57 protein-coding genes and 1 pseudogene (1 of these 58 cut by a window edge) are annotated in these 55558 nt (G+C 65.9%); 31 read left to right on the forward strand and 27 right to left on the reverse strand.

Annotation, left to right across the window (positions count from 1 at the left end; translation table 11 throughout):
* Positions 1-463: 463 nt before the first annotated feature.
* From QTH97_RS25540 to QTH97_RS25560, 5 genes and pseudogenes are all read left to right on the forward strand, one after another.
* A complete protein-coding gene (locus QTH97_RS25540) occupies positions 464-1783 on the forward strand; it encodes an ATP-binding protein (protein WP_286571311.1) in 1320 nt (439 codons plus the stop codon).
* 272 nt (positions 1784-2055) lie between these two features.
* The gene (locus QTH97_RS25545; protein WP_286571312.1) at positions 2056-3246 is read left to right on the forward strand and encodes an iron-containing alcohol dehydrogenase; all 1191 of its coding nucleotides are present in this window, start codon (positions 2056-2058) and stop codon (positions 3244-3246) included.
* A 41-nt stretch (positions 3247-3287) separates the two neighbouring features.
* Positions 3288-4259 carry a Bug family tripartite tricarboxylate transporter substrate binding protein gene (locus tag QTH97_RS25550; protein ID WP_286571313.1) on the forward strand — a complete coding sequence of 324 codons (972 nt, stop codon included), beginning with the start codon at positions 3288-3290 and terminating at the stop codon, positions 4257-4259.
* A gap of 236 nt (positions 4260-4495) precedes the next feature.
* A complete protein-coding gene (gene adh / locus QTH97_RS25555; RefSeq protein ID WP_286571314.1) occupies positions 4496-6016 on the forward strand; it encodes an aldehyde dehydrogenase in 1521 nt (506 codons plus the stop codon).
* Positions 6017-6027: 11 nt separating this feature from the next.
* Positions 6028-6435, forward strand: a pseudogene (locus tag QTH97_RS25560) (DUF779 domain-containing protein).
* Between the two features lie 16 nt (positions 6436-6451).
* Here QTH97_RS25560 and QTH97_RS25565 read toward each other — a convergent pair.
* Both QTH97_RS25565 and pedF read right to left on the reverse strand, forming a co-directional pair.
* Complete coding sequence (locus tag QTH97_RS25565) at positions 6452-7294, reverse strand: transporter substrate-binding domain-containing protein (protein ID WP_286571315.1); 843 nt, start codon at positions 7292-7294, stop codon at positions 6452-6454.
* 9 nt (positions 7295-7303) lie between these two features.
* Positions 7304-7759, reverse strand: coding sequence for a cytochrome c-550 PedF (gene pedF, locus QTH97_RS25570; RefSeq protein ID WP_286571402.1), 456 nt, complete (start codon positions 7757-7759; stop codon positions 7304-7306).
* A gap of 290 nt (positions 7760-8049) precedes the next feature.
* Here pedF and QTH97_RS25575 point away from each other — a divergent pair, with 290 nt between their 5' ends.
* The 5 genes from QTH97_RS25575 (at position 8050) to QTH97_RS25595 (ending at position 14911) form a co-directional block, all read left to right on the forward strand.
* The gene (locus tag QTH97_RS25575; protein ID WP_286571316.1) at positions 8050-10161 is read left to right on the forward strand and encodes a sigma-54-dependent Fis family transcriptional regulator; all 2112 of its coding nucleotides are present in this window, start codon (positions 8050-8052) and stop codon (positions 10159-10161) included.
* Positions 10162-10486: 325 nt separating this feature from the next.
* A complete protein-coding gene (gene pqqD / locus QTH97_RS25580) occupies positions 10487-10762 on the forward strand; it encodes a pyrroloquinoline quinone biosynthesis peptide chaperone PqqD (protein ID WP_286571317.1) in 276 nt (91 codons plus the stop codon).
* On the forward strand, positions 10759-11739 hold the full coding sequence (locus tag QTH97_RS25585) for a tripartite tricarboxylate transporter substrate binding protein (protein ID WP_286571318.1): 981 nt from the start codon (positions 10759-10761) through the stop codon (positions 11737-11739). Before pqqD ends, QTH97_RS25585 begins: the two co-directional genes overlap by 4 nt.
* A 5-nt stretch (positions 11740-11744) precedes the next feature.
* A complete protein-coding gene (locus QTH97_RS25590) occupies positions 11745-13859 on the forward strand; it encodes a 4Fe-4S binding protein (protein WP_286571403.1) in 2115 nt (704 codons plus the stop codon).
* A complete protein-coding gene (locus QTH97_RS25595; RefSeq protein WP_286571319.1) occupies positions 13856-14911 on the forward strand; it encodes an FAD:protein FMN transferase in 1056 nt (351 codons plus the stop codon). Before QTH97_RS25590 ends, QTH97_RS25595 begins: the two co-directional genes overlap by 4 nt.
* Here QTH97_RS25595 and QTH97_RS25600 read toward each other — a convergent pair.
* The 8 genes from QTH97_RS25600 to QTH97_RS25635 form a co-directional block, all read right to left on the reverse strand.
* Entirely contained in the window at positions 14863-15573 is a 711-nt protein-coding gene (locus QTH97_RS25600) for a hypothetical protein (protein WP_286571320.1), read from the reverse strand. The two genes, QTH97_RS25595 and QTH97_RS25600, sit on opposite strands and share 49 nt — an antisense overlap.
* A gap of 1 nt (position 15574) precedes the next feature.
* The gene (locus QTH97_RS25605; protein ID WP_286571321.1) at positions 15575-16069 is read right to left on the reverse strand and encodes a hypothetical protein; all 495 of its coding nucleotides are present in this window, start codon (positions 16067-16069) and stop codon (positions 15575-15577) included.
* Positions 16066-16671 carry a hypothetical protein gene (locus QTH97_RS25610; protein WP_286571322.1) on the reverse strand — a complete coding sequence of 202 codons (606 nt, stop codon included), beginning with the start codon at positions 16669-16671 and terminating at the stop codon, positions 16066-16068. The genes QTH97_RS25605 and QTH97_RS25610 overlap by 4 nt, the downstream gene beginning before the upstream one ends.
* A gap of 1 nt (position 16672) precedes the next feature.
* Positions 16673-17359 carry a MotA/TolQ/ExbB proton channel family protein gene (locus tag QTH97_RS25615; protein ID WP_286571323.1) on the reverse strand — a complete coding sequence of 229 codons (687 nt, stop codon included), beginning with the start codon at positions 17357-17359 and terminating at the stop codon, positions 16673-16675.
* Positions 17332-17682, reverse strand: coding sequence for a high-potential iron-sulfur protein (locus tag QTH97_RS25620; RefSeq protein WP_286571324.1), 351 nt, complete (start codon positions 17680-17682; stop codon positions 17332-17334). The genes QTH97_RS25615 and QTH97_RS25620 overlap by 28 nt, the downstream gene beginning before the upstream one ends.
* Positions 17683-17689: 7 nt before the next feature.
* Complete coding sequence (locus QTH97_RS25625; RefSeq protein ID WP_286571325.1) at positions 17690-19489, reverse strand: PQQ-dependent methanol/ethanol family dehydrogenase; 1800 nt, start codon at positions 19487-19489, stop codon at positions 17690-17692.
* Between the two features lie 366 nt (positions 19490-19855).
* Entirely contained in the window at positions 19856-20269 is a 414-nt protein-coding gene (locus QTH97_RS25630) for an MFS transporter (protein ID WP_286571326.1), read from the reverse strand.
* Positions 20270-20303: 34 nt separating this feature from the next.
* The gene (locus tag QTH97_RS25635; RefSeq protein ID WP_286571327.1) at positions 20304-21317 is read right to left on the reverse strand and encodes an aldo/keto reductase; all 1014 of its coding nucleotides are present in this window, start codon (positions 21315-21317) and stop codon (positions 20304-20306) included.
* A 96-nt stretch (positions 21318-21413) separates the two neighbouring features.
* Between QTH97_RS25635 and QTH97_RS25640 the strand changes: the two genes are divergently transcribed.
* Positions 21414-22313 carry a LysR family transcriptional regulator gene (locus QTH97_RS25640; protein WP_286571328.1) on the forward strand — a complete coding sequence of 300 codons (900 nt, stop codon included), beginning with the start codon at positions 21414-21416 and terminating at the stop codon, positions 22311-22313.
* A 547-nt stretch (positions 22314-22860) separates the two neighbouring features.
* Here the strand turns inward: QTH97_RS25640 and QTH97_RS25645 are convergent.
* From QTH97_RS25645 to QTH97_RS25655, 3 genes are read right to left on the reverse strand one after another with little or no spacing between them, the layout of a single operon-like run.
* Positions 22861-23538 carry an RraA family protein gene (locus QTH97_RS25645; RefSeq protein ID WP_286571329.1) on the reverse strand — a complete coding sequence of 226 codons (678 nt, stop codon included), beginning with the start codon at positions 23536-23538 and terminating at the stop codon, positions 22861-22863.
* A 31-nt stretch (positions 23539-23569) separates the two neighbouring features.
* On the reverse strand, positions 23570-24538 hold the full coding sequence (locus QTH97_RS25650; protein WP_286571330.1) for a Bug family tripartite tricarboxylate transporter substrate binding protein: 969 nt from the start codon (positions 24536-24538) through the stop codon (positions 23570-23572).
* 60 nt (positions 24539-24598) lie between these two features.
* Positions 24599-25459 (reverse strand): NAD(P)-dependent oxidoreductase, encoded by an 861-nt coding sequence (locus tag QTH97_RS25655; protein WP_286571331.1) that lies wholly within the window; start codon positions 25457-25459, stop codon positions 24599-24601.
* 212 nt (positions 25460-25671) lie between these two features.
* On the opposite strand from QTH97_RS25655, the gene QTH97_RS25660 reads away from it, so the two are divergent.
* Both QTH97_RS25660 and QTH97_RS25665 read left to right on the forward strand, forming a co-directional pair.
* Positions 25672-26367 carry a GntR family transcriptional regulator gene (locus QTH97_RS25660; RefSeq protein WP_286571332.1) on the forward strand — a complete coding sequence of 232 codons (696 nt, stop codon included), beginning with the start codon at positions 25672-25674 and terminating at the stop codon, positions 26365-26367.
* On the forward strand, positions 26364-26540 hold the full coding sequence (locus QTH97_RS25665; RefSeq protein ID WP_286571333.1) for a hypothetical protein: 177 nt from the start codon (positions 26364-26366) through the stop codon (positions 26538-26540). The genes QTH97_RS25660 and QTH97_RS25665 overlap by 4 nt, the downstream gene beginning before the upstream one ends.
* A gap of 49 nt (positions 26541-26589) precedes the next feature.
* Here QTH97_RS25665 and QTH97_RS25670 read toward each other — a convergent pair whose 3' ends face one another.
* Complete coding sequence (locus tag QTH97_RS25670; RefSeq protein WP_286571335.1) at positions 26590-27531, reverse strand: LysR family transcriptional regulator; 942 nt, start codon at positions 27529-27531, stop codon at positions 26590-26592.
* 124 nt (positions 27532-27655) lie between these two features.
* On the opposite strand from QTH97_RS25670, the gene QTH97_RS25675 reads away from it, so the two are divergent.
* The 5 genes from QTH97_RS25675 (at position 27656) to QTH97_RS25695 (ending at position 33179) form a co-directional block, all read left to right on the forward strand.
* The gene (locus QTH97_RS25675; protein ID WP_286571336.1) at positions 27656-28441 is read left to right on the forward strand and encodes a gamma-glutamyl-gamma-aminobutyrate hydrolase family protein; all 786 of its coding nucleotides are present in this window, start codon (positions 27656-27658) and stop codon (positions 28439-28441) included.
* Between the two features lie 96 nt (positions 28442-28537).
* Positions 28538-29635: a M14 family metallopeptidase gene (locus QTH97_RS25680; RefSeq protein ID WP_444813472.1), complete on the forward strand. Its 1098-nt coding sequence runs from the start codon at positions 28538-28540 to the stop codon at positions 29633-29635.
* A 61-nt stretch (positions 29636-29696) separates the two neighbouring features.
* Entirely contained in the window at positions 29697-31028 is a 1332-nt protein-coding gene (locus QTH97_RS25685; protein ID WP_286571338.1) for an MFS transporter, read from the forward strand.
* A gap of 147 nt (positions 31029-31175) precedes the next feature.
* Positions 31176-32471, forward strand: a complete 1296-nt coding sequence (locus QTH97_RS25690; RefSeq protein ID WP_286571339.1) for an aromatic ring-hydroxylating oxygenase subunit alpha — start codon at positions 31176-31178, stop codon at positions 32469-32471.
* A gap of 15 nt (positions 32472-32486) precedes the next feature.
* Positions 32487-33179, forward strand: a complete 693-nt coding sequence (locus tag QTH97_RS25695) for an aromatic-ring-hydroxylating dioxygenase subunit beta (RefSeq protein WP_286571340.1) — start codon at positions 32487-32489, stop codon at positions 33177-33179.
* Here QTH97_RS25695 and QTH97_RS25700 read toward each other — a convergent pair.
* From QTH97_RS25700 to QTH97_RS25710, 3 genes are all read right to left on the reverse strand, one after another.
* Entirely contained in the window at positions 33133-33582 is a 450-nt protein-coding gene (locus QTH97_RS25700) for a VOC family protein (protein ID WP_286571341.1), read from the reverse strand. The two genes, QTH97_RS25695 and QTH97_RS25700, sit on opposite strands and share 47 nt — an antisense overlap.
* A 39-nt stretch (positions 33583-33621) precedes the next feature.
* Complete coding sequence (locus QTH97_RS25705; RefSeq protein ID WP_286571343.1) at positions 33622-34188, reverse strand: methyltransferase family protein; 567 nt, start codon at positions 34186-34188, stop codon at positions 33622-33624.
* Positions 34189-34251: 63 nt separating this feature from the next.
* Positions 34252-34764, reverse strand: coding sequence for a hypothetical protein (locus QTH97_RS25710; protein ID WP_286571344.1), 513 nt, complete (start codon positions 34762-34764; stop codon positions 34252-34254).
* Positions 34765-35091: 327 nt separating this feature from the next.
* Between QTH97_RS25710 and QTH97_RS25715 the strand changes: the two genes are divergently transcribed.
* Positions 35092-35247, forward strand: coding sequence for a hypothetical protein (locus QTH97_RS25715; RefSeq protein WP_286571345.1), 156 nt, complete (start codon positions 35092-35094; stop codon positions 35245-35247).
* 141 nt (positions 35248-35388) lie between these two features.
* Here the strand turns inward: QTH97_RS25715 and QTH97_RS25720 are convergent, their stop codons facing one another.
* From QTH97_RS25720 to QTH97_RS25765, 10 genes are all read right to left on the reverse strand, one after another.
* Positions 35389-35733, reverse strand: coding sequence for a DUF1161 domain-containing protein (locus tag QTH97_RS25720; protein ID WP_286571346.1), 345 nt, complete (start codon positions 35731-35733; stop codon positions 35389-35391).
* A gap of 149 nt (positions 35734-35882) precedes the next feature.
* The gene (locus tag QTH97_RS25725; protein ID WP_286571347.1) at positions 35883-36404 is read right to left on the reverse strand and encodes a gamma carbonic anhydrase family protein; all 522 of its coding nucleotides are present in this window, start codon (positions 36402-36404) and stop codon (positions 35883-35885) included.
* Positions 36405-36426: 22 nt separating this feature from the next.
* Complete coding sequence (locus QTH97_RS25730; RefSeq protein WP_286571348.1) at positions 36427-37584, reverse strand: alpha-hydroxy acid oxidase; 1158 nt, start codon at positions 37582-37584, stop codon at positions 36427-36429.
* A 16-nt stretch (positions 37585-37600) separates the two neighbouring features.
* Positions 37601-39451 carry a TRAP transporter large permease gene (locus QTH97_RS25735; RefSeq protein ID WP_286571404.1) on the reverse strand — a complete coding sequence of 617 codons (1851 nt, stop codon included), beginning with the start codon at positions 39449-39451 and terminating at the stop codon, positions 37601-37603.
* 38 nt (positions 39452-39489) lie between these two features.
* Entirely contained in the window at positions 39490-40503 is a 1014-nt protein-coding gene (locus QTH97_RS25740; protein ID WP_286571349.1) for a TRAP transporter substrate-binding protein, read from the reverse strand.
* 42 nt (positions 40504-40545) lie between these two features.
* Entirely contained in the window at positions 40546-42129 is a 1584-nt protein-coding gene (locus tag QTH97_RS25745) for an acyl-CoA synthetase (RefSeq protein WP_286571350.1), read from the reverse strand.
* Positions 42126-43292, reverse strand: coding sequence for an acetyl-CoA acetyltransferase (locus QTH97_RS25750; RefSeq protein WP_286571351.1), 1167 nt, complete (start codon positions 43290-43292; stop codon positions 42126-42128). The genes QTH97_RS25745 and QTH97_RS25750 overlap by 4 nt, the downstream gene beginning before the upstream one ends.
* Before the next feature lie 29 nt (positions 43293-43321).
* A complete protein-coding gene (locus QTH97_RS25755) occupies positions 43322-44128 on the reverse strand; it encodes an SDR family NAD(P)-dependent oxidoreductase (RefSeq protein WP_286571352.1) in 807 nt (268 codons plus the stop codon).
* Positions 44129-44165: 37 nt separating this feature from the next.
* The gene (locus QTH97_RS25760) at positions 44166-44564 is read right to left on the reverse strand and encodes a PPC domain-containing DNA-binding protein (protein WP_286571353.1); all 399 of its coding nucleotides are present in this window, start codon (positions 44562-44564) and stop codon (positions 44166-44168) included.
* Positions 44557-45108, reverse strand: coding sequence for a PCC domain-containing protein (locus QTH97_RS25765; protein ID WP_286571354.1), 552 nt, complete (start codon positions 45106-45108; stop codon positions 44557-44559). Before QTH97_RS25765 ends, QTH97_RS25760 begins: the two co-directional genes overlap by 8 nt.
* A 137-nt stretch (positions 45109-45245) precedes the next feature.
* On the opposite strand from QTH97_RS25765, the gene QTH97_RS25770 reads away from it, so the two are divergent.
* From QTH97_RS25770 to QTH97_RS25825, 12 genes are all read left to right on the forward strand, one after another.
* Positions 45246-46136: a LysR family transcriptional regulator gene (locus tag QTH97_RS25770; RefSeq protein WP_286571355.1), complete on the forward strand. Its 891-nt coding sequence runs from the start codon at positions 45246-45248 to the stop codon at positions 46134-46136.
* Between the two features lie 227 nt (positions 46137-46363).
* Positions 46364-47848, forward strand: a complete 1485-nt coding sequence (locus QTH97_RS25775; RefSeq protein WP_286571356.1) for a 2-hydroxymuconic semialdehyde dehydrogenase — start codon at positions 46364-46366, stop codon at positions 47846-47848.
* 26 nt (positions 47849-47874) lie between these two features.
* On the forward strand, positions 47875-48693 hold the full coding sequence (locus tag QTH97_RS25780; protein ID WP_286571357.1) for a 2-keto-4-pentenoate hydratase: 819 nt from the start codon (positions 47875-47877) through the stop codon (positions 48691-48693).
* An 18-nt stretch (positions 48694-48711) separates the two neighbouring features.
* Complete coding sequence (locus QTH97_RS25785; RefSeq protein WP_286571358.1) at positions 48712-49662, forward strand: acetaldehyde dehydrogenase (acetylating); 951 nt, start codon at positions 48712-48714, stop codon at positions 49660-49662.
* A gap of 11 nt (positions 49663-49673) precedes the next feature.
* A complete protein-coding gene (gene dmpG, locus QTH97_RS25790; protein ID WP_286571359.1) occupies positions 49674-50708 on the forward strand; it encodes a 4-hydroxy-2-oxovalerate aldolase in 1035 nt (344 codons plus the stop codon).
* Positions 50709-50713: 5 nt separating this feature from the next.
* Complete coding sequence (locus QTH97_RS25795) at positions 50714-51508, forward strand: 2-keto-4-pentenoate hydratase (protein ID WP_444813470.1); 795 nt, start codon at positions 50714-50716, stop codon at positions 51506-51508.
* Complete coding sequence (locus QTH97_RS25800; protein ID WP_286571360.1) at positions 51505-51936, forward strand: RidA family protein; 432 nt, start codon at positions 51505-51507, stop codon at positions 51934-51936. Before QTH97_RS25795 ends, QTH97_RS25800 begins: the two co-directional genes overlap by 4 nt.
* 34 nt (positions 51937-51970) lie before the next feature.
* Positions 51971-52540 carry a 3-hydroxyanthranilate 3,4-dioxygenase gene (locus QTH97_RS25805; protein ID WP_286571361.1) on the forward strand — a complete coding sequence of 190 codons (570 nt, stop codon included), beginning with the start codon at positions 51971-51973 and terminating at the stop codon, positions 52538-52540.
* 5 nt (positions 52541-52545) lie between these two features.
* Positions 52546-53526, forward strand: a complete 981-nt coding sequence (locus QTH97_RS25810) for an amidohydrolase family protein (protein ID WP_286571362.1) — start codon at positions 52546-52548, stop codon at positions 53524-53526.
* Positions 53527-53694: 168 nt separating this feature from the next.
* Positions 53695-54291 (forward strand): nuclear transport factor 2 family protein, encoded by a 597-nt coding sequence (locus tag QTH97_RS25815; RefSeq protein WP_286571363.1) that lies wholly within the window; start codon positions 53695-53697, stop codon positions 54289-54291.
* A gap of 72 nt (positions 54292-54363) precedes the next feature.
* The gene (locus QTH97_RS25820; protein ID WP_286571364.1) at positions 54364-55470 is read left to right on the forward strand and encodes an amidohydrolase family protein; all 1107 of its coding nucleotides are present in this window, start codon (positions 54364-54366) and stop codon (positions 55468-55470) included.
* 25 nt (positions 55471-55495) lie between these two features.
* Positions 55496-55558 carry the start of a Bug family tripartite tricarboxylate transporter substrate binding protein gene (locus tag QTH97_RS25825; protein ID WP_286571365.1) on the forward strand. The gene runs 906 nt beyond the window's last position, so 63 of the gene's 969 nt are visible here — the first part of the coding sequence; the start codon lies at positions 55496-55498; the stop codon falls past the right edge of the window.

The raw sequence follows: 55558 nt of genomic DNA on the forward strand, positions 1-55558 counted from the left end.
TACCACCGGTTGTCGTAGTACTGATCCGCTGCGAAGGTGGTCTGCGCAAGGCAGGCGCCATACGGGAGGACAAGCGCGCAGCAAGCTGCAAGGGTGCGTCGGTCGAACATGGAACCCTCCTCACGGAGTAATTGAAGGGGCCAGTGTTGGTGGCAGCTTCAATCGACGCCAATAAGCCGAAAGACAGATGGGGCGAAGCGCAAATCGGCGTATATGCAAGGGGGCCTGACCCCTCATTCGCGGACGGAATGGGGCTTGATTTTCAAGAGAAATCCCCCTGCATCGGGATGTGCTGTCCGCGAGTTCGGGTCAACTTTTCAGCGGCGTGCGTGATGCTTGCAGGGCAACCTTCAGTTTCAATTTTCAGCGCAAGTGGCGCGCCGGCAACGTCGAGACGAGGCCCGACGGCTCGTGGCCGGCCTCTCGGGCACGGAGCCGTACCACCCCCCTTCTGCGGTCGGCATTGGCAATCACCGCGGCGCGGTCGGTGCCGCTGCCTGAAGGCAGGTGCCCGGTTCCGACACCCGTCGACGAAGGCGGGGGAGGGCGGGGGAGGGCAGAGTATCTGCAAATACAAGAACAAATCTTCAATTTGCACGAGCTCGGTAGAATGACCTTCATGATTCCTCGCGACGTCGCGCCACTCGCCGCCGACCTGGCGCGCCAGTATCCAGTCTTGACGCTGACCGGTCCGCGCCAGAGTGGCAAGACGACGCTGTGCCGCAGCCTCTTCCCCGACAAGCCCTACGTGACGCTCGAAGATCCCGACACGAGGCGTTTCGCTGATGAAGATCCGCGCGGCTTCTTGAAGGGCATTGAAGGGGGCGCCATCGTCGACGAGATTCAGCGTGCGCCGCAGATCCCCTCCTACCTTCAGGCGATGGTGGATGCCGACCCGACCCCGGGGCGATTCATCCTGACGGGCAGCCAGCAGTTCGAGCTCATGTCCCAGGTGAGTCAGTCGCTGGCCGGCCGCACGGCCGTGTTGCGACTGCTGCCCTTCTCCCTGGCCGAGGTCGCTCGCCTGCATCCGGTGCCGCCACTGGCGCAAACGCTGCTCACGGGCTTCTACCCGCGCATTCATGACCGCGGCCTCGACCCCTCGCAGGCGCTCGGCGACTACTTCACCACTTACGTGGAGCGTGACCTGCGCCAGTTGGCTGCCGTTCATGACCTGCAGCGCTTCGAACGCTTCGTACGGCTGTGCGCCGGGCGCGTCGGTCAGCTGGTCAATCTCACGAGTCTCGGCAACGATGCTGGCGTTTCGCACGCCACCGCCCGCGCGTGGCTCGACCTGCTCCAGACAAGCTACATCGTGCACGTGCTGCCGCCCTGGTTCACCAACACGTCGAAGCGGCTCGTGAAGAGCCCCAAGCTGTACTTTTGCGATGTGGGTCTGGCCTGCTGGCTGCTGGGCTTGCGCAGCGCCGATCAGGTGGCGCGCGACCCGCTGTTCGGCAGCTTGTTCGAGAACCTGGTGATCATGGAAGCCCTCAAGACCCGATTCAATCAGGGCGAGTCAGCGCAGATGTACTTCTTCCGGGACGCGACAGGCAACGAAGTCGACCTGCTGATTCCCTCGGGACGGAAGCTCCGCGCCGTGGAGATCAAGGCCGGCGCAACGGTGAACCCCGATTACTTTCGCGGCCTTCGCAGCTTCGCGGCTGCCTTCCCCAATGCGCTGGAAGGCGGCAGCGTCGTCTATGGCGGCGACACTGACCAGGCACGAAGCGACTGGCCGGTGATCGGCTGGCAACGCCTGCAGCATCCGCCGGCGCGCTGAGCTTCGAGTGCGTTCGCGCAAGCAATCCACTCTCGTCGACTGCAGATCGGGGCAACCGCTGACCATCGAATTGCGCCGGGACCGCAATGACGTCGCGAAGCAGCCTGCGGCGTCCTGGCTAGTCCCTGAGTCAGAACGTCGGTATGCCGTGACTTGAGATTTTCTCAATCGATCGCTGCGAAAAAGTGCTTTGACCCTCTTGCCATGCGATGGGACGATCCGTTCCGAACTGGCCCTCGCGCCGATGGCACTGAAGTACACGGGAACAAGCAATGATCACGTCAGAAGACAAGGGCTTCCGATACCGTTTCTCCGGTCACGAACGGGTCGTGCACGATGTGAGCGCGCATGAAGCACTTCCCGCCCTGATGAACTGGTTCGGATACCGGCGCGCTTTCTTTGTCTGTTCCAGGACGTTGAACACCCGGACCGATGTCATCCGCAAGATCACTGGGGCCATCGGCGACAAGTTCGTCGGGCTCACCGACGAGGTCGGGGAACACTCGCCGCTCGCCAATGTCCTGAAGGCCGCCCTGCACGCCAGGGAAGCCGAGGCGGACGTGATCGTCGCGATCGGCGGAGGCTCGGTGATGGACATGTGCAAGGCCATGCAGTTGTGCATCTCCGAGAATGTGTTCGATCGTGCGGGCCTGCTGAAGCTCCAGATGAAGATGTCCGATGACGGCACCGAGATGCTTTCGACATCCCGTGCGAGGCCCCTCATCCGGCAGATTGCGATTCCCACGACGCTGGCCACCTCGGAGTGGACACCTGTCAGCACGCCGATCGACGACGAGACCCATCTGAAGGCCCGCTTCGTCGTGCCGGAAGGCGCGCCTCGCGGCGTCATCTATGACGCCACACTGTTGAGGCAGACGCCGCTCGGTCTGCTCCTCTCGACCGGCATACGCGGCCTGGACCATGCCATCAACACCGCTTGCTCGGCGTCGCCCCATCCGCTCGCCAGCCTGCTCGCGGAGAAGGCGATTCAGCTCTACGTCGACAACCTTCCCAGGCTGAAAGATCACTCCGACCTCCAGGCCTTCACCGACTGCCAACTCGCCACCTGGTACACGGGGATGGGCCAGATGTCGGTGCCGCACGGCTTCAGCCATTGGATGGTCCACATCGTCGGACCGCTCGGCTCGGTGGCGCACAGCGACGCTGCGTGCGTCCTGATGCTTGCGCAGGCGAAGTGGCTCGAAGGGTACGCCACGGTGCAGCACGATCGGGTCCTCAAGCTTTTGGGACGAAGCGGTCCGTTTCACAAGGTGCTCGCGGAATTGCTCACTCGGCTCGACATGCCCACCACGCTCGATGACCTCGGCCTGTCGGAGCAACAGGTCGAAGGTTTCATCCAGCCAGCGCTCGACCACCCGCAAGTCACGCTGAACAACATCCGGCCCATCCTGACCGCTGACGATGTCAGGCAGGTCCTGGGTCTCGCCTGTTCCGCGCGGTAGCTGCTGCTACCGACCGCCCAGAACCACACCAGAGACACGACATGACGCTCGATCGCCTCGCCGCGCTGGCGCTGACATTGCTGGCCGCCATGGCCTGTCCCGCTGTCGCGGACGACAAGTATCCGGGCAAGGCCGTGACCGTGGTGGTCCCGCAAGTCGCGGGTGGTGCCAACGATGCCATCGCACGCATCGTGGCTCAGAAACTCGCGGAGTCGACCGGCCAGCCGTTCATCATCGACAACCGCCCTGGCGCGGGCGGCAATATCGGCACGGCGTTCGCCGCGAAGTCCAGGGCCGACGGCTACACCCTGCTGCTGACCGTCGACAGCGCATACGTCATCAATCCGGCGCTCTACAAGAGTACGGGCTTTGATCCCATCAAGGACTTCGTGCCGATCGCGACCGTAGCGACGGCAGGCTATGTGCTGGTTGCGAACAACAGCTTTCCACCGAACAACGTCGGCGAATTGATCGCGGCGGCCAAGGCCCAGCCCGGAAAGATCGCCATCGGGTCGGCCGGCAACGGCACGCTCAACCATCTCTTCGGGGAAATGCTGGGCAAGGCCGCCGGCATCCAGATGATGCACGTCCCCTACAAGGGCGCCTCCGCGGCGGTGACCGATCTTGTCGGTGGGCAGGTGCAGGTATCCGTGCAGAGCCTGCCCTCGTCACTGCCGTTCATCAAGGCCAGGAAACTCAAGGTGCTGGGCGTGGTCAATGAAAGGCGCGTGTCCTTGCTGCCCGATGTGCCAACCATCGGCGAGACGATCAAGGGCCTCGGCGCAACGCCCTGGTACGGCCTGCTGGCGCCGGCCGGATCTCCGAAGGAGGTCGTCTCGCAGTTGCAGGCGCACTTGGCCAAGGTGCTGAACTCGCCCGAGCTGCGCGAGAAACTGGCCATGCTCGGTTGCGAACCCTACGTGGGCACACCCGAGGAATTTGCCGCAAGGATCAGGAGCGACCTGCCCCGGTGGGCCAGCGTCGTCAAGGATGCCGGGGTCACGGTCGACTGAAGAGAACCGCCCCAGGGACCGGGCGTCGGGCGAAGACGGCTGATTCAATCTGCATCACTTGCTCCGTTTCGACACAGCATCGGCGCCATGACTGTCATGCGGCGTCGGCGCACGACGGCTGCAAATCCTTTTGGCGACAACCACTTGCGCGTGCTGGCACACGATGGCATGGGTTGGCCCACCGATTGCGAATCAGTTCATGCGATTCCTTCCTCAACTTCAACGGAGATGAATTCATGGACATGGCTGAAATGCGCAACCTCGGCGTTGCGAACCCTTTCAAGAAGCAATACGGCAACTACATCGGCGGCCAGTGGGTCGCGCCGATCGACGGGCAGTACTTCGACAACCTGACGCCGGTCACGGGCCAGGCCTTCACGAGCATCCCGCGCTCCAATGCGAAAGACATCGAGGCCGCCCTCGATGCCGCGCACAAGGCCAAGGCCGCATGGGGCCGCACCTCGACCACCGAGCGCGCCAACATCCTGCTGAAGATCGCCGATCGCATGGAGCAGAACCTGCAGACGCTCGCCGTGGCCGAGACGCTCGACAACGGCAAGCCGCTGCGCGAGACGATGGCCGCCGACATGCCGCTGGCCATCGATCACTTTCGCTACTTCGCCGCGTGCGTGCGCGCACAGGAAGGCGGCATCAGCGAGATCGACCACGAGACCTATGCGTACCACTTCCATGAGCCGCTCGGCGTCGTGGGCCAGATCATTCCCTGGAACTTCCCGATCCTGATGGCGGTGTGGAAATTGGCGCCCGCGCTGGCGGCCGGCAACTGCATCGTGCTGAAGCCGGCCGAGCAGACACCCGCGTCCATCCTCGTGTTGATGGAGATCATCGGCGACCTGCTGCCCGCCGGCGTGCTGAATGTCGTCAACGGCTTCGGCCTCGAATGCGGCAAGCCGCTGGCGTCGAGCCCGCGCATCGCCAAGATCGCCTTCACCGGCGAGACCACAACGGGCCGCCTGATCTCGCAGTACGCGAGCCAGAACCTGATCCCTGTGACGCTGGAGCTCGGGGGCAAGTCGCCCAACATCTTCTTCGAGGACGTACTCGCGGCCGACGACGCCTTCTTCGACAAGGCGCTCGAGGGCTTCACGATGTTCGCGCTGAACCAGGGCGAGGTGTGCACCTGTCCGAGCCGTGCGCTGATCCAGGAATCGATCTACGACCGCTTCATGGAGCGCGCGATCCAGCGTGTCGAGGCCATCACGCAAGGCCATCCGCTCGACACCGCCACCATGCTCGGCGCCCAGGCCTCGCAGGAGCAGATGGAGAAGATCCTTTCGTACATCGACCTCGGCAAGCAGGAAGGTGCGCAGTGCCTGACCGGCGGCGAGCGCAACAAGAAGAACGGCGAACTGGCTTGCGGCTACTACATCAAGCCGACGGTGTTCAAGGGCCACAACAAGATGCGCATCTTCCAGGAAGAGATCTTCGGGCCGGTGCTGTCGGTAACGACCTTCAAGACCGAGGAAGAGGCGCTGGAGATCGCCAACGACACGCTCTATGGCCTCGGCGCCGGCGTGTGGAGCCGCGATAGCGCACGCGCCTTCCGCATGGGCCGCGGCATCCAGGCTGGCCGGGTGTGGACCAACTGCTACCACCAGTATCCGGCGCACGCCGCCTTCGGTGGCTACAAGCAGTCGGGCATCGGCCGCGAGAACCACAAGATGATGCTCGATCACTACCAGCAGACCAAGAATCTGCTGGTGAGCTACAGCCCGAACAAGCTGGGCTTCTTCTGATCGAGACCGGCATGCCGTCCGACGCGCCAGCCCTTGAAACGGCTCCGGTCGTTGTGAGCCGCGTGTCCGTCACGGCGGCGGCGCAGGCGCTCATCGAGCGCCTGCGCGCGGAGCATGGCCCGTTGATGTTCCATCAGTCGGGTGGCTGCTGCGATGGCAGCGCGCCGATGTGCTTTGCGCTGGGCGAGTTCATCACAGGCGATGCCGACATCTGCCTGGGCGAGATTGCGCAGACGCCGTTCTACATGAGCCGATAGCAGTTCGAGTACTGGGAGCACACGCACCTGATCATCGACGCGGTGCCGGGCAACGGCGGGATGTTTTCACTGGAACGTCCGACCGGATTGCGCTTCCTCACGCGATCGCGCCTGTACGACGACGCGGAGTGGCAAGCGCTGGTGGCGCAGGGCCGGCCCTAGCCGGCCCCTGTGGCGTTCAGGGCGTTTGCCAGGCGACGTTGGCGCCGTCGAACATCTCGCGCATGCGGCCGCTGCTCACCAGATCATTGACTCCGGCTTGCAGTGCCTGGGCCAGGTCGGTCGCGTCCTTTTTCACCGCCAACCCCACCGCCCAGCCGTTTCGCTGGGCACGCGGCGACGGGATTGGCGCGATCGCGAACCGCGCATCGCCGCGCAACACCGATTCCATTTCCGACGCAAGTCCTGCGGCGGCCGCCACCTCGCCCCGTTGCAAGGCGCGTGCGGCTTCGGCGCCGTCCTTCCATTGCGTGTTGAGCAGGTTGCGATAGGCGCCGCCCTCTGCCCCGATCATGAGCCAGCCCGCCAGCGTCTGCCCCGGCACCGCGACCTTGGCATCGCCCAATGCCGAGAGCGTGTCGAGTTGCGGCAGCCGGTCGAGTTGCCGCGCCAGCACGACACGCTCTCGGTAGTACGGCGCGAAGATGTTGGCTTGCGGCGTGTCGTCGATGAGCGGCTTGTCGACCGGCACGTGCATCAACACGTCGGCGGGTCCGAAGCCCAGGTAGTGGCCGCGCCAGACCATGTTGCGCAGGTCGTCTCCCATGTTCTCGTCGGCGCTGAAGGGCAGCATCGACAGCTTGACGCCCAGCGAGTCCGCCAGCGCCTGCGCGATGGCGACATCGATGCCCTTGCCGGCGACGTGGAATGGCGGCATGTCCTTGTAGAGCGCCACGATGAGCGTCCCGCGCTCGCGAATGCGGGCCAGCGAGGCAGCGCCCGATGGCAGCGACGCGCCCGCGAGGCTTGCGACGCCGAGCCAGCGCAGGCAGTCGCGGCGCGACAGGTTCTTGTGATTCATGCGGTGCTCCTACATCGGCTTGTCGCGGCGGGTCTCCAGGTACGCCTTGATCGACCAGATCGCCTCCTGGCTCATCGTGCCCTCGAACGGCGGCATGTACACCGCGCCGTTGCGCGTGCGGCCGTGGCGCACGGTGGTCAGGAAGTAGTCGTCCATTTCCTTGACGCAGGCGGTCTTCTTCGCGGCGTCCTTCAGTGCGGCGCAATCGTTGTCGATCTTGCGCAGGTCGGGCGCAATGCCGCCGGAAATGGCCTCGATGCCGTGGCAACGCGCGCAATTCTGGTTGTAGGCGGACGTGCCGATCTTGATGGCCGACGCATTGCCGCGGTAAGGGTTCTCGGGTTTCCAGTCCTTGCCCAGGGACCCCAGCGCGGAAGTGTCCACCGCTTGCGGTGTCACGTCGCCGTGCGACCAGGCCAGCGTGGCGCCGCCTATGCAGGCCGCCGCGGCGAGCAGGACGCCCATCTTCCGGACGGCGCCGGCCCGCAGTGCTCTCGGACGCTTCAGGTTGTTCATCGTCAGTCTCCGTTCATGTGGAAGTAAACACACGGACGAAAGCGCAAACGCCATGCCACGCCGAAGATGTTGCAAGCGGGAACAAAAATTGCGTGAATTGCTCTCTGTGTGGCATCCTTTGCAACGGCCGGCCCGCATGTGACAGAGAGCGTCGATCCCCGGTGTACCAGAACGGAACACTGCGGCGAAGTTTCGAGAACCAGACTACCTGCTCGTCCAGAAGCAGAGGAGACTAATCAATGGTTGAGACCCACCGCGCGCTGGCGATTCCCAGGACATGGACCACGCCGGCAGTGCTGCCGGTCCCCCAGCAGCCGCAACGTACCGAACTGATCGAGCAATGGCACCAACGCTGCTCCGCGCTCGGGCTGACCCGGATCGAGCGACCCGACTTCGAACCCCTCCTGCGCAGCGACCTCACGGTGGCGCGCGAGCGCAACCAGCGGCTGTTCACCCATGCGGCGCCCGTGATGGAAATGCTGTTCGAACAGATTGTCGACACTGAAAGCATGATCGTGCTGGCCGACGTGTCGGGCACCATCCTCCACTCGGTCGGCGACGACAAGTTCCTGCAGCGCGCCGACAAGGTGGCGCTGTCCCCCGGCGTGAACTGGGCGGAGCATTCCAAGGGCACCAATGCCATCGGCACGGCGCTGTTCGAGGAGGCGCCCACGGTGGTTCATGGCGGCGAGCACTTCATCCACGCCAACGATTTCCTCACCTGCTCGGCCGCGCCCATCTTCGACCCGCGCGGAAACATGCTCGGCGTGCTCGACGTCACCGGCGACCAGCGCTCCTACCACCAGCACACGATGGGCCTGGTGCGCATGTCGGCCCGCATGATCGAGAACCAGTGGCTGTCGGACGACTACGGCAACCGCCTGCGGCTGCACTTCCACAGCCGCGTGGAGTTCATCGGCACGCTGCTCGAAGGCATCGTCGTGGTCGGGGCGGACGGGAAGATCCTGGGTGCCAATCGCAGCGCGCTCGACCAGCTTGACATGAGCAGCGCCGCACTTCGCATGCACAGCCTGACCAGCCTGTTCGGAACCACAGTGCCGGCCGTCTTCGACCACTTCCGCATGCCGCTGCCCATGCCGATGGCGCTGTGCCTGTCCAGCGGGCGGAAGTTCCATGTCAATGCGCGCTTCGACGGGCCGCAGCGCGCCATGCCCGTCGAAGCGCGTTTCTCTCAAACCGCCGCCGATGGGGTCGCGCATGGCCGCGCCGCCGGGGGGGAAAGCGGCAGGCGCACGGGCTCGCTCGCCGGAGACACTGCCCATTCGGCGGATGGCACCCTGTTTTCGGGCCTGCATTACCTCAACACCGGCGACCCGCAGATCGCGGCGCTGGTGCAGAAGGTGCAGCGGGTGATCAATCGCGACATTCCGCTGCTGATCCTTGGAGAGACGGGCACCGGCAAGGAGTTGCTGGCGCGTGCGGTGCACCAGGATTCGAACCGTGCCAGGCAGCCGTTCGTGGCGGTCAACTGTGCGTCGATTCCCGAATCGCTGATCGAGGCCGAGCTGTTCGGCTACGAGGACGGAGCGTTCACCGGCGCACGGCGCAAGGGCGCGGTCGGCCGCATCGTGCAGGCCAACGGCGGCACCCTGTTCCTCGACGAGATCGGCGACATGCCGCTGGCCCTGCAGGCCCGCCTGCTGCGCGTGCTGCAGGAGCGCAACGTGACCCCGCTCGGCAGCCTGAAGTCGATTCCGGTGGACATCGCGGTGATCGGCGCGACGCACCGCAAGCTGCGCGACATGATCGATGCTGGCACGTTCCGCGAGGACCTGTACTACCGCCTGAACGGTCTGGTGGTGAAGCTGCCCGCGCTGCGCGAGCGTTGCGACCTCGACGTGGTGGCGCGCCGCATCCTGCTGGCCGAATGTCCGCATGCCACCCCGGACATCGATCCGCAGGTGATGTCGCTTTTCAAGGCCTACGCCTGGCCGGGCAACGTGCGCCAGTTGGCGAACGTCTTGCGCACCGCTGCGGTCATGGCCGCGGGCGAAGGCCAGATCGCGGAGCAACATCTTTCCGACGATTTCCTGGAGGATGTGCAGTCCGTGCGCAGTGCCGTGGCACCTGCCGCCGATCCCGTGGCCCGAACCGGGTCCAGCGTTGCGCCCGTGCATGCGCAGACGATGCCGGATGCCAGCGCGGTGGCGCCCATCCCGCCGCACCCGCAGGCAAATGCCGAACCGGCGGTGCCTCGCACGCTGGGCGAGGCGGAAGTGGACTTGATCCGCAATGCGCTCGCCGCTGCCAATGGAAACATCTCGGTCGCGTCGAAGCGCCTGGGCATCAGTCGAAACACGATCTACCGCAAGCTCCGCTGGGGAAAGTGAATCGTGCGGGCGTGTCCCGCAAGCCCGGCCTGACCCCGCTCCAGGGGACATTCCTGTCCCGCCGTCGCACGGCGCTGTACCAGACTGGAACACTGCCTGTCGCCAGCTGTGCGCTGCGGGCAGGCTGGAGCGTTCGGCATCAGGGCAATCCCTGAGTCTTTTCGCAGGCGTTGCGCCATGGCGCCACGGGCATGCGATTTGCGGAACGCTGGAACATGAAAATCACCGAGCACGGACCCGGCGGCCGTTTCTGCCTTCCGCAAGAGGATGGCCGTCGAGGCCCGTGCACGGGCCCACGCGCCGGCGACGGCTTGGAGATCAGGCTGTGATCACGCCAGACGCGCGCCCCCGCATGTCGACGCTGTACCGGATGCAGTTCGAGCCGACGCACGACAGCTGGATCCTGCTTTACCCCGAAGGCATGGTGCGGCTGAATGCTCCGGCCGCCGAGATCCTGCAGCGCTGCGACGGCCGGCGCACCGTGGACGAGATCGTCGCGGAGCTGGAGGTGGCCTTCGCGCACGCGCCCTTGCACGACGACGTGGTGGGCTTCCTGAGCCAGGCGGTGCAGTGCGGCTGGCTGCAGCAGGGGAACGCATGACCACGCGTCGCGGCCTGCTTTGCGCCGGGGCTTCGATGGCAGCGCTCGGGGCCGCACCGTGGGCTCGATCGCAGGCGGGAGAAGGAGACGCGTTCCCGCAGCACCCCCTGGTGCTCTGGGTGCCGTGGAGCGCGGGCGGCGGTACCGACATCACCCTGCGCCTGCTGGCGGAACTGGCGGGCCGCCAACTCGGCCAGCGCATCGTCATCGAGAACCGCGGCGGCGCCGGCGGCACGCTGGCGATGCCGATCCTTCAACAGTCTCCGGCCGATGGCTACACCCTCGCGCAGATGCCGCAACCGGTGTTCCGCGCGCCGTTCACGCAGAAGGTTGCGTGGGACCCGATCCGTGACACCACGCCCATCCTGCAGGTGAGCGGCGTGACGTTCGGGCTGCTGGTGCCTGCGGCAAGTCCGGTGCGCAGCGTGGCGGAACTGCTGGCCTATGCCGCGGCGCACCCGGGTCGGCTGAGCATCGCGACCAACGGCGTGGGCACCACGCCGCACGTCGTGCTCGACGCGCTGTTCGCCAGGAATGGCCTGAGCTTCATTCATGTGCCCTACAAGGGCGCGGCCGAGCAGATGATCGCCCTCTCGTCCGGGCAGGTGATGGCGGGCGTCAACGCCAATGGCTTTGCGCCGTATGTCGACTCGGGCGGTTTGCGCATGCTGGCCGTCTTTGGCGCGAGCCGATCCAGGCGATGGCCCGACGTGCCCACCATGAGCGAACTCGGCCACGGAATCGTCGCGACGTCGCCCTATGGACTGGCCGGGCCGTGTGGCATGCCCGGCGCGATCGTGCAACGTCTGCACGCGGCCTTCAAGACCGCGCTGTTCGATCCCCGCCATGTTGCCGAGCTGGCCCGGTACGACCAGGAGGTCGCCTACCTCGACAGCGCCGACTACGGCCGCAGCATGCGCGAAGCCTATGCCGCCGAGAAGCGCACGGTGGAGCGCCTGGGGCTGGGTGCCGTGTGACCGCCATGCTGCGGCTGCTGGCGTGCCGGGCCGTATCGAGCCTGCTGGCGGCGCTGCTTGGCTTCGCATGCGGCGCCCAGGCCGGAGTGATGACGCGCGCCAGCCTGCAGGAGCGCTTTCCTGCGCCGCTCACGGTCGGAGAGAAGGACGCGCAACTGCCCGTGTGGCCCATCTTCAAGCAGGACATGACCACGCCGATGCTGGCAGGCTATGTCTTCGAGTCGATCGACTTCGCGCCGATCCCGGGCTTCTCCGGCACCCCGCTCAACCTGCTCGTCGCACTCGACCCGAAGGGTGTATTCCTTGATGTGCAGGTCTTGTCGCACCACGAGCCGGTGTTTCTCGAGGGGCTGGGCGAAGGGCCGCTGCTCCGCTTTGCCGACCAGTACAAGGGGCTCTCGCTGCAGCAGAGCGTCAAGATCGGCTCGAACGCCAACCGCGGCGAGGAACGCGGCAGCGCCAACGTCTACATCGACGGCGTGGCCAAGGCGACGGCCTCGGTGCGCATCCTCAACCAGAGCCTGCTTTCGTCGGCGTTGCGCGTGGCGCGTGCCAGGCTCGGCTTCGCGGCCGGGCGCGATCCGGAAATGGTTGCGCGCGTGCGGCGCGACACCTATGCGCCGATGAACTGGGATGCGCTGCTGCAGGCGGGCCTGGTCCAGCATGTCCGGCTCACACGAGGCAGGGTCGAGAAGGCGTTCGACGGCAGCGGCGTCGAGTTGCCGGTGGCTGGCCATGCGGACGACACCTTCTCGGACCTGTACGTCGCCTGGCTCAACGCGCCGTCAGTCGGCCGCAACCTGCTGTCGGACGCCGGCTGGCAGCACCTGCTCGGGCGCATGGACGAAGGCGACCATGCCTTGCTCGTCATCGCCGTCGGCCCGTACACCTTTGTCGGCGACAAGTTCGTGCGCGGCGCGGTGCCCGACCGGCTGACGCTGAAGCAAGGCGACCTGCCCCTCGAACTGCGCGACCTGGACCTGGACGACCCGCTCGCCTTGCCGGAGAACTTGCGCGGCGTCGACGCCAAGGTTTTCCGCGTGATCGGCCCGGCCGGCCTGGACCCTGCGCACACACTGGACTTTGCGCTGCGCGTGACGCGCGACAAGGGCATGGTCTATCCCGAGCGCATCAGCCGCAGCTTTGCGGTGCCTTACACGCTGCCCGCCGACCAACTGACGCTGCCCGAAGCGGATGGGAAGGGTTGGCAAGGCATCTGGCGCGCGCGCGCGTGGGAGCTGGCGGTGCTGGGCGCTGCGCTGGCCCTGCTGGCGCTGGTGCTGGCCCGTCCGGAATGGGTCGTCGCCACGCCCGCGCGGCTGGCGCGTTTTCGCACCGGCTACCTCGTCTTCACGCTGTTCTTCATTGGCTGGTTCGCGCAAGGGCAACTGTCGGTCGTCAACATCACGGCGCTGATCCAGGCGCTCGTCGCCGGGCGTGACGTGACCTTCTTCCTCTACGATCCGATGACGGTGGCGCTGTGGTCATTCGTCGCGGTAACGCTTGTGGTCTGGGGTCGCGGCACCTTCTGCGGATGGCTCTGCCCTTTCGGCGCAATGCAGGAACTGGTGGGCCAGGTGACGCGGCTTCTCGGGATTCGCCCCATCAAGCTGCATCGCGACGTCGACCACAGGCTGAAGATGGTCAAGTTCGCGGTGCTCGCGGTCATCGTCGGGCTGGCCGTGGCGTCACCGGGATGGACCGACCTCGCGGTGGAAGTCGAGCCTTTCAAGACCGCGATCACATTGAATTTCGTGCGCTCATGGCCGTTTGTCGCGTGGGCCGCCGGATTGCTGCTGCTCAACGTCCTTCTCTACAAGGGGTTCTGCCGCTACCTGTGCCCGCTCGGTGCGGGGCTCAACCTGCTCGGGCGCATGCGCCTGCTGCGCTGGATTCCGCGCCGGATGGAATGCGGCACGCCGTGCCAGACCTGTCGACATCGCTGCGAGTACCAGGCCATCAAGCCAGGCGGTGCGGTCGTCTACGAGGAGTGTTTCCAGTGCCTCGACTGCGTAGCGATCCACGACAGTGCGCAACGCTGTGCGCCATTGATTGCCAGGGGGCGCGACAGGGTCATCGCGATCCGTCCGTTGCCTGCACTGGCCGGGGGCCAGGCATGAAGCGGCGCCAGTGGCTGCGCGCGGCCCTGGGGCTGGGGGCGTTGACCGGCGTCTCGGGCATGTCTCCGAAGTCGTTGCGCTGGGAGCAACGTTCGATGCTGGGTTTTGGCACCATCCTTCATATCAAGGCCGCACATGAAGATGCCGGGGTGCTGGACCGTGCGCTCGATGCGGGCGTGCGGGCACTGCGACGCATCGAAAGCCAGATGAGCCTCTTCCAGCCCGACAGCGCGCTCTCGCGACTGAACCGCGACGGCTTGCTGCGTGCGCCGCCCGCGGAACTCGTCGACATCCTGGACATTGCGCATGCGGTGTCGCGCGACAGCGACGGTGCATTCGATGTCACCGTACAGCGGCTGTGGCTCGCCTTCGAGGCGGCGCAGCGCGGGGGACGGTTGCCAACTTCGCGTGAAGTGAATGCGGCACGCGCCAAGGTCGACTGGCGCGCGCTCGACGTCACCTCGCGCTTGATCCGTTTCGACACTCCCGGCATGTCCGCCACGCTCAACGGCATTGCGCAGGGCTATGCGGCCGACCATGTGCGTGCACTGCTCGCATCGCGCGGCATCCAGCATGCGCTGGTCGACGCCGGTGAGTTCGCGCCGCTCGGCAACAACAGCGAGTCGCAGCCCTGGACGCTCGGCATCGCCGATCCACGCGAGGAATCCGCGCTGATCGCGCGGCTCATGTCGGACGGCCGATGCATCGCAACATCGGCCGACAGCCTCACGACCTTCAGCGCCGACCGCCGCCATCACCACATCTTCGACCCGCACACAGGCTATTCGCCAACGGCGCTTGCGGCCGTGACCGTCGCAGCGCACTCGGGAGCGATCGCGGATGCGCTGACGAAGGTGTTCTTCGTGGCCGGGCCGGAGCGGGTGCGAGTGCTGGCGCACCAATGGAAAGTCGATGCCTTGTGGGTCGACAAGGCCGGTCGCTGGGAGGCCACGCCTGGCCTGAAACAGCGTCTTTCGGACGAGCAGCAGGCGCATCTGCCACGTCAGCGCCATGACTCCAGTTCCAGCGTGCGTGAGCCGCCGCTGAGGTAGGCGAGGCGTTCCGCCGGTTCGTCGCGCTGTAAGCGCACCAGGCCGACGCCGCGGCAGTACCACTCGGTGGTGGTGAGCGGCATGTCGCGCCAGCCGCGCACCGGGTCGGCGTAGAGGCGCAGCATGGCCGTGCCCCGGACGCGCAGGCAATGGGGGAAGCGGCCCGCAGGAACTTCGACGGTTTCGTCTTCGGCTTCGATCTCGAAAGTCATCGGAATGCTGGGGTGCTCGTAGCGGATCTCGCGCGGGAAATCATTGCGCCGCATCAGCAGGTAGGCGGTGGTGCTCGCCTGCCACTGGGTGCCGGTGGTGAAAGGCGCACGCAGCACGACACGCAAGGGCTTGTCGGGCTTGGGTGCTTCGTCGAGATCGCTCTTGCTGGCGACGCGATAAATGCCGGTGCTGTCGGCGCGCAACCAGTACTCGACGCCGCTGTCGCTGCGGCGGCGCCAGGCCGGGCCGCCGTCGATGGCATCGTCCGACGATGCGCCGAGCGTGCGCAGGACAAGCGTCTCGCGTTCGGTGGTTCCGTCTTCGGATCGCGTCGTGACGCGGTAGGTCCAGGCGTGGCCGGCCTCGAGCGGAAAAGGGGAGGTCGATGTGCCGCCGGCATGGCAGCCTGCGAACAATGCAAGGCACAAGGCGATGCAACTGCGGTGCATCTCACTTCTCCGGCAACTGCGGCACCGGCATGTCGCGCAGCTTGATCAGCGTCTCGTCGTTGCCGGGCCGCAACCAGGCGAGACCTTCCTTGCGCGGCTTGGGCTCGGTAGTGCCGAGCTGGGTCACGCCTTCGCGGACCTTCTTCATGCCGTCGTTCAGCAGCGAGTGAAGGTCCTTGCTGTAGGGCAGGCTGTAGGCGCGCGGCTGTGCGGCGGGCTTGCCGTCCTGGATGGCGTTGACCCACACGTAGAGGCCGCCGGCGCGCCTGGCCGTCGGCTCGTCGATCACGGCCGCGAGCAGCACGAAGCGCTCGGGCATCGCGTCAGGGCTGGGCCAGCCCCAGATGCGATGCACCACATCGTCGGCGTAGAAGTAGAAGCAGGTCACGCTCACCACCAGCAGGCCCTTGAGCCACGCGGGCCAGCGCGACCACAGCAGCGACATCACCGCCAGCAGCACCAGCGCCGTGAAGCTCAGCACCAGGCTCAAGGTCATAGGCGCTGCACCAGTTTCTTCGGCAAGGTATTGATGTGGGTCACGCTGCCGTCGGCCAGGACGGTGAAGCGCGCGGCCGTTGCTTCGTCACCGGGCCGAGCGAGCGTGACCTTGCCGTTGAATACGATCTCGGCGCGAGGGTTGACCTTGGTGATCGACACCGTCACCTCCACTGGCCGCCCGTCGCGCGACTGGTAGTACTGCACGTTGACCGTGAATTCGCCCGGCACGATGCCGCGCACGGTCACCACCTCCTCGCGGAAGGGGCTGATGATGCGGTGGCCGTCGACCAGGGTCGAGGCATTGGCGTCGCCGCGGTCGTCGCGGTCGAGGTACATCAGGCCGGCCTCGCGCTGACGGAACCAGACCAGGTTGCCGGCCGGGTCCTGGACCCAGGTGTCGATGTCGTTGGGGTTGCGATCGGGCCAGTCGACCGTGATGAGGTATTCGGCCTTCGACCGGATGTCGCCAGCCTTGAGCGCGTTCGGGTTCATGGCCAGCAGCGCGACGATGAAGCAGAAGACGAAGGCGATCAGCATGTTCAGCAACATGTCGTAGAACGGATCGACTTCGGGTTCCCGGCGGGCGTGGCGGCGGCGCATGTCAGTGCGCGGCCAGGGCATTCGGGCGACGCGACAGCCCGATGCGCTGGATGTCGGCCACGAGTTGATCGGCATAGCGATCGAGCCGCGTCAGTTGCAGGCCGAGCAGGATGTTGCCGACCAGCCCGACCATCGTCGTCAGCAGCGCCACGCCCAGCCCGGTCGTGAGGCTCCGCAGCAGGTCCTGCGACTGGCTGGCATCGAAGCTCTGCATGTTGCCGATGTCGAGCGCGAGGATCGAGAACCCGATCACCTTGCCGAGCAGGCCGAGCTTGAGCTGCACGCCGTTGACCCACCAGGCCGTGCCATGCGGGCCGTGGGTGTGTTCCATCAGCAGGTCGAGCGCGGTGTCGGCGTCGGTCTTGTCGTGCGACAGCGAAGCCCAGTAGTCCGCCGCCCAGCGCTCGCCGGGCGCAGCGCGCGTCGAGCCGAGCGCGTCGCGCTGCACCTGCAACGCCCGCGCCCGCCCGCCGCACCACAGCGTCGACGCTGCGAACACGATCACGATGACCAGCGTGATGCCGGTCGGGTCGGAGTGCAGGAGCAATGCCCAGACGCCTCGCACGCCGAGCAGCCAGGTCGCGAAGCCCAGCACGCCGGCCAACGCCAGCCACTCGAACCAGAGCGGTTCGTGGCCAGCGTCGGGCCGACGCTTCGCCCTCAGGCCGAGCCCGGCTTGGGTGCCCATGCCATGCACCAGCCTTCCGCCGCGATGTGCTTGCGGCCGAACATCGCGCAGCCAGCCCACGCGTCCGACGCCGCGCCTTGCCACATCGCGCAGTTCACGCAGCGCTGCGTCGCCGCGTGCTTCGGATACTTCTTCGGGTCGACGTTCTTCGTGTCGTGCTTGTAGCCGAGCGCGACCGATGTCTCGTCCGATTCCTCGGCGCGTGCCGCCGCCCATGCGGCCACCGGCAGCACGGCCACCATGCAGGTACCCGCCGCCATGCGACCGGCGAACACCCTTCGCGTGACGCTGGCGGCCACGCCTTCGTTGATCTTCTTCATCATGCCGGCCTCAGTTGGATGCGACCTTCGCCGCGCCGCCCGAATGCGCTGTGCGCGGCTGAGCGCCACCCGCGCCAGGGATCTTGAAGACCCACACCATGCCGCCCTGTTCCAGCAGGTTGACCTTCTTGGCGACTTCGCCGCCCCACAGCGGCACGGCACCGCCCCAGCCCGACACCACGCCCACGTACTGCTCGCCGCCCTGCATCCAGGTAACCGGCGGTGCAACCACGCCGGAGCCGGTCTGGAACTCCCAGACCACCTTGCCGGTCTTCGCGTCCGCGGCCTTCAGGTAGCCCTCGGGCGTGCCCCAGAACACGAGGTTGCCCCCGGTGGTCAGCACGCCGCCCCAGAGCGGCGCGCCGTTCTTTACTTCCCAGGCCATCTTGCCGGTCTTCGGATCGATCGCGCGCAGCGATCCGATGTAGTCCTCGTTGAGCGGCTTGATCGTGAAGCCCGCGCCCAGGTAGGCCGCGCCCTTCTTGTAGGCCACCGGTTCGTTCCAGATGTCCATGCCCCATTCGTTGGAGGGCACGTAGAACATCTTCGTGTCGGGGCTGTAGGCCATCGGCATCTGGTTCTTGCCGCCGAGAAAGCCGGGCGCGGCGAACACGGCGCTGCCCTTCTTGCCGTCAGCGCCTGCGGTCGGGTCGCCGGGGCGGTTCTCGGGGATGAAATTCGGACGCCCGGTCTTCAGGTCGATGCCGCTGGCCCAGGTGATCTTCTTGACGAAGGGGAAGGCGTTGAGAAGCTGGCCGGTGTTCGCGTCGTTGACGTAGAAGAAGCCGTTGCGATCGGCCTTGCCGCCGACGCGCTTGCCGTCCATGTCGAAGGTCACGAACTCGTTGACGCCGTCGAAGTCCCAGCTGTCGTTGGGCGTGCCCTGGTAGCTCCACTTGATCTGGCCGGTCTTCACGTCGATGGCCACGGTCGAGCACGAATAGAGGTTGTCGCCTTGGCGCAGGTGGCTGTTCCACGGGGCCGGGTTGCCGGTGCCGAAGTAGGCCAGGCCGGTCTTGGCATCGTAGGTGCCGCCGAGCCAGGTGGCGGCCCCGCCGGTCTTCCACAAGTCGCCGGGCCAGCTCTTGTTGGTGGTGCCGGAGATGCCGTTCTCCTTCTTGTTGCCGTCCTTGTCGTAGGTGTAGCCCATGTGCCCTTCGACGGTGGGCCGGGTCCACAGCAGCTTGCCCGTCCTGGGGTCGCGCGCCTCGACGCGGCCGACCACGCCGAACTCGCCGCCCGACACGCCGGTCAGCATCACGCCGTTGGCAATGATCGGTGCGGCCGTGGCCGAGTAGCCGGCGGCGTAGTCGTCGATCTTCTCCTTCCACACCACGTCGCCGGTGGACTGGTCGAGCGCCACCAGCTGCGCGTCGAGCGTCGCGAAGATGACGAGGTTGTCGTAGAGCGCGGCACCGCGGTTGACGACGTCGCAGCACGGCATGATGCCTTCGGGCAGACGGTGCTCGTACTTCCACAGCTTCTTGCCGGTGGTCGCGTCAAGCGCAAAGATGCGCGAGTACGACGCGGTGACGAACATCTTGCCGTTCATGATCACCGGCTGCGACTCCTGCCCGCGCTGCTTTTCGCCGCCGAAGGAGAAGGCCCACACCGGCAGCAGCTTGCCGGCATTGGTCGCGTTCACCTGCTTCAGCGGCGAATAGCGCTGGCCCTGGGTGTTGATGCCCCAGGTCAGGATGTTGCCGGCGGCCGTGGCCTCGGACTGGATCATCTTGTCCGTGACCTGCGCATGGGCAGCGTTGGCGGCCAGTCCGGCCGCGATGAACGCGGTGAACAGCTTCAGTTGCATGTTGTCTCCTTGGTTGGATCGTGGGTCGCGGACACACTCCGATGAGCACGCCCTCCAGCAGACAAGGGCAAACGCCGTGCCAGCCGCCAATGCTCCAAGCGGAGTCGCAAGTGCCGCTTCGCGGCCGTCCAGCGGGCCGCCCGATCCGGGTTTTCCCGCTGCATTGCTACAGGATCGAACACCGCGGGCGCACAACCGTGGCAGCTCGCCACAGTGCCGGCTGCAGCGGGCAGATGTGCTCTCAAGTCCTGATGGTCGACTCGGGGCAATCTCCGCCCCCACGCGGGCGACGCTTGGCTTGGTCGGCAACCGCTGCTATTGGGGCGCCGGCCGCGGTGCAGCTCCTAGCCTGATTGACAGGTGCTCCTAGGACGGAAGCAACTCTGCGCCTTGCGGTACTCCGCTCACGAAGCGCGCGAGCGTGAGCATGCCCAACCCCGTGGCGATGGCCGACATGACATTGCCAAGAACGAAGATCGCCATCAGGACCAGCAGCAGGTGCTTGCGATTCAGTTTCGCGCCCAGGATGGTCACGGCAGGACCTCCGAGCACAACGCCGAAGGCATAGGCCTCGATGGCATGTGTGGCGGTGGAGATATCCAGGTCCAGGCTGGTGGCGAACAGCTGAAGAGTGCCCATGCTTGCAGACTCGGACGTCCCGATGTAGAAGGTGCCGAGTGCAAGTGCCAGCAAGGTCAGCGTGCGACGATCTGATTGCCGCGTGTCGGAGCCGTGCGCCTCCATCGAGGCGCACTGGGCTTCATAGGCTTTGTTCAGCATTTCTTGTCGGCTCGAGGAGTGGTGCGCGCGGAGGTCAGATGCCGTGGGGCAGCGGCGCCTCCATCTGCACGAGACCGGCCTGTCGCAGCTCGCGCCAGAAGTCCTCGGGCACCGCCGCTTCAAGCGCGGCACGGTCTTCCGCAATGCGGCCCGGCCGGCTAGCCCCGGGGATGACTGCGGCCACCGCGGGGTGCGCCAGGGCGAACTGCAGCCCTGCCGCCTTCATCGTCACGTTGTGGCGATCCGCGATGGCCTTGATGGCCTGGACCTTGGCCAGAATCTCCTGCGTGGCAGGCGCGTATTCGAAGTTCGGTCCGCCGACCAGCGCGCCTGAGCTGTAGGGGCCGCCAACGACGATGCCAAGGCCGCGGGCCGCCACCTGCGGCATCACGCGCTGCAGCGCCCGCGAGTGGTCCAGCAGCGTGTAGCGGCCGGCGAGCAGGAAGCCATCCGGACGAGGCCCTTCAAGACCCAGCAGCAGCTCGATCGGCTCCACCCGGTTCACGCCCAGGCCCCAGGCACGGATCACGCCTTCGTCGCGCAACCGGTCCAGTGCCTTGAAGGCGCCCTTGCGCGCTGTCTCGAACACGCCGAGCCACTCGTCGCCGTAGAAATCCTGGGCGACATCGTGCACCCAGGCAATGTCGATGCGGTCCGTCTTCAGTCGCTCCAGGCTGTCTTCGATCGAGCGCAGGGTCGCGTCTTCCGAATAGTCGTTCACGATCCGGTTGGCGCGGCCATGCCTGAATACATCGCCCTTCTCGCCGAGTTCGCGAGCGTTGACGTCTTCCATCTCGTCGAGGATCAGACGGCCGACCTTGGTGCTGATGACGAACTCGTCACGATTGCGGACCGCCAGCGCCTCGCCCAGGCGGGCTTCCGCCAGGCCCGCGCCGTAGAACGGTGCGGTGTCGAAGAAGCGGATGCCATCGTTCCACGCGGCGTCGACGGTGGCCCGTGCTTCCTCCTCGGGAATGGCGCGAAACATGTTGCCCAAAGGGGCTGTACCGAATCCCAGCGCGCCGGGAAGCAGGTTCTTCAGTTTCATGGTGATCTCCTGTGAATGCCCAAATCATGGACGCCCACAAGAAATTGATCCAGTTCATTTTCTCCATTTCAGATTTATCGTCAGCAATAATTCTGCATGCGATACGACCTCAACCTCTTGCCCATCTTCGTGGCCCTGCTGGAAGAGCGCAGCGTCACCCGCGCGGCGGATCGCCTGGGCATGACCCAATCGGCGTTGTCCAATGCGTTGACGCGCCTGCGCGCCATACTGCAGGACCCTCTGTTCATCCGGGAGCGCTACGGCATGCGGCCCACGCCAAAGGCTGAAGCGCTGGCACCGGCGCTCACATCGGCGCTGGCTGCGCTGGACACCGTCGTGCTCGGCCAGCAGGCCTTCGATCCGTCCCGCGCCGATCATCTGGTCACGATCGCGCCGAACAGCTACGTGGAATTCGTCTTCGTGCCCGCTCTGGTGGCGCGGCTGCGCGAGCTCGCTCCGGGCATTCGCCTGCGCACATTGCCCTTCGGCGCCGACGTCGTCGCGACGGGGGTCACTTCCGGAACGACGGCAATGGTGCTCGGTCGCATCACCGATGCGCCGGACAACCTGGTCGTGCAGCACATTGCGGACGACGGGCTGGCCTGTGTGGTGCGCGCCGACCATCCGAAGGTCGGCACGAAGATCACCAAGGCGCAGTACGAGCGGATGAAGCACGTGAACCTGCTGCCGGCGGGAGGGCGCCTGCGCGCGGGGCTTTTCCAGGCACTGGAGCGAGGAGGGCTCAAGAGGGACGTCGCCGTGACAGTCACCCACTTCATGTCGATCCCCGAGATCGTGGCCGCCACGGACTACTGTGCGACGCTGCCGAAGTTGATCTGCCGGCGCCTGGCCGGCGATTCGAGGTTGAAGGTGCTGCCAGCGCCGGTCGATCTAGGCACTTTCCCGATGCAGATGGCTTGGCACGTGCGCTACCGCCACGACCCCGCGCACGTCTGGCTTCGCAACCTGGTCGCGGACGTGGCTGCGTCCCTGTGATCGAAACTCCCTCCGTTGATCCGAACGTCCGCGTGGAAGGAATCCGCAGTTCCGCTCAGAGGCTCAATGCGGACATCCGCGATCCCGACTGCCGACCCTGGACGAAGCGTCCTAACTGCTCAACGCGCGTCAGCTACCCGTGGAACATGCCACGTTCCATTGAGGATTGAAGGTGCGGTCGCCTTGGGCCAATACAGGCGTGTCACCACTGCAGACCCCGAGGGCAGCCAGGACCGCTGCCTGCCAAACCTTTCGGCGATGAAGAACTGTCGATTCCGGACTGCGACTGAGCATGAATCTCTCCTCATGGCACCGACACCAAAGAGTTGCGGTTCTGGTGCAAGGAGGATGACAACTCGCCAAGCGCGTGTCAGCTCGTAAGATTTCTAGCCACGAGTCGAAAGATTGCTATGCCTGCGAGGGGGCCCGGGCGATCGTGCGGTTCACGGCTCTGCGAAACGGAGCGCAATGAACGTCCGGTAGAGCGGGCGGGACGTACTTTCCGAATACGCGACGACCGCCGGCCCTTCAGCAGGTATCCGACGCCCTACGTCTCGACAAAGCAGTTCAGGCGCTTCAAGGTCGCGTCGACCCAGGAGCGATCGAAGGTGCCGGCCTCGATGTCGGCAACCATCCTTGCTTCAATCTCCTGCTTCTTCCTTGCAGCTGCAAGGAGCGCCAGAACGTCATCGAAGGGCACACACAGAAAGCCATCGTCGTCTCCGATGACGAGATCGCCCGGCTCGATCACCATGCCGTCGATCGAGATCGCGACATTGATCTCGCCAGGTCCATCCTTGTACGGGCCACGGTGCGTGACGCCGGCAGCGAACACCGGAAAACTCCCTTGGCGGATGGCGGCTGCATCCCGAATCGCGCCGTTCAGGACCATGCCGCCCAAGCCTTGTCCTGCAGCATCGCCGATCATGATTTCGCCAACCAGTGCATTGGTCAGATCACCGCCGCCATCCACGACGATGACATCGCCGGGCTTTGCAATCTGCAGGGCCTTGTGGATCATCAGGTTGTCACCGGGTCGGGCCTTGATCGTCAATGCAGGCCCTGCCATGCGCCCGCCCGAATGCATCGGTCGAAGACGTGGCCCGCCTGCCGTCATGCGCGACATGCAGTCGCTCACATTGGCGACGGGCACGTCCAGGAATTGACGGGCCAGGTCGAGCGCGACGGCGCGACGGCGTTGAAGAATGCGAAGTCCGTTATTCATGTCGGTGCCTTGTTCGAAGTGGGGTTGATGTTCAGTCGAGCTTGATGTCGGCTTCGCGGATGACGGGCGCGAGTCGGGCCCGCTCGGATGCATAGAGGTCCGTCAACGATCTAGGGCTCCCGCCCAGCAGTTCGGCGCCGGTCGCGAGGATCTTCTGCTTCACGTCCGGTTGCTTGAGCAGTTCGTTGATCTCCGCGTTCCACTTGTCGACGATCGCCTTCGGCGTGCCCGCGGGCGCCATCACGCCCCATACGCTGGCCAGCTCGACGCCGCGAATGCCGGATTCGGTATAGGTTGGGACATCAGGCAGAACGGGCGAACGCTTGGCGGTCGTCACGCCGAGGGCGCGAATCTTGCCGCCCTGGATCTGGCTCAGCAGCGTCGGGATCGAACCGATGTACATGTCGACCTGGCCGCCGATGAGGTCCGGCACGGCCTGGGCCATGCCCTTGTACGGGACGTGCGTGAACTTGACGCCCGAGGCGTTCTGCCAGAGCTGGTTGACCAGGTGGGCAATCGTGCCGGTGCCCGGCGTTGCCACGGTGAGTGCGCCGGGCTTGGCCTTGGCTGCGGCGACGACATCGGCGAGCGTCTTGTAAGGTGAATCCGCACGGACCACGATGACGGCAGGACCGCTCGCCACCGACGAGACCGCCTCCAGGTCCTTCACCGGGTCGTAGCTCAGCTTGCCGTAGAGCAAGGAGTTCAGTACGACGTTGTCCGTCTGGGCCATGACGAGCGTGTAGCCATCGGGCTTGGATTTCGCAACGTTGTCCAGAGCAAGGTTGCCGCCAGCGCCTGGCTTGTTGTCGACCGTGATCGTCCAGTGGAGCTTGTTCGCGAGCGACGTGGTCAGAAGTCGGGCGAGGTTGTCCGTCCCTCCGCCTGCTGGAAACGGAACCACCATCCGGATGGGGCGGTCCGGGTAGTTCTGGGCAACTGCGTTGGCAACGCCGGCGCAGAGAAGGATGGCAGCAGAAATTCGCACGAGACGGCGCATGGATATGTCTCCTTGAAGAACAGGTTGGATGAATCATTTGCCCCGTGTCGGGGCGAAGCCTTAGCGAGCGGAAGCCAGGAGCCAGTCGAGCGACTGCTCGACGCTGGGCTCCGCCACTGGAAGCGGATGCGACTCGAGCGCCTGGACAGTCTTCTTGAAGCGGGCCTCGACGCCCGGCAGCACAATCGACGTCAGCCCTTGCGAGGCCAGTTCGGCCTGCGCGTCATGAACCTCGTGCGCGCGACGCTTCGCATGAATGACGTGGGTCCGGATCAGCATGTCCATCAAGGCTCGAACAGGCGTTCGGTCCATGTCGCTCAGCTGCTCATAGAGCTTCTCGCGCACGCCCTGCCTCTCGGCGCTCATGAGCAGTTCAACGGTGAGCGCCTCGACGCCTTTCGTGTAGATGCTGCGAAGGACCTTCAGCGCGATGGCGTCGCCTGCCTTGCCACCAGCGATGACCTGAACGCGTGCGCCGGCGACTTCGAGGATTTCCTTCAGCTGGCTGGCGCCCTCACCAGAAGCGAGCAACGGCGTGCGAACCAGGCCCAGCGATATGGCACCCATGATGGCGGTGTCGACGTACCGGATGCCGGCTTCCGCGGCGCGCTTGCTGCCCTCGCGCTTGACTTCCGGACTGGCCGTCGTCAGGTCGGCAACCAGGGCGGCTTTCGTCAGATGCGGGAGGACCTGGTCAAGCACCGGGAGGGACGTGGTTCCCGTCACGCACGAGAGCACCAGCTGCGCCTCTGCCAGCCAGGGTCCTGCCTGCTCGTGGATGCGCAGGCCAGCATCCGCGGCAAGTTCCTGTGCCGCCGCAGAAGGATGCATCTCGCACAGGCTCAGTGTGTAGCCGGCTTGATGCAATGGGGTCGCGTAGCAGCGCCCGACTTCCCCTAATCCGATGATCGCAATGTTCACGCTTTGCTCCTTAAGAACCACAAGAATACAAAACGAATACAAATAGTGCAACGGTACCCAGGGTAAACACCAACTTCTCCTAGTAAGTCACTCTCAGTTCTAGTGCTTTGAGTACAAACGGAGAACGGCAATGTTTTTGATTTGTACGCCGCCACAGGGCTGAGCCGTCCCGAACTCATACAATTCCGCGAACGAATGCACCACGGCAACATATGCAGCAGCACGGCAGAGACAAGGCCTACGAGACCCTTCGACAGCGAGTGGTCGGGGGGCACTACAGCCCAGGATCCCAACTGAAGGAGGAACCGCTTGCCCGCGAACTTGGACTGAGCCGCACGCCCGTGCGGGCGGCCCTTCGCAGGCTGGTGGACGATGGGCTGGCAACCGATTCCGCCGGCCAAGGCATTCGGGTGGCCGAATGGAGTGACTGGGATGTCGAAGAGACTTTTCAGCTAAGGATGCTGCTGGAGCCCCACGCGTCATTCCTCGCCGCGACGCGCGGCGGACCGGCGCTGGTGGAACGCCTGGAGGCGAGCAACCGCATGATGGCCGAAGGCATCGCCAAGGGTGAGGACGGCATCGCGGAAGTGCAGGAGGCTAATCGCGACTTCCACCATGCATTGCTCGAGGCTTCCGGATCTCCACGGCTGCGCACCATCCTCGAAACGATGATCGACATGCCGATCATCAAGCGCTCGTTCTATATCGCGACGCCACATGAACTGGAACAGAGCCTCAGCCATCACCGTGACCTGACATTTGCAGCGAGCGCGGCCGATGGCGAGATGGCACGACAGGTCATGCAACTCCATCTGCGAATGTCTCACCGCCGCTTCATGCAGCATCGCAGCGAATACAGGCAAGACGCTTCAGAGGCCAATGGAAAGAAGTCTTCGCCGGCTGGATGAGCCAGCTGTCTCTGAAGCTCGACGTCTGGTATGACTCGGTCGAAGAGACGCTCTTCAACCTCTCCCTGCCGCCGAACCGCCAGGAAGGCTACAAGGACTTTCTCGCCTACGAGACCGACGGTCGCCTGCCCAAGTCCACGGGCGCGATGACGACACCGACCAGCATCCTGTAACGAATGGCGCGGCTTGCCTCGGGCCACGCCCGAGGCAACGCGGACTTGCTCAGCGGGCAGCCCCGTGAGGCGTCGTCGCCTCGGCCTCCAGCCCGACCAGATATTGCCGCACGAAATCGAACGCCCGGGATGCCGCTGGCGCCAGCGTTCGGCCGGCGCGCTGCACGATGCCCAGCATCAGTTCAGCATCCAGCACCGGCTGCACATCCAGCGCAATCACGCTGCCGGCGCGCAGTTCCTCCAGCATCGTCAGCTCGATCGCCGGCATCACGGCGTCGGTCGCCAACATGACCTGGCTCACCGTGCTGCCGTCGGCGCACTGCAGCGTGAAGCGGTCGAGCATCGAGCCGGTCAAGCCGTAGCGGCGTAGGAAGCGACACTCGTCCTCCGGCCCGATGAAGCCGGGTGCGATCAACGGATGGCGCAGCACGTCGGCGATCGCCAGTGCGCGCCGTCCCTGCAGCGGATGGCCCTGGCGAGCGAACCAGCCGAAGCGGCAGGCGTATAGCGGCTCGACTTGCAGCTCGCTGTCGGTGTCAGCGGCACGCACGTCGCCGACGAAGAAGTCCAGTGTCTCGTTGCGCAGCGCGTCGAGCAGGCGGTCGGTGGTCTCGATCAGCGTGCGCAGCCTCAGCCCCGGCGCACCCGCCATCAGCTCGACCAGCAGCCGTCCGAGCAGGCCTCGCGCCAGCGCCGAGCCCATGCCCAGCGCCAGCGAGCCGGCGCGGCCGGAGTGCATCAGCGACAGTTCGCGCGCGCCTTCGGCCTCCTCGAACACGATGCGGCGCGCGCGGGCAAGGTAGGCCTGCGCGAACGGCGTGGGCACCAGGCGGCGGTCGAGGCGGTCGAACAGCGGCGCGCGCAACTCGTCCTCCAATGCCCGCAGGCTGCGCGACAGCGCCGGCTGGCTCAGGTGGACCCGGTCCGCGGCCGCGCTCACCGAGCCCGTCTCGATGACTGCGAGCAAATGGCGCAACTGGCGGGTGTTCATCGTGGCCCATCATGCATTAACTGCAGGACCTAGACAACTTAAATGCACTTTACGCATTGATCCCCCCTCCCTACATTGGCGGCAGTGGCATCACGGAGATGCCGGAACCCAGTAGGGCAAATCGATGAACTTGCACGTACCCACCGCCGCCACCCGCCCCGTCGTCGCGATCACTGCCGACCGGGGTGAGTTCCACGGCCACGCGATCCACCGAGCGTTCGACAGCTACGTACGCGCGGTGCACCAGACCGCCGGCGCGCTGCCGCTGCTGCTGCCGGCCGCTGGCGCGGCGATCGACGCCGCCTCGCTGATCGCCGCGGTCGACGGCGTGGTGCTGACTGGCGGGCCGTCCAACGTGCAGGCCCAGCGTTACGGCGCCGAACCGCTGCCGCCGGCCACGCTGACCGACCCCGACCGAGACGACACCGTGCTGCCGCTGCTGCCGGCGCTGGTGGCCGCCGGCGTGCCGGTGCTCGCGGTGTGCCGCGGCTTCCAGGAATTCAACGTCGCGTTTGGCGGCACGCTGGAGCGCGCGGTGCACGCGCAAGAAGGCCGGCTGGACCATCGCGAAGGCGACCACGATCGCCCGGTCGAGCGCTGGTACGACGATGCGCACGAGGTCGCGCTCACGCCCGGCGGCCTGCTGGCGAACCTGGCCGGTGCGACGCACGCGACGGTCAACTCGCTGCATCACCAGGGCGTGGACCGGCTGGCACCGGGCCTGCGCATCGAGGCGGTGGCGCCGGACGGCTTGGTCGAGGCCTTTACGGTCGCCGGCGCCCCCGGCTTCACGCTCGCGGTGCAGTGGCACCCGGAGATGCGAGTCGGCAACAGCCCGTTGGCGCATGCCATCTTCGCCGCCTTCGGCGAGGCCTGCCACGCGCGTCGGGCACGGCGGCTGGCCGCCTGATTCCTGCATTCTTCTCAATCCCTCATCATCCCCATGAACGAATTCGTCACGCCAACGCCCAGCCGCCCGACGCCCGTGTCCCACGCGCCGGCCGACATCGCCGATGCAGCCGCGCTGTTCTCCTCCAGCTACGCGCAGGCACGCGAGCAATTCCGCGATGCCGCCTGCCGGCGCGACCTGGTCGTCGAATCGACCGTGCTGGACCTGGCCGGCGCCGACGGCGAGGAACTCGCGATCGATGTCGTGCGCGACGGCCCTGCCGATGCGGCGCGACTGCTGATCGTGATCAGCGGCGTGCATGGTGTCGAGGGCTACTGCGGCTCCGCGGTGCAGACTGGCCTGCTGGAACTGGGCCCGCCCGAGCACGCCGCCGGCATGCGGGTACGCGACACCGCGGTGCTGTACATCCACGCGGTCAACCCCTGGGGCTTCTCGCACTCGCGCCGCGTGACCCAGGAGAACGTGGATCTGAACCGCAACTGCATAGACTTCGACGCGCCGCTGCCGGTCAACGCCGCGTATGGCGAGATTCATGACCTGCTGCTGCCCGAGGGCTGGCCGCCGACGCCAGCCGATGCGGCGGCGCTGGCGGCGTATGCCGAGCGCGTCGGGCCGAAGGGTTTGCAGCGCGCGGTATCGCTGGGGCAGTACACGTATGCCGACGGCATGTTCTTCGGCGGCCAGGCGCCGACCTGGAGCAACCGCGCGCTGCGCGCGATCCTGCGCCGCCACGGCCGCGAGTGCCGGCAGATCGGCTCGATCGACATCCACACCGGGCTGGGCCCTTACGGCCACGGCGAGCGCATCTTCGCGTCGCCCGACCAGGACGCGAACATCCTCGAGCGCGCGCAGCGCTGGTGGGGCGAACTGACCTCGGTGCACACCGGCACTTCGTCCAGCGTGCCGATGACCGGGCCGGTGCAATTCGCGCAGTTCGACGAATGCCCGCAGGCCCAGCACACCAACATCTGCCTGGAGTTTGGCACCTGGCCAGCCGAGCAGGTACAGCAGGCGCTGCGCGCCGAGCACTGGACCTGGAGGCGCGGAGCCGACGCCAACCGCACCGCGGCCGCGCGCGCCGCGCTGAAGGCCGCGTTCTATCCCGATGCCACCGACTGGAAGGCAGCCGTCTGGCGCCAGGGCCGCGAGGCCTTCGTCCAGGCGCTGGCCGGCCTGCAGCGCGTGCCGGTCTGACGCCACCGCACGGCGTCCCTTTGTCCCCTCGACCCGCCACTCACTTACCGGAGCTCCCGTTATGACCACCTCGACCGCCGGCTCGGCCGGCAGCCTCGTTCCCCCGGCGCTGCCGCGCGCCGACACTGCGCCGACGCAGCCGACGATCTCGCGCAAGGCGGTCGCCGCCGCGATCGCCGGCAACGCGCTGGAGTTCTACGATTTCGTGCTCTATGCGTATTTCGCGATCTACATCGGCCAGACCTTCTTCCCGGTTGCCGGCGAGTTCGGCTCGCTGCTGGCATCGGTGGCGACCTTCGGCGTCGGCTTCTTCACCCGCCCGCTGGGGAGCGTGCTGATCGGCGCCTTCGCCGACCGCGTCGGGCGCAAGCCGGCGCTGATCCTGACCGTGGTGCTGATCACAGTGGGCACGCTCGGCATCGCGGCAACGCCCGGCTACGCGACGATCGGCATCGCTGCGCCGATCATCGTCGTCGTCTGCCGGCTGCTGCAGGGGCTGGCGCTGGGCGGCGAGGTCGGACCGGCGACTGCACTGCTGCTGGAGATGGCGCCGCCCGGAAAGCGCGCCTTCTACACCAGCTGGCAGCTCGCCAGCCAGGGCCTGGCGGTCGCGGTCGGCGGGCTGTTCGGCGTGATCGTCTCCAGCTCGCTGTCGCCGCAGGATCTGGCCTCGTGGGGCTGGCGGCTGCCGTTCCTGTTCAGCCTGGTGCTGGTGCCGATCGCGGTCTACATTCGCCGCAGCCTGCCCGAGACGCTGGGCCATCACGAAGGCGCGTCCACCGCGCAGATCGTGGGCAAGGTCTTCGGCCAACAGCGGCGCTGGGTCGTGCTGGGCGTGCTGATGATGATGGCCACCGTGGTGTCCAGCCAGTTCGGCAACTTCATGGCCACCTACGCGATCAAGGCGCTGAAGCTGCCGCCAGCGGTCGCGCAGAGTTCGGTGCTGCTGGCCGGCCTTCTGACCTTCGGTGGCTCGCTGCTCGCGGGCTGGCTGTGCGACCGCCACGGCCGCAAGGCGCTGATGCTGTTGCCGCGCGTGGCGCTGGCGGTCGCGATCGTGCCGATGCTCGTCTGGCTGCACAGCGCGCCCACCGCCGGCACGCTGTTCGTCGTCGTCGGCGTTCTGGCCCTGCTGACCGCGATGAGCGGTGCCGCCAGCCTGGTCGTCGTGCCGGAACTGATCCCGATCGCCATCCGCAGCACGACGCTGTCGCTGGTCTACGCGATCGCGGCCACGGTGTTCGGCGGCACGACGCAACTGGTCGTCACCTGGCTGATGGCGGCCACCGGCGACCCGGTCTCGCCGGCCTGGTACATCGTCGCTACCAGCGTGATCAGCCTGATCGCGATGGCGCTGCTGCCCGAGACGCGCGACGTCGACGTAACAAAGTGACGCGACACGCCGACCGCTTGCCGGCTCGGCGTGCGCCGTATCCTTGAGGGTAAGTCTGGAAACCCGCGCGCGGGCGAGGATGCACACTGGGCGGCCGCAGGCCAGCGAAGACGCGCACCTGCCGCACGCCGAGACAAGGGGCAGTCCATGATGAATCTCGATGCGCTGGTCGAGCCCGACCGCGTCCACAAGACCGTCTACACCGATGCCGGGATCTTCGATGCCGAGATGGAGAAGATCTGGGAGCGCATATGGGTCTATTGCGGCCATGTGTCGCAGGTGCCGAATCCCGGCGACTACCACGCGGTCACCATCGGCCGCCAGCCCATGTTCATGGTGCGGCAGACCGACGGGTCGGTGCAGGTGCTTCACAACCGCTGCCCGCATCGGGGCGTGCAACTCGTGGGCAATCTGAAGGGCAACACGGGACACAGCATCGTCTGCTCCTACCACGCGTGGAGCTTCCACCTGGACGGCAGCGTGCGTGCGATTCCGCTGGCGCAGGGCTATGAAGGCACGCGCATGACGCGCGACAACCCCGATTGCGGCGTGAAGCGTGCGGCGCGCGTGGAGAGCTATCGGGGCTTCGTCTTCGCCAGTCTCTCCGCCGACGGCCCTTCGTTGAAGGAGTTCCTGGGCGAGGCGCGCGTCGCCTTCGACGACATGTGCGACCGCTCGCCGGTCGGCGAGGTGGAGGTGGTCCCGATCTGCCATCGCGTGATCCAGCATTCGAACTGGAAGTTCTTCATGGAGAACCAGCTCGACGCGCTGCACCCCTCGGTCACGCACCAGTCGACCGGCATCGCAGCCGGGCGCGTCGAGAAGCGGCTGAAGGCGCAGCAGGAGAAGGTGCCGCTGTACTACCACTACCTCTCGGCTTTCGCGTCGAGCTTCGAGCAGTGGGACTCGGTGCAGACGATCAACTTCCCGCGCGGACACGGCATCCTGAAGGCCTACATGGGGCTGCGCCCGCAGGACCCCGACACGCTCGCGCACGAGGCACTGCTGAAACAGGCCTACGGCGAGCAACGCGCCGAGGAATACCTGTCGCGCAGCATCCATCACGTGCTGATCTATCCCTACCTGTCGGTGCAATCACCCTTGCAGCAGCTACGCTGCCTGCGGCCGATCTCGCCGGACAAGACGCTGTCCGAGATCTGGCACTTCCGCCTCAAGGGTGCGCCCGAGGCCATCTACCGCCGCAGCCTCTGGTACTACAACCTGGTGAACTCTCCAGCCACGATGATCAATGCCGACGACCTCGAGAACTGGACCAAGGGCCAGTGGGGTCTGCAGTCGAATGGCGGCGACTGGGTGAGCTTCCATCGCTACTTCGGCGACGACCGCGAGGAGGAGGGCGGAGTGACTTATTCCAACCACGGCACTTCCGAGGCGGTGATGCGAAGCCAGTTTCGCGCCTGGTCGACTTACATGGCTTCATAGCGCAGGAGCCCCGCCATGAGCCAGCATGCATCCGACGGCCCGAGCGCCGCCATTCCGAACGCCGGGCCCGACTTCGAGCACCTGCTCGCGCAGGACGTGGTGATCGAGGCCGCGACCGGCGATGCGCCCACCGGCGCGCAATTGATCGCGCCAGACCATTCACCGCGCGCACCGCAGCTCGGCGCCGCGCCTGCCGCTCAGGGCGTGCCGCGTGCCGGCCTGGTCGTGGGCAACGACCTGCAGCGCGAGGTCGAGCAGTTGCTCTATTTGCAGGCCGAGCTGCTCGACCGCAAGCTCTGGCAGGAGTGGATGGACCTGTTCGACGAACGCGGCGTCTACTGGATGCCGGTCACGCTCGAGCAGACCGAGTGGGAGGGCTCGCCCTCGATCTTTGCCGAGGACAAGCTGATGATGGAGATCCGCAAGGGCCGCGTCTCGCACCCCAACGCGTGGTCGCAGGCACCGATGTGGGAGACCAACCACATCGTCGGCAATGTCGCGATCGAGTCGGTGGACGGCGCGACGGTCCATGTGCGCTCGCGCTTCCACCTGATGGAGCTGCGCCGCGACACAGTGCGGCATTTCGGCGGCACCTACCGGCACACGCTGGCGCGCGACGCCGGTGGCGCGCTGCGCATCGTGCTGCAGCGGGTCGACCTCTTCAACGGGCAGGCGCCGTTCGACTACGTGTTGCAGATCTGGGTCTAGCCGCAATGCTTTCCGCGGCAGAGTCCGGCAATGGATTGCTGACCTCGACCAGGTTTCCATCCGGGTCTCGGAAGTAGACGGATAGAAGCTTGCCTGTGGCGCCATCGCGCTCGCCGGGGCCGGCGACAATCTCGATCCCCAGCGATCGGAGTTCCTCGGCAAATTGCGCGACCGGGTCAGACGTCAATACGCAAAAGTTTCCGCTGCCAGGTACGGTTGCGCGCGCAATGTCGGGGACCGAGCCAGCTTCCTGCAGGCTGATCTTGTTCGATCCGAAATGAAGTGACCATTTGCCAGGCCGTTCTTCCCGCGCCTCCATCCCGAGCAGGCGCTGGTAGAACTCGATCGTCCGGTCCACGCGCGCCACGCAGAGAACGACGTGATCCAGGCTAGCAATCTTCATGGTGCCCTCCGAGGCGGCTTGTCGCCCGGCCACTAGCCACTAGAGTAGATAGGGTACGAAGCGTTGTGTGCTGCGCATGTAGTCACGGTAGGCGTCGCCGAAATGTTCGATGCACTCCTTCTCCTCGCGCTTGGCCGTGACGAAGATCAGCGCAGTCGATGCCAACACCAGCAGCAGGCCCAGCCAGGTGAAGCGCTGCAGAAAAACCCCCCAGGCAAGGCAGATCAGCGCCGTGTACATGGGATGGCGGATGTATTTGAAGGCGCCTGTCGTCACCAGTCGAGTGGTCTTCTCGAATCCGATCAGCGCCTCGTCCTTGCGGGCGCTGCTCGGCTGGCCGAGCCGTCTCAAGCGGCGTGCCGCATGCAGCGGCAGCCAAGCCGACGTGACGAGGAATAGCTGCGCCATCAGCTGGCTCGGTGACAGCAGAGGATCGTCGCCCCAAACCGGCAGATTGATCCAGATCAGGCCGAAGATGCATTCCACCGCGAAGAAGCGGTAGAACCCGTGCGAGCGCGGCCGCGTGATCGCTCCCCGCGAGATGTATAGCAAGACCGAACTGACGATGACGAAAGTTGCGGGGTAGGCCTGCAGAGGCAGAAGCATCCGCGAAATTTACATGCAGCGCGCCGTGTGGAAAAGGCCAGGCGACATCGCGAACGAGGAGCGTCAGAGATGCACTGCAGCGTCGGTCGCGCCTTGCTGCGCCTTCCGGGACCCGAGCAGCAGCACCCCTCCGGAATTTCCCACTGACAGCTGCGCATCCGGCGCTACCCATGCCCGGCTGGCCCCCTGGTCGAACGCTGGGGGGCCGTACTTCTGCGTGAGGGCACTCTGGACATGCACCCAATCGCCGGGGTCCTTCATGTCGATCCAGACGCTCAGGAGCTTGCCGTTCTCGATCCGAAGGAAGGTCGCCTGGATCGGCCGGGAGGCCAGCTTGCCTCCATGCTGGATGCACGAGAAGCCGGCCTCGTTGCGGTACTTCTGCCATTGGACAGGGCAGACAGCCATGGCTTGGCCGGGCGTGAACCCTTGCAGCGAGTACGGCTCTGCGGGAGCAGGAATGCCCGCCAGGGAAGCGGCGAACGCGACCGCTGTGCCGAGCAAGCCTGCGCCGAGCACGCCCCACTTGCAGCGAAGCAGTCCGACGGACGACGAGGTGCGGGGAGGGGTCTTCATTGACCGGGATGGTAGGGCGGCAACAGCTCACCAGCAACACAAACTCCGGAAAATGGCAATAGTACCGGCCCGCTGCTGGCCGCCGCCCCGCCCATGGCTGCAACTTGAGAGCAAAAGGTCGCGACCGCTTCCCGAAAGCTGTCGTGCGCCGATGGACGCCCGTGCAGCACCACACCGAATCGACTCGCCGTGTGTCATGAGAACGACGCCCTCGCTGATGCCCTCCAGTGGCACCGCGTGAGTGATCGGGTCGTGCACCGCTGATCGGCAGCTCTCCTACATTCGCGCGCATGAAATGGAGCTATCGTGCTTCTAAAGGAGCCTTCCATGCCAAATCCCAAGATTCCTTCTGAGGACGATCCCGCGCAGCTTCCGGTCGAGCCTGAGTTCCCGACCGACACCGACCCGGGCAATCCGCATTCGGACGAGGGCAAGCCCGGCGCCGACGAGAATGCCGCCGGCTTCGTGAAAGAAAGGCTTTAGGGCTGGCCAGCCTCGCGTCGCAGCGCACCCGGCCGTCGACCGACGCCACCTCGGCAGGGATCAGTCTCGTCGCTGCCAAAGCGTGTCGTCGAGGATCGCCACCGCGCGCGTCGCAGGCTGATGCTCTGCCCGCCCGCGCGCTTACTTCCTGCAGTCCCCGCCGACCGATACCGAACCGTCCTTGCATTCGGTCAGGATGCCGTCATTGCTGCGCCGGAGGGCGGGGGACGAAGCGGATGAGGGGGAAGATGAAGGGGAGGTGGCCGCCGCTTCGTAGACGATCTTCCTGCTGCCACGTTCGCAGGTGCCGACAACCTTGCCGCTGACCGTGGCATCGGCCGTCACGGTGGTGAGCGTGAAGCGCATCACGCCCGCGCTGCGGATCTTCGCGTCGATCTCGGCCAAGAGGTCGTCGCAGTTGCTGGCGGCGCTCGCAGCACTCGTGAAGGCCAATACGACGATAGGGAGCAGGGATGGCTTGCGCATCGGATGCTTGCCTCGAACGAGGACGCTTGGCTAGGACAGGCAGTGTAGCGCCACCCCCTTCGCCACGCCTGGATGCACCCGCAAACCAAAGGCGCCTTGCAAGCTCGCGCTCGCAACCGTACTTGGATCGGATTTCCGAATGGCGCACCTCAGGTGCTCTGCAGCGTCACCTTGTAGCGCTGGGCGCGCTCGACGTAGTCGTGGGCGTTGTTCGCCACTTTCGCGATGTCGGCGGCGCCGAGTTCGCGCACGACCTTGGCCGGACAGCCGACGATGAGGACGTTGTCCGGGAAGACCTTGCCCTCGGTCACTACGGCACCGGCGCCGACGATGCAGTTCCTCCCGATCTCGGCGCCGTTCATGACGACGGCCTGGATCCCGATGAGCGTGCCGTCGCCGACCTGGCAGCCGTGCAACATCGCCTGGTGCCCGATGCTGACTCGCTTGCCGATCTTCAGCGGAAAGCCCACGTCGGTGTGGAGCACCGCGCCGTCCTGCACATTGCTGTCCTCGCCGACCTCGATGCGCTCGTTGTCGCCGCGGATGACTGCGTTGAACCAGACATTCGAGCGCCGTGCGAGGGTGACGCAGCCGATGACTGCGGCCCCGGGTGCGACCCACGCGCCTTCGTCGATCCTTGTTTCATAGGGGGGCAGGCTGTAGATGGCCATGGCTTGGTCTCAAGTCCTTGAACTACTGTGCTGTGGGAAAGGTTCCCGCAACGAGGATGCGACGGTCCACGTTGCGGATGTCGGTATGGCCGCAGAAGGCCATGCTGATGTCCAGTTCCTTGTGCAGGATCTGGAGCATCCGCGTGACGCCTGCTTCGCCCATCGCTCCTAGGCCATAGGCCATGGCGCGACCGACCAGGGTGCCCCGGGCGCCCAGCGCCCAGGCCTTGAGCACGTCCTGGCCGGAGCGGATGCCGCCATCCATCCACACTTCGGTTTGCGCTCCAACGGCGTCCACGATCGCCGGCAGCGCCTTGATGGACGACGGCGCGCCGTCGAGCTGCCTTCCCCCGTGGTTGCTCACGACGATCGCGTCGGCGCCTGCCTTCACCGCGAGTTCGGCATCCTCGACTTCCATGATGCCCTTGAGGATGAGCTTGCCGTCCCACAGGGAGCGCACCCACGCGACATCGTCCCACGACAGGCGCGGGTCGAACTGCTCGTGGGTCCATGCCGACAAGGACCGCATGTCGCTGACGCCTTCGACGTGGCCCACCAGGTTGCGAAAAGTGCGGCGCTTCGTGCGCGCCATCGCCAGGCACCAGCCGGGCTTGGTCGCCAGGTTGATGAGGTTCTCGAGCGTGGGCCGCGGCGGTGCGGTCAGTCCGTTCTTGAGATCCTTGTGGCGCTGCCCGATCACTTGCAGGTCCAGCGTCAGCACCAGCGCACTGCACCGCGCGGCTTTCGCACGTTCGATCATTCGCCCCATCGCCATGCGGTCGCGCATCATGTAGAGCTGGAACCAGAAAGGCGAGTTCGTGTGCTCGGCGATGTCCTCGATGGAGCAGATGCTCATCGTCGACAAGGTGAAGGGGATGCCAAACTTCTCCGCGGCACGCGCGGCAAGAATCTCGCCATCGGCGTGCTGCATGCCAGTGAGGCCGACTGGCGCGATGGCGACCGGCATGAGCGCCGCCTGGCCCGCCATCGTCGTGGCCGTGGAACGGTTCTCCATGTTGACTGCCACGCGCTGGCGCAATTCGATCGACTGGAAGTCGCTCTCGTTGCGCCGATAGGTTCCCTCGGTCCACGAGCCCGAATCGGCGTAGTCGTAGAACATCCGGGGCACGCGCCGCTGGGCCAGGACGCGCAAGTCTTCGACGCAGGTAATGACGCTCATGGTGCCGCCCGGGTCTTCAAAGGAAGCCGATCGACAGCCACGGCACTGCGGCAACGACGATCGTGCCGACCAGCAGCGCGAGCATGTAGGCCACGATGGGCCGAATGCCCTTGTCCGGGTGGACCCGCCCGATCGCGCACGCCGCGTAGTAGCCCACGCCCAGCGGCGGTGCGAAGAGCCCGAGCCCCATCGACAGCACGACCACCATGGCGTAGTGCACTTCGTGAATGCCCAGTTGCCGTGCGATCGGGAACAGGAGCGGTCCGAACAGCACGATGGCCGGGATGCCCTCGAGCACCGAGCCGAGCACCACGAAGATGACCAGCGAGACGGCCAGGAACATCGGCGCGCCGCCCGGCAGAGCGCCCATGGCCTGCGCCAGCGAGCGAGAGAAGCCCGATTGAGTCAGCCCCCAAGCCATGGCGGTCGCCGTCCCGATGATCAGCAGGATCGCGCCCGACAGCGAAGCCGTGGCGACCAGCATGGGCCCCACGCGCTTCCAGTCGAACTGGCGATACACCAGCAGGCCTGCCAGCACCGAGTAGACGATGCCGATGGTCGAGACCTCGGTGGCCGTCGCCACGCCTTCGACGACCGCCGCCCGGATGATGAAAGGCAGTGCCAGCGCCGGCAGTGCGATGGCCGCCAGCCTGGCCACCTGTCCCCAGGATTGGCGGGCCACATGGCGAAGGTCCTCGTCCCGCGCCCGGAACCGGACCACGATGCACAGCGTGAGCCCGAGCACCAGCGCCGGCAGCAAGCCGCCGGTGAAAAGTGCCGCGATGGAGACACCCGTCACCGACCCGATGGTGATCAGCACCAGGCTCGGCGGAACGGTCTCCGTCTGCGCGCCGGTCGCCGACAGCAGCGCCACCAGGTCGCCTTCGCTCGCGCCGCGCTTCTTCATCTCCGGAAAGAGCGCGGGCGCCACTGCAGCCATGTCCGCCGCCTTCGAACCCGAGATGCCCGAGACGAGATACATCGCCCCCACCAACACGAACTGGAGGCCACCTCGAACGTGGCCGAGCATTCCCGCGAGAAAGGTCACCATGGCCTTGGCCATGCCCGTCATCTCGATGAGCAGCCCGAGGAACACGAACAGTGGGACGGCCAGCAGGATCAGGTGCGACATGCCTTCGTCCATGCGGCCGATGATCACCGGCAGCGCCGTGTCCGTGCCGAGCGCCAGGTAGCCGAAGGTGCCCAGGCCGAACGCGAAGGCGATCGGGATGCCGCTGAACACGCTTGCCGCGACCACGCCCACGAAGAAGATCAGCAGGTTCAGCCGGCCGAGGTCCTCGAACACGCCGCGACCGAGTGCGAATGCACCGAGGATGACGAGCACGATGACCACGGCCTTCGCGCTCGTGCGCCATTGGGCATCCTTGAGCAGGCGCAGCACCGAGAAGAGCATCATCAGCGCGATGCCGACGGGCAGCGCCCCGGCGCGCCAGGCATTCGATATCTCGAGCGCCGGCGTGGTGATGAAGCGTTCTTCCGACGCGTATTCCCACGATGGCCAGGCCACCATCGCCAGGAAGGCCAGCGACGCGCACACGCTGATGCCCTCGAACAGCAGTTGCCGTGCGGGCGTCTGCCGGGACACCAGTGCCGTCATCCGCATGTGCTCGCCGCGCCGCAGGGCGATCACCGCGCCGAACATCGCCAGCCAGATGAAGAGGATCGAGGCGAGTTCGTCAGACCAGACGAGCGGCTTGTGGAACACGAAGCGCGCGACGACGCCGGCCAGCAGCACGGCGATGTCCGCCAGCACCAGCGCACCCGCGGCCGCTTCGACGATGGACCCGAGAACGCGGTCGAGGCGAGCTGCTGGCGATGCAGGATCACCCGTCGGCGTCGCCTGCATGCCGTTGTGGCCGGCCCCGTGGAGGTGGGTCATCGCGCTCATGCCAGTTTTCCGACGGAGCGTTCGAGCAGCGCCCATGCCTCGTCGCCGTACTTGCCCTTCCATTCGGCGTAGAAACCGGCCTTGCGAAGCTGGTCGCGGAAGGCGGCGCCGTCCGGCTGGTTGAAAGCCATGCCCTTGCCGGCCAGGTCCTTCTGAAGGCCGGCATTGAGTTGCGCCACGTCGTCGCGCTCCTTGATGGCGGCCGCATTGATGTGCTTGGCGACGATGGTGCGCAGATCGGCGGGCAGCTTCTCCCAGGCCTTGCGGCTGGCGAGAAACCAGAAGCCGTCCCACATGTGGTTGGAAAGCGAGCAGTACTTCTGCACTTCGAACAGCTTGGCCGTCGAGATGATGGCGAGCGGATTCTCCTGCCCGTCGACGATCTTCGTCTGCAACGCGGAGTAGACCTCGGCGAAGTTGATCGATGCCGGCGCCGCATCGAGTGCCTTGAACATCGACGTCCACAAGGGCGACACCGGCACGCGGATCTTGAAGCCCTTCAAGTCAGCGGGCGTCGCGATAGGCTTGCTCGATGAGGTGATCTGTCGGAAGCCGTTGTCCCAGATCTTGTCCATCGGCACGATGCCGGCCTTGGTGATCTGGGCGCGGATGTAAGTCCCCAGGTCGCCATCCATGGCCTTCCAGACGCTGGGGTAGTCGTTGAACGCAAAGCCCACGCCGCTGATCGATGCGGCCGGCACCAGTGTCGACAGGATCAGGCCCGACAGCGTGAAGAACTCGACGCCGCCCGAACGCAGCTGGCTCAGCACATCGGTGTCGGAACCGAGCTGGTTGTTCGGGAAGATCTGGATGTCCACGCGGCCGTTGGTCTCGGCGAGGACCGCGTCGGCCATCTCCTTGGCACGCAGGTTCATCGGGTGCGTGACCGGCAGGTTGTTCGCATACTTGTAGGTGAACTCGGCCTTCTGCGCAAAGGCGCTGCGCAGCGGTGCCGCGACGACCGCGGCGGCAGCAGCGGTGCGAAGAATGGTGCGTCGGGAAATGTTCATGGCTTGTCTCCGTTGTGTTGATGTGGCGATGGAATGCGGGGCTCAGCCGTGCACGGTCGGCTGCAGTTCGCCGCGCTCGATCAGGCGCGTGCGGATGTCTTTCTTCGTGACCTTTCCGTAGCCTGACTTCGGCAGCGAGTCCCAGAAGAGGAAGTGGCGCGGCCATCGGTACTTGGCGCAGCGACCGTCCAGGTGCCCGAGCAGCGATTCGGCCGTGAGGCCCGGCTGGCTCGCCACCACGACCGCAACCCCGATCTCGCCCCACTTCTCGTCTGGCACGCCGAGCACGGCCACCTCGGCAACGCCCGGATGCGTGAGCAGCACTTCTTCCACCTCGCGCGGGTACACGTTGGAGCCGCCCGAGATGTACATGTCGGACTCGCGGCCGGTGATGTACAGCAGGCCCCTCTCGTCGATGCGACCGAGATCCCCGGTGTGGAACCATCCGCCACGCAAGGCCTTGGCCGTGGCTTCGGCGTTGTTGAAGTAGCCCGCGAAGACCGCCGGCCCGCGGCAGCAGATTTCGCCGATCGTGCCCGGCGGCACGCGCTGCATCCGGTCGTCCAGGATGGCGACCTCCATGCCGGTGCGTGGCCGTCCGCAGGAGCCGACGGTCGGGTCCGCATCGTCGAGGCTGTGCATGGAAGGCGGAAGCACCGTGATGCAGCCGGTCACCTCGCCGAGGCCGAAGTACTGCACCAGCACCTTGCCCAGCTTCTGCAATGCACGCTTCTGGTCGGCCCGGTACATGGGCGCGCCGGCATAGATCATGTAGCGCAGCGAGCTGTGGTCGTAGCGATCGACGGCCGCGTCTTCCACCAGCATCTTCACGATGGTGGGTACGGTGAAGACGTTGGTCACGCGGTGCTCTTCGACGAGTTGCCAGAACACCTCGGGCTCGAGCCGGTCCGAGGGCAGCAGCACGGTTGCGGCGCCGCGCGCGACATTCAGCAGGGCATGGATGCCCGCGCCGTGGGACAGCGGCGCAACTGCAATCGAACGGTCGTCCTCACCGATGCCCGGAATCAGGTCGGCCAGGTGGTTGGTCACCACGAAGGCCATCTGGCCGTGGGTCAGCATCGCGGCCTTCGGGCGGCCGGTCGTGCCCGAGGTGTAGAAGTACCAGAGCGGCGTGTCTGCCTCGACCTCGGCCGGCATCGCACAGGCGCCGAGGTTGGCGGACACCAGGCTCTCATAGTCGATCTCGCCGCTGCGCGCCTGTCCGATCGTGACGACATGGGCGAGCCGGGACGAGGCCTCGCGCACGGCATCGACGTGGCCGGCGAAGCAGTCCTCCGCCAGCATGACGGTGGCCTCGCTCGAGCTGCCGAGATAGGCGATTTCCGGCGGCGTGAGCCGGAAGTTCGTCGGTACCCAGACCGCGCCGAGTCGGAATGCGGCCCAGCAACTCTCGAACAGGGCCGCGTTGTTGCGCGACTGCACCAGGATCTTGTCGCCGGCTTGGACGCCCAGCGAGCGAAGACCCTGCACGAGCGCGTTCACTCGGGCGTCGATCTCGCGCCACGTCCAGACGCGCTCGCCGTGGATGAGCCCGGCCCGGTCCGGGAACAGCGCCGCCGTCTGCGCGAGCAGCGACGACAGGTTGGCGACCTGGTGGTGGCTCACACGGCCTCCAGCACGCTCAGATAGTTGGCGACCGCCGCGCCGCCCATGTTGAACACGGCGCCGAGCTTCGGATTGCCGACCTGCATGTCTCCCGCCGTGCCCGACAGCTGCATCGCCGCCATGACGTGCTGCGAGACGCCGGTGGCGCCGATGGGATGACCACGCGACTTGAGGCCACCTGACAGGTTGACCGGCAGCTTGCCGTCGCGGCGCGTCACGCCGTCGAGGATCACGCGCGCGCCCTGGCCGTGCGGCGCCAGGCCCATGGCTTCGTACTCCAGCAACTCAGCCACGGTGAAGCAGTCGTGCGTCTCGACGAAGCCAACGTCGTCGAGCGTGGCTTGCGCCGCCTGCAGCCCTTGCTGCCATGCGATTGCCGCGCCTTCGAAGCGTGTCGGATCGCGCCGAGAGAGCGGCAGGAACTCGTTGACCTGAGTGCGCGAACGCCAGCGCACGGGGGTGACGCTGGCATTGCCGCTCGGCTCGGCCGAGATGACGAGCGCAGCCGCCCCGTCGGACACGAGCGAGCAGTCGGAGCGCTTGAGCGGTCCGGCAACGAAGGGGTTCTTGTCCGATGCGTTGCGGCAGAAGTCGAACCCGAGGTCCCGGCGCATGTGCGCGTAAGGGTTGTGCATGCCATTGGCGTGGTTCTTCGCGGCGATCGAGGCCAGCGCATCGCTTTGATCGCCGAAGCGCTCGAAGTAGCTGCTGGCGATCTTGCCGAAGACGCCGGCGAATCCGGACGGCGTGGTGCCTTCTTCCTTGACGTAGGAACAGCGCAGCAGCGTTTCGGCGACCTTCGGCGTGGAGACGGCGTTCATGATCTCGAAGCCCACCACCAGCGCCCGCTTGACGCGACCCGCCTGGACGGCATCGAGTGCGGCCCAGATTGCGGAGGAGCCGGTGGCGCATGCGTTCTCGGTGCGCGTCGCAGGAACGTGGCGCATTTCGGGGAACGCGAGGGCGACGAGCGAGCTGGTGAAGTCCTGCGGCAGGAATCCGCCATTGAAATGCCCGACGAAGATGCCGTCGACGTCGCCCGGCTGCAGGCCTGCGCTCTGCAGCGCCGGCTCGACGGCCTCGCGGACGAGCTGCTCGGGCTCGGCGGCATCGAGCTTGCCGAAGCGCGTGTGGCCCCAGCCAATGATGTACGGTTGTGTCATGCCTTGGTTCCTTGAAGGTGGGTGATGGGTCAGGCCGGCGATTGCTCGGTCTCGGCCTTGCGGCGGCGAAGCGTCGGCAGGCCGACGCCCGCCGCGTCGAAACCACCGTCGACAGCCACGACCTGGCCGTTGACGAAGCTGGCCTCCGGGCTGCACAGGAAGCCGACGACGTTCGCCATTTCGTCGGCGCTGCCGTAGCGGCTCAAGGGAATCGCGTCGTAGTAGTCGGAGCGGATCGCGACGCTGTGAACGAGCTTGGCCATCTCGGTCTCGACCGGGCCCGGCGCGATGACGTTGACGCGCACGCCAGCGTCGCCGAGCTCGACCGCATACTGCTTGGTCATGTGGATCAGGGCGGCCTTGCTGGTACCGTAGGCCACGCGCAGCGTGCTGGCTCTCAGGCCCGAAATCGAGGCGACATTGACGATCGCGCCGCCGCCGTTCTTCGCCATCAGTCCGCCGAAGGCCTGGGTGCACAGGAATGCACCGTCGAGGTTGGTCGCCATCACCTCGCGCCATTCCTTGAATGATGTTTCCAGCACCGGCTTGAAGACGGCCACGCCGGCGTTGTTGATGAGCGCGTCGACTCGACCGAACCGGCCGACGACGGCGGACACGGCTCTGTCGACCTGCGCCGCATCGGAAACGTCGCAGTGGATGCCCGTCAGTTCGTCAGGACGACCGATCTCCGCCACCGCCTTGTCCAGCGTGGCGCCGTCCCTGTCGAGCAGGACGACCTTGTAGTCGTGGCGAAGAAACCATTCGCCGACCGCGCGGCCGATGCCGCGGGCACCTCCGGTGACGACGGCAATGCGTGCTTGTGAATCAGTGCTCATGATGTTTGTGCGCTAGGGTGGGTTGAAAGAAGAAGATTCAGCATTCGGGGTCCGGGAGCCACTCTTCGAGCGTCACCTCGAAGGTCACGCAGACCGGGTTGGCGCCCGCAACGAAGGGGCCGCCATAGACCTGGCCCTCGGCGTCCACGACAACGCCGGTCAGCGCCGCCTGTACGGAGCCGTCCTGCTGCGAACGGACCTCGCCGGCGAGGCTCACGATCTCGGCGGCCGGACCGCGGATCACGAGGCAGGCGCCGTCGGATGTGGAAAGGCAGGCGTCGACGAGACTGCCCAACGCACCGCGCACGAAGGCGTTGCGAAAGCCCTGCGCGAGGCAGAGCTTCTCCACGCTCTGCACCAGGTCTTCGTTGGGGGCAATTCGACCGTAGGCGACGCGGCCCATCCGGCCGCTTTCGACCATGCGAACGTCAGGCATGCTGGATCTCCGATCGAGGACGCATCAAGGGCATGTGGGTTTCCTGGTCGTAGCTGATGCGCAGGTCGAACCCGTCGAGTGAGGTCGCAACGACCGTGACGGGTTTTGCGCCGACGATGCATTTCTCGGTCAGCAGGTGGCCGCCCCGTACCTTGCCGTCCTGCATGCGAAAGACGGCGTGGCAGTGCACTGCCGGTGCGCCCGAGCTGGATTTGCCCAGCGTGGCGTTGCCGAAGATGAGCCGGGCCGAGCGCACGGACAAGGGCTTGGTGTAGGCAGCGACCACGCGCCTGGTGACGTCGGCACGGGCGAGACAGAAGCTCAGGTCGTCGAGGTCGCCGTCGATCAGCGTCATCGATGCGTTCTGCACGCCGACGCTCGCCAGTGCCTCGACGATGCCGTCGTGGATCGATGAGCCCGATGGAAGCGCCAGCCGGAAGTGCCGGCCCTTGCTGGCGCACAAGGTCTCGATGCGTACGGGGCCGAAGGGGCCGGGATGAACGAAGGTCCGTGGCCGCGGTGGGCCCGGCATGCGATCCGACATGGGTCTTGTCTCCTGCTGCTACTTGTGGAAGCTTTCCCGGACTACATGGTTTGCGTCCGGGATGAGGTTCAGTCTAGGGTCGCACTTCGATTTGAAGAAATTTAGAATTCAGATCGATCCATACATGGAGCAAATCGATGGACATGCGTCACCTCCGCTGCTTCGTCGCCGTTTCCGAGGAACTCCACTTCGGGCGCGCGGCCGAACGACTGCACCTCACACAGCCGCCGGTGAGCCTGGCGATCAAGGAATTGGAGCAAGAGCTTGGTGTCACCTTGCTCGAGCGAACGTCGCGCCGCATCGCGCTGACCCGGGCGGGCGAGGACGCGTTGCGGGATGCACGGGCGGTGCTCGCGGCGGCCGACACCATGCGCAAGCGCGCCCGGGAGGCGGCGCAGGGGCTGATGGGTTCGCTCTCGATCGGCTTCATCAGCCTGCCGGCGTATTCGTTCCTGCCGCCGACGCTTCGAACCTTCACCGAGGACTACCAGCGCGTGAAGGTATCGCTGCAGGAGGGAACGACTGACCAGATCATCCACGACGTCGAAAGCGGAAGCCTGGATGTCGGACTGGTCTTCAGGACGCCTGACTTGCCCGCCGCATTGAACTCCAGGCTGGTTCATACGGAACCGCTGGTCGTTGCGCTCCCGGCCTCTCACCTGCTGGCCGGCGGCATTCGCATTGCGCTGGAGAAACTGTCGAACGAACGCTTCCTTGGCTTCGAGCGGCACCAAGGACCGATGATGTTCGACGCCATCGTCGCCACGTGCATGCGGCATGGCTTCAGCCCAAAGCTGTTTCCGGCCCGGCAGATGCACACCATCGTGAGCTTGGTGTCGGGCGGAATCGGCGTCGCGCTGGTGCCAGGCAGCGTGCAGGCATTGCATCGCGAAGGCGTTGTCTACCGAGCCATGAAAGGGGAGAAGACCATCGTCGAGACGGTCGCCATTTCACGCAAGTCCGACGATTCACCTCTGGTCAAGGCGCTCCTCAGCTGTCTTCCGAAGGTCAGCCAGCGAGCCCATTGATTGAGCGTCTCCTCACCGCTTGGCCATCCGATCTTGCGGGACCCGACCGACCGCGCGTCCTGACCCCTTGCGTGGGCCGGTCGCGCAAGCCGGTCCTGGAGTGGCTGCGATGGTTGTGTCCCGCTTTCGTCATGTATTCCCGCCGGCTATACCCGAGGCCGAACAAGTCATTTTTCAAGAAGACAGGGGCTGCCTAGACTCCGCCGCATGCCTTGCCGGAGCCTCTCTTGACCACCCCGTTTCTTCTGCCTCCCTCGTTGCGTGCGCTGCGCAACTACGTCGATGGCGAGTTCGTTTCCACCGACCGGTGCTTCGACAATGTCAGCCCGTTGCACGGCGAAGTGCTGGCGCAGGTGCACGAGGCCGACGCGGCGCTGGTGGACAAGGCCGTGCGGGCTGCGCGCCATGCATTGCAAGGCCCGTGGGGCCGCATCGGCGTGGACGAGCGCGCTGCCCTGCTGCATCGCGTTGCCGATGTCATCGAGCGTCGCTTTGACGACTTCGTCGCCGCGGAAGTAGCCGACACGGGGAGGCCCGAGGCGCAGGCCAGGGGCCTGGACGTGTCCCGGGGCGTGGCCAATCTGCGCACTTTCGCCGACATCGGAAAGCTGGCGCACGGCGACTGCTTCGAAACCCGGCTTGCCGATGGCAGGAGCCTGTTGAACTACACGGTTCGCAAGCCGCTGGGCGTCGTGGCCAGCATCTGTCCGTGGAACCTGCCGCTGCTGTCGATGACCTGGAAGGCCGCCCCTGCACTCATCTGCGGCAACACGATGGTGGTCAAGCCCTCCGAAGAGACGCCTTCCTCGGCCACGTTGCTGGCCGAGGCCTTCCACGAGGCCGGCGTGCCGCCCGGCGTCTTCAATCTGGTGCACGGCTTCGGTGCGAACTCCACCGGCGAGTCGCTGACCAGGCATCCGGACGTCGATGCCGTCACCTTCACCGGCGAGTCCCGCACGGGCGCGGCCATCATGAAGGCCGTCGCCGATGGCGTGAAGGAGATCTCATTCGAGCTCGGCGGCAAGAACGCGGCGGTCGTGTTCGCCGACGCCGACTTCGACGTGGCCGTGGAAGGTGTCGTGCGTTCCAGCTTCTCGAACTCGGGCCAGGTCTGCCTGTGCTCGGAGCGTGTCTATGTAGAGAGGCCGATCTTCGAGCGCTTCGTCGCCGCGATGAAGGCGCGCACGGAGGCGCTGAAGATCGGCTGGCCCGACGAACCCGACGTGTTCATGGGCTCGCTGATCTCGCGCGGCCACCGGGACAAGGTGCTTTCTTACTTCGACCTGGCCGTGCAGGAAGGCGCCACGGTCGTGACCGGCGGGGGCGTCCCTAAGTTCGGAGACCGCCGCGACGAAGGTGCATTCGTCCAGCCCACGATCTGGACGGGGCTCGGGGATGGCGCGCGTTGCATGCAGGAAGAAGTCTTCGGGCCGGTCTGCCACATCGCCCCCTTCGACAGCGAAGACGAAGTGATCGGACGCGTCAATGGAACGCCTTACGGCCTGGCCGGCTGCGTGTGGACCACCAACCTGTCGCGCGCGCATCGGGTCTCGCGGCGATTCCACGTCGGCACCGTGTGGATCAACACCTGGTTCTCCCGCGACCTTCGTACCCCGTTCGGCGGTGCCGGGCTGTCGGGCATCGGGCGAGAGGGCGGACGCTACTCGCTCGACTTCTATTCGGAAACCACCAACATCTGCGTCGCAGCCTGATGGCGGTCGCGTCTGGAACCCCAGCAATGATTCTGAGAAAGACACTTGTGGACGAACAAGCCCGGAAGATCGCCGACCTCCTGTGGGAGGCGGCCCGCAGCGGCCGGCCTGTCGCACCGGTGAGAGAGCAGGTCGAAGCGGCAGCGGTCGATGGCGACATCATCGACGCCGCCTACCGCGTGCAGCAAATCGTGACGCAGCGGCGCCTGGAGGCGGGCGGCCGACTGGTGGGCCGCAAGATCGGGTTGACTTCCAAGGCAGTCCAGAAGCAGTTGGGCGTCGACTCACCGGACTTCGGTGCCCTGTTTGCCGACATGGCCGTCGGCGATGGCGAGGAGATCGCCCCGGCCAGGCTGATGCAGCCGAAGGCGGAGGCAGAGATCGCCCTGGTGCTGAAGCGCGACCTGCCGCACGAGAAGCACACGGTGGCCGACATGATCGCCGCGACGGCCTACGCGTTGCCCGCGATCGAAGTGGTCGGAAGCCGCATCGCGAACTGGGACATCCGTCTGGCAGATACCGTGGCGGACAACGCTTCCTCGGGCTTGTTCGTGCTGGGAACCCGCCCCGTCACCCTGGACAAGCTCGACCTGGCGGCGTGCGGCATGGTGATGGAACGCCGCGGTGACCAGGTGTCGGTTGGGGGCGGCGCAGCCTGCCTGGGCAATCCGCTCAATGCCGCCATCTGGCTCGCGGACATGCTCGTGAGCATGGGCACGCCGCTGCGCGCCGGCGACGTGCTGATGACAGGGGCTCTGGGTCCCATGGTCGCGGCGCAGCCCGGCGACGTCTTCACTGCGCACATCGAAGGCCTTGGCAGCGTCGACGCTGTCTTCGGCCACTGAGTCCAGGTACTGACATTCATGACAACCATTTCATCCCGCCTCGCCGTTGCCGTCCTCGGCTCGGGCAATATCGGCACCGACCTGATGATCAAGGTGCTGCGCAATGCGCGCCACCTGTCCATGGAGGCCATGGTCGGCATCGACCCGGAATCCGACGGCCTGGCCCGGGCGCGACGCATGGGCGTCGCCACTTCCGCGGAAGGCCTGGACGGGCTCATCGGCCTGCCTTGCTTCAAGGACATCCGGATCGTCTTCGATGCCACCAGCGCGGGCGCGCATGGGCGACACGACATCGCGTTGCAGGCGCACGGCGTGCAGGTGATCGACCTGACGCCCGCGGCCATCGGACCCTACGTGATCCCGGTGGTCAATCTCGAACAGCATCTGGACGCGCCCAACCTCAACATGGTCACCTGCGGCGGCCAGGCGACGATCCCGATCGTTCGTGCCGTGTCGCGCGTGGCGCGCGTGCACTACGCCGAGATCGTCGCCTCGATCGCAAGCAAGTCGGCTGGCCCCGGTACGCGCGCCAACATCGACGAGTTCACCGAAACGACATCCAGGGCCATCGTCGAAGTGGGCGGCGCGAAGCATGGCAAGGCCATCATCGTGCTGAACCCCGCCGAGCCGCCGCTGATGATGCGCGACACCGTGTATTGCCTGGCCGAACTGGACGCGGACCAGGAGGCCATCGCGGCGTCGGTCCGGCAGATGGCGGCCGACGTGGCGGCCTACGTGCCCGGCTACCGGCTCAAGCAGCAGGTGCAATTCGAGCGCATCGACGGCGAGCGCCGCATCAACGTACCGGGACTTGGACCTGCGCAAGGGCTCAAGGTCACTGTGTTCCTCGAGGTGGAAGGCGCTGCGCACTACCTGCCGGCGTACGCGGGCAACCTGGACATCATGACCAGCGCAGCGCTGGCCACTGCCGAGCGCATCGCGGCGCGTCGGCTCGGCAGCGCCGGATGAAGGAGAAGACCATGCTCGCCGGACCCCGCAAGATCTATGTCTCCGACGTCACGTTGCGCGACGGCATGCACGCGATCGGCCATCAATATTCGCTGGCGCAGGTCGTTCGCATCGCGCGGGCGCTCGACGAAGCGCACGTCGACAGCATCGAGGTCGCGCACGGCGATGGGCTGCGCGGATCGAGCTTCAACTACGGCTTCGGCGCGCACACCGACATCGAGTGGATCGAGGCGGTGGCCGGTGTCCTCGCGCATGCGAAGGTGGCGACCTTGCTGCTGCCCGGCATCGGCACGCTGCACGACCTCCGCGCCGCCTACGACGCCGGTGCGCGCGTGGTTCGCATCGCGACCCATTGCACCGAAGCCGATATCTCCAGGCAGCACATCGAGTACGCCCGCGAACTCGGCATGGACACGGTCGGCTTCCTGATGATGAGCCACATGAACACGCCTGCCGGTCTCGCCGAGCAGGCGAGGCTGATGGAGAGCTACGGAGCGCAGTGCGTGTATGTGGTCGACTCCGGTGGCGCGATGAACATGCACGACATCGCGGAGCGCTTCAAGGCGCTCAGGCAAGTCCTGAAGCCCGAAACGCAGACGGGCATGCACGCGCACCACAACCTGAGCCTCGGCGTGGCCAACAGCATGGTCGCGCTCCAGCACGGTTGCGACCGTGTCGACGCCAGCCTCGCCGGCATGGGTGCCGGCGCTGGCAACGCGCCGCTCGAGGTGTTCATTGCCGCAGCGGATCGCATGGGCCTCTACCACGGTTGCGACGTGCGCAAGCTGATCGACGCGGCCGAGGAGATCGTGCGACCGCTGCAAGTCAGGCCGGTGCGCGTCGACCGCGAGACGCTCGCCCTCGGCTATGCCGGCGTGTACTCGAGCTTCCTGCTGCACAGCGAGGCTGCCGCCAGACGCTACGGCCTGTCGGCCTTCGACATCCTGGTGGAGCTCGGCCGCCGGCGCATGGTCGGGGGCCAGGAGGACATGATCGTCGACGTCGCGCTGGACCTTGCGGAAGCAGCCGCGAGCGCGGAGGGATGAAAGACATGAATAACGAAACGCGCCTGCACCGGGCCGCCGCGCTGCTCGACGATGCCGCCCACATGCGCCGCGAAATCGACCAGTTCGAACCGGGCTCCTTCACGCTTGACGAGGCCTACCTGATCCAGCGTGCCTCGATCCGCCGGCGCATCGGGCGCGGTGAGCGCCAGATCGGCATCAAGCTGGGCTTCACGAGCCGCGCCAAGATGATCCAGATGGGGGTCGACAGCCTGATCTGGGGGCTGATCACCGATGCCATGGTCGAGGAAGACGGCGGCGTCGTGGACCTCGGCCGCTACATCCACCCGAGGGTCGAGCCGGAAGTGTGCTTTCTGACCCGCCGGGACATCGACGGGCCGCTCACTGCACTCGAAGCCGCCGATCGCATCGAGGCTGTCGCGCCGGCGATGGAAATCATCGATTCGCGCTATCGCGATTTCAGATTCAGCCTGGAAGACGTGGTGGCGGACAACTGCTCGTCAGTCGGCCTGGTGGTCGGCGCATGGTCACGCAAGTTGGACGGGTTGGGCAACGCCGGTGTGCGCATGCAGTTCGATGGACGCGATGTGCAGGTCGGATCGACCGGCGCGATCCTTGGTCACCCCCTGCGCTCGCTCGTCCAGGCCTCGAAGTTGCTGCATGGTGCGCAGATGGTGCTTCCCGCGGGGTCGCTCATCATGGCCGGCGCAGCGACGGCAGCGCAGGCACTGCCGCCCGGCGTCCATGTCCAGTGCCAGATCGGAAGCGGCGCGGGCGCGCTGGGCCGCGTGGAGTTCCGCGCGATGGAGGCGCTGTCATGACGAAATCGGGCGCCAAGGTCGTGACTGGCATGGCAACGCCTCGCGGTCGCTTTCCGCACGTGCGGCGCGCAGGTGATTTCGTCTTCGTCTCCGGTACCAGCTCGCGCCGGCCGGACAACTCCTTCGTCGGCGTCGACGTCGACCCGATGGGCGTGACGCGGCTCGACATCCGCGCGCAGACCCGTGCGGTGATCGAGAATATCGGCCAGATGCTGCAAAGCGTCGGGGCTGATCTGTCGGATCTGGTCGAGACGCAGGTCTTTCTCGTCAGCATGAACGATTTCGGCGGCTACAACGAGGTGTGGGCCGAGTACTTCGATCACGACGGGCCGACCCGCACCACGGTGGCCGTGCACCAGTTGCCGCATCCCCATCTGCTGATCGAGATCAAGGCGACCGCCTTCAAGCCGGCGCAGGTCGCGGGCTGACTCGGTGCCCACCCCATTTCCCATGGAATTCAACATGCTCAAGTACGGCCCTCCGCTCAACTTCCCACGCTGGCTCGAAGACAACAGCCATCTGCTCAAGCCGCCGGTCGGCAATCGCCAGATATGGAAAGACGGGGACTTCATGGTCACGGTGGTCGGCGGCCCCAATGGCCGTAGCGATTTCCATGACGATCCGGTCGAGGAGTTCTTCTACCAGTTCAAGGGCAATGCCTACCTGTTGCTGTGGGACCGCGATCGCTACGAGCGCATCGATCTCAAGGAGGGCGACATCTTCCTGATGCCGCCTCATACCCTGCATTCGCCTCAGCGCCCTGAAGCGGGAAGCCTGTGCCTGGTCATCGAACGCCAGCGCCCCCCCGGCGAGCGCGATGGCTTCCAGTGGTGCTGCGCGCATTGCGGCCATGTCATACAGCGGCACGAAGTGCTGCTGCAAAGCATCGTCGACGACCTGCCGCCGCTGTACGAACGCTTCCACGCCAGCAGCGACGAAGCCCGTCGCTGCTCGCGTTGCGGGGAGATCCATCCGGGGCGTGACTACCAGGCCTGGCACCGCGACCTCGACCTTTCGGGGGGCCGCGCATGATCGACATGCATTCCCACTTCTTCCCGGCGATCTCGAAAGAGGAGGCCGATCGCTTCGATGCCGATCGCGCGCCCTGGCTCGCCGTCGAGAAGGGCGCAGCGGAAGGCCACATCATGGTGGGCGAGAAGCGCTTCCGGCCCGTGTACCGGGCGCTGTGGGATCCGGATTTCCGCGTCGCCGAACTGGACGCGCAGGGCGTCCGCCTGCAGATCGTGTGCGCCACACCGGTGATGTTCGGCTACGGGTGGGATGCGGCGAAGGCCGCCGAATGGGCGGCCCGCATGAACGACCGGGCGATCGAGTTCTGCGCCTCGCATCTCCGTCGCCTGAAGGCGCTGGCACAGGTGCCGCTGCAGGACCTGGACCTCGCATGCACCGAGGCCTCGCGTGCGATGTCGGCAGGCTGTGCCGGCGTGCAGATTGGCAACCATCTGGGCGACAAGGACCTGGACGACGAGCATCTGGTCTCGTTCCTGATCCATTGCGCGGAACAGGAGATTCCGGTGCTGGTGCACCCGTGGGACATGATGGGCGGCGGACGCATGAAGAAGTGGATGCTGCCCTGGCTGGTGGCGATGCCCGCCGAAACCCAGCTCGGCATGCTCTCGCTGATTCTCTCGGGTGCGATGGAGCGCATCCCGGAGTCGCTCAAGATCTGCTTTGCGCACGGCGGCGGCGCCTTCGCGTTCCTGCTGGGGCGGGTCGACAACGCCTGGCGCCACCGCGACATCGTGCGGCAGGACTGCCCGAAGCTGCCCTCGAGCTACGCCCGTCGCTTCCATGTGGACAGCGCGGTGTTCGATCCGGCAGCGCTTCGCATGCTGACGGACGTGATGGGTGTCGACCGGGTGATGCTGGGCTCGGACTATCCGTTTCCGCTGGGCGAGCAGCGCATCGGTGCGCTGATACGCGATGCCGGATTCCTCGACGAGACCGACCGACGGCAACTGGTTCGAGGCAATGCCGAAGCCTTCTTCGGATGCTAGCCGTTCACTGGGCATTGCACCCATTTTTCTCATCAATCAATGAGTTTAAATCGTTTGACCAATAGTTTGACTGAAGATGAAATCCACTCCCAAGAACCCCACGGGCCCGTGCGTGCACGCGTCCGCCAGCGAATCCAATCATTTCAGGAGCTTCGAATGATGCGAGCGATGTCACGACGCAATCTTCTCAACGTCACGGTCGCCGCCGCCTTGGCGATGGGTGTCACGGCCACGGCGTCGGCACAGGCGAAGCCGGCCGAGATCGAGCAGTTGATCAGCAAGCAGGCGATCACCGAGCTCCTCTACAAATATCCCCGGGCGCTCGACCGCCTCGATCGCGAGCTGTTGATGTCCATCGGCCACCCGGATGCGAAGGTCCAGTTCGGCAAGACCACGTTTCCCAACTGGACCGCCTACACGGACTGGATGATGAAGGCGCATGCCACGATGCTCGGCAACAACCATCGGATCACCAACATACTCATCGAGGTCCATGGCGATACGGCAGTGAGCGAATCGACGGGCACCGCCACGCTCCTCGTCAAGCAGGACACCGGCGATGACTACGAGGAGCGATGGATGCATTCGCGCTACCTGGACAAGTGGTCGCGACGCGGCGGCAAATGGGCCCTGGGCGCGCGCCAGACGGTGATGGACTATCGGACCGTCAAGCCGGTGTCGGCGGCAGACGTCAAGAACATGTACCAGGTCGGTGCTCGCACGGGACGCAACGATCCCTCCTACGCGCTGTTCGGCGAGAAGTAGACCTCAAGAGCACGGCTGCAGACGAGCGACGCCTGTCCCGCCTGGAAGCCATTCGCAAGGAACATGAGCCATATGACCATCCATCGCGAGCCGTCGTCCGACATGGCGGCCTGGCATGCGCACTGTGCCTGCCATCCCCGAAGGGGATTCCTGAAGTCGCTGGCGGCGCTCGGGGCCGCGGCGATCCTGCCCGGCCGCGACGTGCTGGCACAGTCGCCGACAAAGGCACCTGCCGTCCACACCGGGCGGATCGACTTCCACCACCACTTCTTCTCGCCGGCATGGATCAAGCTGGTCGAGTCGAAGAATTCGGTGAAGCCGGTTCTGGGCTTCGAGCAGTTCAAGACCCACTCGGTTGCCAAGGACATCGAGTCCATGGACCGGGGTCAGGTCGAGAAGGCCTACCTGTCCGTGACGCAGCCCGGCGTCTGGTTCGGAGACCGCGAGGAAACCCGCAAGGCCGCGCGGGAGCTGAACGAGTTCGCCGCGCGGCAGAAGTCGGACTACAAGGGGCGCTACGGCCACTTCGCAGTGCTGCCGCTGCCGGATGTCGATGCGAGCCTGCGCGAGATCGAGTATGCGTTCGACACACTCAAGGCCGATGGCGTCGGCCTGTTGTCGAGCTATGACGACAAATGGCTCGGCGACAAGTCCTTCGCCCCTGTGTGGGAGGAACTCAACCGCCGCAAGGCCGTGGTCTACACGCATGCGACGGCACCCGGTTGCTGCTCGTGGGATTTCCAACCCGGCATCCTGCCGACCTTCGTCGAGTTGGGGTCCGACCTGGCGCGCGCCATGGTCAGCATCATCCAGGGCGGCACCGCCAAGGCCACGCCGGACGTGCGCTATATCTGGTCGCATGGCGGCGGCAGCATCTGGGCACAGCGCTATCTGACCGGCGAAAGCACCGAATCGCTGGCGCGCACCGCGCCGCCGGATTCGAAGCTGCATCACTTTCGCCGATTCTTCTACGACACTGCGGCGGCTGCGGACGCCGTGCACATCGGCATCCTGAAGATGATCATCCCGTCGTCGCAGATCGTCTTTGGTTCGGACTACCCGTGGGTCGAACCAGATCGGATCGCAGCAGGACTGCAGTCGTCGGGCCTGACACCGCAGGAACTGCAGGCGGTCTACCGCGACAACGCACTCCGGCTCATGCCGGAGCTGCGCGGCTGACCGCGTCGCAAGCCCGAGATACAGCATGAGACTCCCGAGACTTCTAGCGGCAGCCCTCTGTGCGCTGCCCGTGATTGCCGCGGCCCAG

The sequence above is a fragment of the Variovorax gracilis genome, assembly GCF_030317115.1.
GTDB lineage: Bacteria > Pseudomonadota > Gammaproteobacteria > Burkholderiales > Burkholderiaceae_C > Variovorax > Variovorax gracilis.

Bases quoted from the DNA above. Each gene is read 5' to 3' on its own strand.
- QTH97_RS25700 (WP_286571341.1), bottom strand. From the start codon at position 33,582: ATGAAGATTGCTAGCCTGGATCACGTCGTTCTCTGCGTGGCGCGCGTG.
- QTH97_RS25625 (WP_286571325.1), bottom strand. From the start codon at position 19,489: ATGCAACTGAAGCTGTTCACCGCGTTCATCGCGGCCGGACTGGCCGCC.
- QTH97_RS25705 (WP_286571343.1), bottom strand. From the start codon at position 34,188: ATGCTTCTGCCTCTGCAGGCCTACCCCGCAACTTTCGTCATCGTCAGT.
- QTH97_RS25675 (WP_286571336.1), top strand. From the start codon at position 27,656: ATGAACTTGCACGTACCCACCGCCGCCACCCGCCCCGTCGTCGCGATC.
- QTH97_RS25620 (WP_286571324.1), bottom strand. From the start codon at position 17,682: ATGATGAAGAAGATCAACGAAGGCGTGGCCGCCAGCGTCACGCGAAGG.
- dmpG (WP_286571359.1), top strand. From the start codon at position 49,674: ATGCTCGCCGGACCCCGCAAGATCTATGTCTCCGACGTCACGTTGCGC.
- QTH97_RS25815 (WP_286571363.1), top strand. From the start codon at position 53,695: ATGTCACGACGCAATCTTCTCAACGTCACGGTCGCCGCCGCCTTGGCG.
- QTH97_RS25695 (WP_286571340.1), top strand. From the start codon at position 32,487: ATGAGCCAGCATGCATCCGACGGCCCGAGCGCCGCCATTCCGAACGCC.
- QTH97_RS25800 (WP_286571360.1), top strand. From the start codon at position 51,505: ATGACGAAATCGGGCGCCAAGGTCGTGACTGGCATGGCAACGCCTCGC.
- QTH97_RS25685 (WP_286571338.1), top strand. From the start codon at position 29,697: ATGACCACCTCGACCGCCGGCTCGGCCGGCAGCCTCGTTCCCCCGGCG.
- QTH97_RS25710 (WP_286571344.1), bottom strand. From the start codon at position 34,764: ATGAAGACCCCTCCCCGCACCTCGTCGTCCGTCGGACTGCTTCGCTGC.
- QTH97_RS25750 (WP_286571351.1), bottom strand. From the start codon at position 43,292: ATGACACAACCGTACATCATTGGCTGGGGCCACACGCGCTTCGGCAAG.
- adh (WP_286571314.1), top strand. From the start codon at position 4,496: ATGGACATGGCTGAAATGCGCAACCTCGGCGTTGCGAACCCTTTCAAG.
- QTH97_RS25755 (WP_286571352.1), bottom strand. From the start codon at position 44,128: ATGAGCACTGATTCACAAGCACGCATTGCCGTCGTCACCGGAGGTGCC.
- QTH97_RS25770 (WP_286571355.1), top strand. From the start codon at position 45,246: ATGGACATGCGTCACCTCCGCTGCTTCGTCGCCGTTTCCGAGGAACTC.
- QTH97_RS25590 (WP_286571403.1), top strand. From the start codon at position 11,745: ATGCTGCGGCTGCTGGCGTGCCGGGCCGTATCGAGCCTGCTGGCGGCG.
- QTH97_RS25805 (WP_286571361.1), top strand. From the start codon at position 51,971: ATGCTCAAGTACGGCCCTCCGCTCAACTTCCCACGCTGGCTCGAAGAC.
- QTH97_RS25610 (WP_286571322.1), bottom strand. From the start codon at position 16,671: ATGCGCCGCCGCCACGCCCGCCGGGAACCCGAAGTCGATCCGTTCTAC.
- QTH97_RS25795 (WP_444813470.1), top strand. From the start codon at position 50,714: ATGAATAACGAAACGCGCCTGCACCGGGCCGCCGCGCTGCTCGACGAT.
- QTH97_RS25595 (WP_286571319.1), top strand. From the start codon at position 13,856: ATGAAGCGGCGCCAGTGGCTGCGCGCGGCCCTGGGGCTGGGGGCGTTG.
- pedF (WP_286571402.1), bottom strand. From the start codon at position 7,759: ATGGGCGTCCTGCTCGCCGCGGCGGCCTGCATAGGCGGCGCCACGCTG.
- QTH97_RS25650 (WP_286571330.1), bottom strand. From the start codon at position 24,538: ATGCGCCGTCTCGTGCGAATTTCTGCTGCCATCCTTCTCTGCGCCGGC.
- QTH97_RS25635 (WP_286571327.1), bottom strand. From the start codon at position 21,317: ATGAAACTGAAGAACCTGCTTCCCGGCGCGCTGGGATTCGGTACAGCC.
- QTH97_RS25615 (WP_286571323.1), bottom strand. From the start codon at position 17,359: ATGGGCACCCAAGCCGGGCTCGGCCTGAGGGCGAAGCGTCGGCCCGAC.
- QTH97_RS25725 (WP_286571347.1), bottom strand. From the start codon at position 36,404: ATGGCCATCTACAGCCTGCCCCCCTATGAAACAAGGATCGACGAAGGC.
- QTH97_RS25765 (WP_286571354.1), bottom strand. From the start codon at position 45,108: ATGTCGGATCGCATGCCGGGCCCACCGCGGCCACGGACCTTCGTTCAT.
- QTH97_RS25585 (WP_286571318.1), top strand. From the start codon at position 10,759: ATGACCACGCGTCGCGGCCTGCTTTGCGCCGGGGCTTCGATGGCAGCG.
- QTH97_RS25690 (WP_286571339.1), top strand. From the start codon at position 31,176: ATGATGAATCTCGATGCGCTGGTCGAGCCCGACCGCGTCCACAAGACC.
- QTH97_RS25630 (WP_286571326.1), bottom strand. From the start codon at position 20,269: ATGCTGAACAAAGCCTATGAAGCCCAGTGCGCCTCGATGGAGGCGCAC.
- QTH97_RS25600 (WP_286571320.1), bottom strand. From the start codon at position 15,573: ATGCACCGCAGTTGCATCGCCTTGTGCCTTGCATTGTTCGCAGGCTGC.
- QTH97_RS25715 (WP_286571345.1), top strand. From the start codon at position 35,092: ATGCCAAATCCCAAGATTCCTTCTGAGGACGATCCCGCGCAGCTTCCG.
- QTH97_RS25785 (WP_286571358.1), top strand. From the start codon at position 48,712: ATGACAACCATTTCATCCCGCCTCGCCGTTGCCGTCCTCGGCTCGGGC.
- QTH97_RS25545 (WP_286571312.1), top strand. From the start codon at position 2,056: ATGATCACGTCAGAAGACAAGGGCTTCCGATACCGTTTCTCCGGTCAC.
- QTH97_RS25640 (WP_286571328.1), top strand. From the start codon at position 21,414: ATGCGATACGACCTCAACCTCTTGCCCATCTTCGTGGCCCTGCTGGAA.
- QTH97_RS25550 (WP_286571313.1), top strand. From the start codon at position 3,288: ATGACGCTCGATCGCCTCGCCGCGCTGGCGCTGACATTGCTGGCCGCC.
- QTH97_RS25820 (WP_286571364.1), top strand. From the start codon at position 54,364: ATGACCATCCATCGCGAGCCGTCGTCCGACATGGCGGCCTGGCATGCG.
- QTH97_RS25735 (WP_286571404.1), bottom strand. From the start codon at position 39,451: ATGCAGGCGACGCCGACGGGTGATCCTGCATCGCCAGCAGCTCGCCTC.
- QTH97_RS25730 (WP_286571348.1), bottom strand. From the start codon at position 37,584: ATGAGCGTCATTACCTGCGTCGAAGACTTGCGCGTCCTGGCCCAGCGG.
- QTH97_RS25810 (WP_286571362.1), top strand. From the start codon at position 52,546: ATGCATTCCCACTTCTTCCCGGCGATCTCGAAAGAGGAGGCCGATCGC.
- QTH97_RS25605 (WP_286571321.1), bottom strand. From the start codon at position 16,069: ATGACCTTGAGCCTGGTGCTGAGCTTCACGGCGCTGGTGCTGCTGGCG.
- QTH97_RS25670 (WP_286571335.1), bottom strand. From the start codon at position 27,531: ATGAACACCCGCCAGTTGCGCCATTTGCTCGCAGTCATCGAGACGGGC.
- QTH97_RS25740 (WP_286571349.1), bottom strand. From the start codon at position 40,503: ATGAACATTTCCCGACGCACCATTCTTCGCACCGCTGCTGCCGCCGCG.
- QTH97_RS25660 (WP_286571332.1), top strand. From the start codon at position 25,672: ATGCAGCAGCACGGCAGAGACAAGGCCTACGAGACCCTTCGACAGCGA.
- QTH97_RS25665 (WP_286571333.1), top strand. From the start codon at position 26,364: ATGAGCCAGCTGTCTCTGAAGCTCGACGTCTGGTATGACTCGGTCGAA.
- QTH97_RS25575 (WP_286571316.1), top strand. From the start codon at position 8,050: ATGGTTGAGACCCACCGCGCGCTGGCGATTCCCAGGACATGGACCACG.
- QTH97_RS25645 (WP_286571329.1), bottom strand. From the start codon at position 23,538: ATGAATAACGGACTTCGCATTCTTCAACGCCGTCGCGCCGTCGCGCTC.
- QTH97_RS25565 (WP_286571315.1), bottom strand. From the start codon at position 7,294: ATGAATCACAAGAACCTGTCGCGCCGCGACTGCCTGCGCTGGCTCGGC.
- QTH97_RS25720 (WP_286571346.1), bottom strand. From the start codon at position 35,733: ATGCGCAAGCCATCCCTGCTCCCTATCGTCGTATTGGCCTTCACGAGT.
- QTH97_RS25760 (WP_286571353.1), bottom strand. From the start codon at position 44,564: ATGCCTGACGTTCGCATGGTCGAAAGCGGCCGGATGGGCCGCGTCGCC.
- QTH97_RS25780 (WP_286571357.1), top strand. From the start codon at position 47,875: ATGATTCTGAGAAAGACACTTGTGGACGAACAAGCCCGGAAGATCGCC.